Raw genomic sequence first — 57,671 nt, 5'->3', positions numbered from 1 at the left:
GCGTGACTGGATTTGGGCCGAGGAGTGTTTGCAGCGCACCGTTACGCAAGCGGATGGGGAGCACCTTCAATACCATGTCTATATTTTAGAGGCCAATCTGGCGTTTCGCGATGGCATGACTATTCCGTTGATGAGTGAAATGTTAAGCTACACCGAAGGCGACACCGCCAATGATAAACAGGACTGCGAGCTTAAAGCCTTTTACCGATTGGCCCAACGCCTGAAGTCGGCCTTTCCGGCGCTGAAAATCATGGTGTTAATCGATGGGCTTTACGCCAAGGGTCCCGTGGTAGAGGTTTGCCGCAAAAATAAATGGCAGTTCATGATCGTCCTGAAAGACAAATCCCTTCCCAGCGTGATGAGTGAATTTGAAGCGCTTGCGGCACTTGAGATAAAAAATCGTTTCCGCCAGGGATGGGGCAACAGAAAACAGGTGTTCAAATGGGTAAACAGTATCGACTATCGGTTTGGTCCGAACGATAAAAAAAGCCAAATCCTGCACGTCGTCGAATGCCAAGAGCGCTGGCAACAGGTTAACCCGCAAACCGGGCAATTGGAGGACAAAAGCAGCCGACACGTGTGGCTGTCCAGCAAACCGTTGAACCGGTTTAATCTTCACGAACGGTGCAATCTGGGCGCACGCGCGCGCTGGGGCATCGAAACCGGTATCCTGGTTGAAAAACATCATGGATATCGCTATGAGCACTGCTTTTCGTATAACTGGAATGTCATGAAGGGATATCACTATTTAATGCGTCTGGGCCATATGTTCAACGTTTTGGCTCGCTATTCGGAACGGCTGGCCAAGGTCGTCAAAGATACCGGCGTGCGAGGCCTTATTCACTTTATTCGCGAGACCATAGCCAACCCCTGGTTGGATTATGAATGGCTGGAAATTCGTCTGGCCGCCCCTTTTCAGCTTCGGTTGGTGTAGCAGTAGCCGTACCAAAACAAAGCGAAACAGCCTCTCAAGCCTGGAAGAGATGGGAGTCCACGGTCAGACATAATTGAGATTATGTCATGACAATTGTCTGAGGAGCAAATCTTGGTCATAAAAGTGTGAAGACGTTAGCCGGGTGATGAAAAGTGGGGCCCTAATCGTGACCAACCCCTGATTCTTTTTATTCATGCGTCAGAGCTGAATTGCTGCTATTTGGCTTGACAGCTCTATGGCCAAGTGCTATCAGAATAAACTTCATGTAGGCACGTAGCTCAGGGGGAGAGCGCTTCCCTGACACGGAAGAGGTCGTTGGTTCAAATCCAATCGTGCCTACCACTTACAAGCGAAAAGCCTGGATACAAGTTCTAAAAAATGTATCCAGGCTTTTTGCGTTTTTACCGACCTGGTACCTGTATCGTGGTAAGCACCAAAACACCTGCCAATTTGGGCTGAAAAAGCTCGGTAAAGCAATAGCCTTATGTCAACTGGCTGGTTTGGTCTGATATTGATCAGCCACGGCGAACATCACAACTGATCCCAATTGAAAAGCGACCGGCATTGGGCTATACCGTTGCGTGTATGGGAAACCGACCGCAACAAAGGCCCTAAACGCGAATGCCGATTCAACTCGACCTCATCGATTTCGTCAAGCGACAGCAGCAAGCGGACCGTTCCGTCGCAGCCCCGCCGGCCGGGTCTTCTCCGCCGACCGCCACCGCGGATTTCGGTTTGCCGTCGGACGTGAACCGGGCGGTCTATTCCGCCGCCATCATGCGGCCGATTTTCGAGTTGGAGGCCCGGCGGTTCCGCCTGGGCGACACCGATGACACCGGCGCCATCTGGGATGGGCTGGACCTTTTGTGGATCGCCTTTGCCATCCTGGATGTCATCTCGGAGCTGACCGAGTACCAATCCGGCGCCACGCGCGCCGAAATCATGGACAAAATCCTGCCCCTGGCCCGCCAGCAGACCACGGCCTGCGGCATCGAGGCCGTCGGCGAAGGGCTGACCGACGTATTGGGCAAGGTGTTCGATCACCTGGTCAACCGCCAGAACCGCTACCTGCCGTTTCAGTACACCTGGTTCGACGGCACTGCCCGCCAATATCGCACCCGTCGGTTCTGGCTGATCAAGACGGTCTACACCGGCGAAGGCCGCGAGGCCCTGTTCACCCTCACCGACGAAGGGTACACGGCCTATTTCGGCCTCCACGAGACCAGCGCCCTGGACGCCACGGCCATCGGCAACCTGCGCATTAAGCTGCTCATCGAGCGGGGCAATGTGGACGACGCCATTTCCGTGGCCGACGGCAACCGCAAGCAGTGCGCCCGCAAGGCGCTGGAGGTGCGCAACACCCGCCGCCAGATCAAACGCAACATCCACGCCGTGGCCTTCGACCAGGTACGGGCCCTGGCCGAGGAAGGGGTCGGCCAGGCCACGACCATCCAAAAGGAGGGACGGCGGCTGCACAACATGGTCGTGGAGAGCCTGACCGTCTCCAAAAACGACCGGCGGCACGAGGCCAAGCTCCACCGGCTGGCCGAGATGCTCGAGCACCTCAATTCCCAGTTGATAAATCTCACCACCGAGCTGCAGCAACTTCCCGACGATTACGACTACCACAGTTTCAAGCTCTTCCGGCGTCGCAGCCTGGGTGCATTTCCGCCCATGGAGGAGGTGATTCGGCGCCTGTGCCGGCTGGGCGAGGACGACGCGGCCCGGGTGGGCTCGGAATTCATCGCCCGCATCGATCCGCCGGCCCAGCGGCCCCTGTTCGACCCGGCGGCGGTGATCGAGGCCTGCGACCGGGCCCTGGAACGCCAGAATGTGCCCGGCGACCGGAGTCTGCCGATTCACGAGATCGACGGATCACCGATCCAGCGCTTCATCTCCGAGTTGAGCGAGCGGCAGATGCAACGCGCCTTTGCCCTGATGCACGACAGGCTGCAATCGGACAGTGAAATTCTACTCAGCGGCCTGCTGGAAGCGGCCTCCCAGCGTGCTGTAGCCAAGGAGGGCGACGATCTGCTTCCCGTGGCCGTGGCCATGGCCGTGTTCCAGTGCACGGTGGAACGGCGCCTGGCCGCCCGGTATCGGATCCGGTTGGAAGTACTTGATCCCGATCGTCGGGTGATGGTCGATCTTTGTGCTGGCCGCCGCTACCGGGGCCACGAGCTGCGTTTGATCCACCAGGACGCGATCCGCCCGCCAGAGGAATCCTCATGAGCAGTGATACGATTTACGACGCCAGCCGCCTCATCTACCTGAGCCTGGCCTACAGCAGCGGAAAAAAACGCCTGCTCTCCCAGAACAGCGCCGAGATGACCGAACTGGTGCAGCGCTTCCAGGCCGAGGACGCCTTCCGGACGGCCGTGGACGAAGGGCTGCGGGCCATGGAACTGCGCCTGTTGGCCCTGGAGGAAGGCGGCCTGCGCCTGTCGGCCCGCAACGCCGACAGCTTTTTCGCCGCCACCCTGACCGACTATGGCCGCCTGTTGGCCCGCGGCGATCTCAAGGCCGCGGATGTGCTCACGGTGCACTGCGCCATCGCCACCGCCATCTTCCCCACCGAGGCCGACCTGGACATGCCCGTGGAGGACCTGGGGGCCATCACCATGGAGGATGTGATCGCCATCCTGCGCCGCTTCGCCCACGCCGAGGAGGTCCTGCCCGACGACGAAGACCGCCTGCACCCCCAGGTGCGCAGCGTGGCCCAGCGACTGCGCGAGCTGCCCGAGGACAACCCCGACCGCCTGCGCGCCGGTGCCGGCAACTCCTGGGTGGACTTGGCCGGACGGGTGCTGGAACACCTGGTGGAGACCGGCTATCTGCTCCTCTTCGAGGAGACTCCCGGCGACGTGGAATACCGGCCCACACCGGCCTACCAGACCGCCATGCGGGAAGGCATCGTCTACTCCTTCCACGCGTTCCGGGATATTCTGGCTGCGTTTGAAAACACCGACACACCGGACGAACCAGGAGAGAAGGCCGATGTATCGACTCTGTAAACTGTTCATCAGCGATGTCACCGCCGGCGAGAATTTGCTTCGCAACGCCTTCGTGCCCATCGCGCGGGAAAACGGCGACGCCGACCACGGCGTGCTCTTCGCCGCCAATGGCACCTGCAAGACAACCCTGTTGTCGTTCATTCTCAGCGTCTTTTCTCCGGACCAGCGGCGCTTCGTCCAGCATCTGCAGTCCACCGGGGACAAAACGCTGGAGCAGTACCTGATTCCGGGCCGCCCGGCCGTGGTGCTGGTGGATATCGCCAGCATCGGTCAAGCGACGCTTTTCGAATCCGCCCCCGAAAACCACCTGGTCCTCGGCCAGCTCCTCTATCGCCCCCGGGGCGCGGCGGACAAGGTGGACCGCATCTTCTTCATTGCCCATTCACCGGACTTCTTCGACCGGCTGCGCACCGCCTGGGATACCCTCCTGGTCCAGGAGCAACCCTGGCGGACCGTGCGGGATTTCACTACGCCGCATGTCCAGCAGACCACCCTGCAGAACGAGTGGGCCACCGTCTTGGAACGGCTGGGTCTCGATCCCTGGCTGATCGACCGGCAAATCGACTTTGCCCGCAGCGAGGGGGGTATCAAGGATGCGTTCAAGTTCCGCTCCGAAACCGAGTTTTTGAATTTCTTCCTCGGCTGCGTGACCGACATGGAGGCGGCCGTCACCCTGCGGGAAACCATCGGCCGCTCCCTGCGCAAAATGGAGGATCGCCCGCGCAAGATCGCCCAGCTCGCCGCCGCGCGGGAACTTAAGGAGCGTATCCGCGACTTCGACGCCATGGCCTGCCTGTGGCGTGATGCCCAGGTGGCCATCGATGCGGCCCAGGCGGTTCTTGGAGAGGCGGCCCACCTGATGCGGCAGACCAATGAGGCGGCCGGCCGGAAACTCAAAATACTCGTCCCGGCCATGAAGGAGGCGGAGAGCCAGCGCCGCGATGCGAATGCCAAGCGGGAGGTTGCCCGGGCCAATGTCTCGGCCGTCGAGCGTTTCCAGATTCGCCAAGCCATCGCCCATACCGAACAGGCGGTCGAGGCGGCGGAAAAGGAGATCCAGGCCTTCAAGGGTGAAGAAAACGCCCTCAAGGCCGCCGATCTCATGGCCGACATCCGCCGCAATCGGGCCCAGGAGGAGATCAAGCGGGACGCCCTGCGCCAGGCGGACGAGGAGTTGTCGCCGCTGCTTCAACGCATCGACACCCTGGGGCTGCAGTATCACGCCCGCCTTGACGAAGACCGGCGCGGCCAGCTGGATCTGATTGCCGAACGGGAAGGCCGCATTGCCGAGTGGGAAGCCTCCATAACGGCCGGCGAGGCGCATCGAGCGGCCCAGGCTGCCGAGCGAAGTGCCTTGGAGGAGAAAATGTTGGGCAACGCCGCGCGCATCCGGGCGGCCGAAGAGCGCCGCGACGCGCTGCCCATGCAGCCGGGAGAGCGGCCCGAGGATGCCCGCGAACGCTTGAGCGACGCGCTGCGCGACGTGGAGACACGCATCACCGTCGCCCGGGGCCGGCGGGCTGCCCTCGAGGAGGAGATGCGCGCTGGTGACAGCCGGTGGCGGGGCCTCCAGAAAAATCAGTCCGAGGCAGCCGTGCAGCGGGAGCAGGCCAAAGCGCGCCTCGACGACGAAGCCCGGCAGCGGGAACAACTTCTCGCCTCTTCCCATCTTCAGCGGGTGGCTGGCAGCGCGATCTTCGACCCCACGGCCGCCGACCTGGTATCCCGGTTCGACGACGCCATCGCCCGCGGCCGGGAGCGGCTGGACAAAAAGCAGCGGCAGCGCCTGGACCTTGGCATGGAGCTGGAGCGGCTGACCGGCACAGAAACCCTGACCGCCGACGCCCAGACCCGGCGGCTGATCGCCCATTACCATGAGGAGGGCATCTCTCCCGGTGAACTCAAAGCCTTTCCCGAGTACCTGGCCGGTCTGTACGCCGCCCCCGAGGAGATCGCCCGCTTCATCGAAAGCGATCCCGGGCGGTTCACCGGCATCATGGCCGCCACCGAGGCGGTGGTCGAGGCCGTTGTGGCCCTGCCCGTGCCCGACTGGCTTCACCGGCCCGTCGTCGTCTCCACTCCCGTGAAACCCGACGACTTGATGCCCATTTCATCGACGATCGTCTGTCCTAATGATCCGGGCGTCTACTCCAAACGCTACCTGGAGGAAACCCGCACCCGCCTCCAGGATCGATCGGACGCCATGGGCAAGGAGATCGACACCCAGACCGGAGACCTGCGGGAAATGGAAGCCGACAGCCGGGATCTGCACGCCTATCGTGAAAAATTCCCCGACGCCGCCACGGTGACCGCCCTGACCGATCGGCTGCAGGCGCTGGACCGCCGCCTGGCCGAACTGGCGACGGAAATCGCCGATGAGGAGACGCTTGCCGAAACCGTGAGGCAGCGCAAGGCCGACCAGGACGCCACCCTCCAGACGCTCACGGCCGACGAGGTCCGCCTGGGCGAGCGTCGCAGCCAGGTGGAGGACTGGCTGCAACGGTACGCCTCCCTGGAGACCTGGAAGCGCGAATCGGAGGAGATGATCGCGGCCAAGGAGGCGCTGGCCGCCCGCCTGGAGGTAGAAGAAAAATCTCTCCGGCAGATGCGGGAGGAAATTGCCGTCTTTAAGGCTGACATCCGTGAAAGCCATTCCCTGATCAAAGGGCTGGATGAACGGGCCGGCGACGTGCCGAAACCCCAAGAGTCCACGCTCTCCGACGGGGATCGAAAAACTGCCCTGACCATGGACCGCACGACCTTGAAAACGTTGTTCGAGGAGGCCCGGGAGCGCCAGCGCCGCAAGGCCGATGAACTGGGCATCAGCACCCTGCAACGGGAGCTGGATGAACTTCAGACCCTCATCGGCCAGCAGGAGGCACGGCTCGACAGCCTGTGCCGCGAGCATGCCATGGATGCATCCCTGGCCGAAGGCTGGGCCGCCCGGAGCGCGGCGGACCGGGAGGAACGCCGGGCTGTCGTGGCCGAGGCCATCCAGGCGAAAAGCGGTACCATCGGCGGCCTGCGTTCAGACATCACCCATCAGAAACAGAATCTTGATCGGCTGAACACAGCGCTGTCCGAGATTGCCCGCAAGGGCATCCAGCCGGATATTCTGGAAGCGGATCTGGTGGATCAGGACCTGGACGGTATGATCCACCGCTTCCAACGCGAGGCCGATCGCCACGCGGAAACTCTTGAGCGCCTGAACCTGCGCTGCCGTGAGCTGGAAGCGCTCCTCAAGGCCCATGAGGAATGGCAACGAGAAGCCGAGCTCGGTCTGGCCGAGACCCAAACCTTTGCGCCGGTGTGGGACCGGTTCTCGCCCCGGGTGGACTGGCCGGAAACCGTCGGCACGTCAAGCGTGGAGGAATGCATTGCAGCGGTCCGTGCCTTGAAAACCCAGGCCCGCGAGCGCATGACGGCTTTTGAGGAGCAACGCCAAGCCATGGAAACCGCCCGGCGCCGCATGGGCACCGGCTTCGAGCGCCTGCGTGCGGACCTTGCGGGCGAGCGCTTCCGCAGCCACCTGCCCGCGGTGATCGATGAGCTCATGCGCCACGACACCGAATCCTTGGGAGCTCAGGCCGAGGAATTGATCAAGCACTGTGAGGAGATGGCCCAGAATATCGAAAGCGACCTGTCGATTTCTCAGCAGATCATGGATAACCTGGTGGACATGCTGCTCTCACGCGCCAAGGAGTATCACCAGAAGCTGCAGACCGCGGCCCAGCAGATCCTACCCGAGGATGTTTACATTTACGGCGGCCGAAGCATTCTTCTGGCCGGCACCCGGCTGGACTTCACCCGCCATGGCGAGGATTTCAAGCGCTCGGTGGAGAACTGGCTCCACGAATTGATCCAGCAGGATCGCTTGCCCGAAGTCAACCAGCGGGCGGGAAACTGCCTGGGATCGGAACTGCTTTACCAACTCCTGGAGGCCTCCACGGGCAAGAAGGCCTTCGGCATCCGCCTGCTCAAGTGCGACGACACCGGCCGCAATTACGAACCGGTGGGCAAGGACCTGGGCTCGGGCGGCGAGGCCCTGACCACAGCGGTGCTGCTCTATACGCTGCTTATCTTCATGCGCAAAAAGCGCCACAGCCATCCCGATGGCCGCATCCCCGCCTTCCTCGTGCTGGACAATCCCCTGGGGGTCTGCAATCGCTCGGATTTCCTCGACGCCCAGTTGAAGGTGGCCCGGGCCATGGGCATTCAGTGTGTCTACCTGACCGGCATCAACGATCGCGAATCCCTGGGCCTGTTCGAACTGCGGGTGGCCATCCGCAAGGGGGAGAAAAAGGTCGAGATCGGCAAGATGACCTACGACCTGTTGGAGATCGCCGAACTGCACGTGGAGAAGACCAATGGCCCCGTCCTGGCGTGATGCCATTCTGGAGACGCTCCGAGCCAGCCGGCCCAAACGGGTGGCGATGGACGAGATCGTGGCGGCCGTGCGCCGCATGCCTGTCGGGCATCTGTCGGATTTTGAATTCAATGACCGACTGGCGGAAGCATTGTTCGTGCTGGAACGGGAGGGGTACCTGCGACGCCCCAAGGCTCGGCATCTCCGGAATAGCCGCACCGACCTGCCTCAATATGTGACCGCCATTCGTTCCGATGAAGATGAAAAACAAACGGCTCGTCGGCAGACCTTGGACTCGCTTCGCAACGAAACGGCCTGGGAACCCACCCATATGGTGGTCTTTGCCCATACGCTACGAACCTGCGAGGAATTAGAGCGCGCTCTTCAGGTAAACCGTTACCTGATCCACCGCCCGCCTGAGCCGGTGCTGCTACCCCACCGGGAGCGGGCACTTGAGATCTTCGGCAAAGAAAAAGCCTTGGACAATTATGTTCGCAGAGGGTTGTTCGGCGGCCGCATCACCCTGGCGATTCTGGATTGCTTCTACTGCCCTGAACCGCTTCCTTTTCGCCCCCTCGCACTGGATCCGTCAGACACCGCGGACAAGCCGCTGCTGGTTGTGGAGAACTCAAATACCTACTGGAGCTGCTGCCGGGCCAACGCCACCCTTCATCGATACGCCGCCATCGTCTACGGCCAGGGATTCAAGGCCTGCGCCGCCGAACGGGCCGCCGAAACGGCCAGCGAACGAGCCAACGACGGACTGGCGGAAATCGAACACCAGACCGCCGCCAAAGGCATCCGCTACTTCGGCGACCTGGATCCCACGGGCATTGCCATCCCTTGCCAAATCAACCGCTACCGGGAGGAGCGAGGGCTGCCGCCCCTGGAGGCGGAACGGGCGCTCTACCGCGCTCTTTTGGAGAAGAACCTGTCGGTCCCCTACTCCCGCTTCCAGGCAAACGACCCGACCCTGGCCCGCGACTGGCTCGGCCCGGAGCTGGCAAGCCCATACCTGTCGAACGTCGAACGCGTCCGCTGGCCCCAAGAGGGTTTGAATGTCATGGATATTCTGGACGCGTTGAGGTAAACGAATACGCATGCGCCCTTTTCGACTCCGCCCCTATCAGAAAAAAGCCGTTGCCGCCGTGGTCTCGCGTTATCAGGAGCAAAACCAGCGCCGCATGCTGCTTTACCTTCCCACCGGTGCCGGGAAAACCGTGATTGCGACCCACATCATCAAAGCCCTGCGTGCCTCCAAGGCATTCGGCAAAGTGCTTTTCGTGGCCCATCGCCGGGAAATCATCGACCAGACCGCGCGCACCATCCGGCGGCATCTGCCCGGACTCGGGGTGCAGATCGAGCAAGGTAAGCGTACCGTCAAGGCCCAGGGCGCCATCACCCTGGCCTCGGTTCAGTCGCTGGTACGCCGCAAGGAAAAGTATGATCCCAAGGACTACGCGCTGATCATCTGCGATGAGTGCCACCGGGCGCTGGCGTCGAGTTGGGGAGAAGTGATCGACTACTTTCACACCCAAGCCGACCAGGAGACCCTGCTGCTCGGCATGACAGCCACCCCCCAGCGCACGGACGGCAAATCGGCCCTGGACATTTTCGGCCGCACGGCATTCGAAATTTCCCGCGCCGATCTGGAAGATCTCGGCTATCTGGTGCCCATGCGCTATTTCACCATCCGGGGAAACTTGAATCTGGACAAGGTCAGGATGTCGGCCGGAGATTTTCAGGTGGGTGCGCTCTCCCGGGTGATGAATACCGCCGCCAACCGGGCCTTGACCCTGAAAGCCTGGATGGAGCAGGGTGGAGGCAAAAAAACCATCGCCTTTTGCGCCGGTGTCGACCACGCCCTGGATCTGGCCTCGGATTTTTCGGCCCTGGGCATCCGGGCTGAGAAGATCGACGGCAAGAGCAAAAATCGTAGCGACATCCTGAAACGCTTTACCGACGGAAATATCCAGGTGTTGACCAACTATGGCGTGCTCACCGAGGGGTTCGATGATCCAAGCGTTGAATGCATTCTCATGGCCAGGCCCACCACCTCGCCGTTGGTCTACACCCAGTGTGTCGGACGGGGCCTGCGGACGTCACCCGGCAAACATGCCTGCATCGTCATCGACATCGTCGACCGCAGCGCCCACCCCTTGCAGTACGGGGCCACCCAGATGGCCGGCCTTTCCAAAGGGTGGCGCAGCCGCGGAGCGGATCCCTTCCGCCAGGCGCGCTCGTTCGCCGGGATCAAGGTCACCAGTCCCGACGCGTTTCTGAGACTTCGCGATGCCGCAACCATGGAGAAGGTGCAGTCGATTTTAATGAGTCTGCCGCCGGAGGTGGTCACCGCCGGTCTGGATGGCGAACCGGTGCTGCATTACGACGCGCGGGAAGGCGAATGCACCGCCAACCAGGCCCGGACATCGACCCGCGATATCCTCAAGCAGGCGGGAGCGATCGGCGCCAGGCTGCATGTGGATGAAACGACTCTGCGGATCACCTTCCGGTCGCCGGAAACGGAAAACGAGCGTTTCGCCTACCTGAAGTGGCACATCCAGCGGGTCGCCTGCCGCACGGTGATCTTTGAGCCGCCCAAACGCAAGGGCGGGGCCGTGCGTCCACGCTCCCTGTTGCGCTCCATGCTGCCCGATGGCTGTCAGATCCGCAATCTATCTGCCGACGCCCAAAACGACACCATCTCCGCCAGTATCGCCGGCCTCACACCCGATGAAATCCAGAACATCCAGGCGGATTTCGAAGCGGAATACGGCATGCGGCTGGACCTTAAGGGACAGATGTCGCTTTTTTGAGGGCCATTTACTGGTAATCTGCAAACCACTCCTTTTTTTTTATTCTTCTGGATAAACACTCTACCGAAGAAACCGGCGACCATGCAATCTACACCAGCTTAACCGGTCCAAGATCCCTTGGCGTACAGAGAATCCATGCGGATTTAGAAGACGAATGCTAAGGCAAAAATAGTGTAACGCTTCCCGTTCTGTTTATTCAGGCCCCGTTTAAAAAATATCCCAAATATATTAATGCGTTAGTGATCATTGGCTGCCTTTAGGACGTTGCAAAATAATGTAACTTTTTCATCGTATTTCAGGCCTTGAAGCATCTTATGCCGCTGCGCGTTAGCGGTTAATAGAGAAACGATGCAATAACAATCGACTTTACGAGAGTTAAAAAAAGTTACGATGTGGGATTTAGATTAACAGGTCTTGGGAGAAAGCTGATTCGCCGCAGAGTGAGGGAAGAGATTGTTTTTTGGAGCCTACATGGGATGAAGATTGGCGAGAAAGTCGACCGCCAGATTTAAATCGACGAAGCTATGGCCCAGTTCTTTGGCCTTGTCGCGGCAATCCGTGCAAATTTCCTTGAATTTTCTCATATCGCCCCTGGTGGCCACATAAATCTGTTCGATGGCTTCAGATTCAAAATCCTTGTATTCCAGGATGAAATCCTCGACTACGATGGGATACAGAATCAAGGTTTTCAATCGGCTGAGGATATCCGGATGCTGGCTGGTCAAATATGTCCTCACCTTTGGCAGTCCGGCCAAAACGATGGGCACGTGCGCGTCCATGATTCGTTTCAGGTAGGGCCAAACCCTTTTTTCGATGTCATTGGCCTCGTCGATGATGATGTAATAATCGGTCAGATTGCGGATCAGCTTCAAATGATGGGGCGTGCGCCGATAAGTGGCCACCGCCTCGTAGTTCAACCCTTGAAGGATGGAGGCCAACATTTCATGCACATTGAAAAGCGACTCCACCCATACGCCTTGAAGTTTTTTGGGTTTGAGCAGTTCGAGGAAACGAGTTTTTCCGACACCATATTCGCCCTCGATCAATACGCTCTGTCCCCGGTAGATCCGGTTGTATACCGCGGATAGATAGGAGACCCGGCGCTTATCGTTTATAAAACTTTGTTTTCGCTGCATGAGGCATACGGGGCCAAAGGGTTGTTTGACAATTGTCTTTCGCAATCCAAAATGAACGCATTGAAAAGCGCCTTGCCGGTGATGGTTTCAGGCTGGCGTAGTTTGATCGCGTAAGCGATATATCGTTTCCGGTGTTGCCGATAGATTGTTTGGGCGGCATCGAGGGTCAAACCCCGAAGATGGATGTCAATCAGTCGTGGCCTGTCCACCGCCATCTTTTTCTCCTGCAGAAAAGCGCTGATCAATTCAACCGCGTTGGGTTCGGTGCCTGCCTTTTTGACCGGCTTTTCGTAAGGTTCCCGGCGCAGCGCTTCACCCAGCAGGATACCGTTTTCCTTATGCTCGAAGATAAACAGCTTGTCGCCAAGATCGGAGATATACACCTTGGTGCTCTTGTGGCGGCTGAAGTGTTGCGCGCCAACGGCCACATAGTAGGTCTGCTTTTTGAAAGTAATGATGCCTTTCGCCCCCACGGTGGCGTTGATCTTGTCATAGCCGTATTTGACGAAATGGCGTACGTCATCCGCACTGAACGTTATCCACTCGTATTGGGCAAGACCGTCGTCAAACTTCTCCTTGGGCACCCAGGCCGATGTTTTACCGTTCACAGAATAATAGTGCTTTTGCTCATTGTGCTGCCGGCGATAGGCTTCGAGTAAACCACTCTGGCGCAGCGTTGCAAGATCGATGTCGAGATAGGTGATGGTAATTTTTCCTTTTTTGCCCTTTTTGTAGATATAGCCCGGTTCTGTCTTAACGATGCGGTCTTCAAAGTGCTTGATGATCCGCATTTCAAAATGATGGATGCTGCGATGGGATGATTCCAGATGTGCTTTGTCCTTGGGCGCATGGATGCGTGAGAAGTTTGGTTGCAGATAAAATCCGCCTGGCAATGAAAATTTGATGTTCAGTTCGTTGATGGGGCGTTTCAGGTTGACAAAACCCTTTGCATTGTCCGGTCTCAGCCGTATCTTTTTTTGCGGAAAGGGGGTGCTCACCAAAAATTTCTCGAACAGGTCCACCGAATTTAGACTGCTTTCGGAAAAATAGGCGTCAAGCACAAGCATGTTGCGCGATCCGGTGTCAAAAAACTCGATCACCTGGGGCTTGGCCCAAACGCCGTCGTCCGATCGAATCTTGAAATAGCGAAACCTGCATCCGTCCATTTGAATCAAATCGAAGACCGGTTCGTCCTTAAAGCAGACGCTGGGATCGTTCTTTTCCTCGAAGTCTGGTTTTTCCAAATAGACCTTGAGGTTGGCTTGCCTGGCAAAACGCCTTAAAGCGCTAAGTGAGATGCTACGTTCGAACTCTTGTTCGAGCCAGGCGTGGTAATTTTTGATGGTTCGTCCATGGCGGGTGATAAATACAAAACGATCGTCCGATGGATCGCTGGAAGCCTTGACCATCTCGATGAAGCGGTTTTGGATTTTTTCGGTCAAGACCCGGCGCCGGCCGCTGCACTTTCTGCCTTCCATGATGCCTTGGCCGGCAAGCAGCAGCGGTTTGGGAATGACGCCGGTCTTACGGTATTGATCCATGTAATATTTTTTGGCCCTGCGTTTGGCGCTGCCGGTTTTGTCCATGATCTTTTTGTGCAGCAAGATCAGGAAACGGTCGTCCATGGGCAGTTGTTCAAAGTCTTTGTCTTTCATGACGAATGATTTTCTCTTTCATCACTTTCAGCCAGAATAAGGCCGCTTGTCTGGATGTCGTTTGCCAATCATCGTTTTGCGCCGACCGAATCTGTTCCAGCATGGCCATCACGGCCGTTTTATAGTCTGCGCTGATGATATCGACCACAGACGCATTCTTTTTTTTGACATGCTTGGCCTTTAGGGTTTGATGGGCGTACTTTCTAATATTCTTAGCCGTGAGCGCCATGCCGGATGCGATAAATGCACGCCAGATCTTGCGTTGATCCTCTTTTGTAAAACGCGTTAGAATCCTGGCCTGGTATTCATTCTCCGGAAGGATGCCGTCGCCAATTGGAGACAAATTGTCGATGACATTGGCGGCCTTAATCAGACGATATGCCTGGGATCGGGCCATATCCCACCGGTCCTTGACATAGCCTTCAAACGAATCGAACAGCAAATCTCGAAACAATTGATCGTCTCGAATCTGCTTTAATGCCTTACCGGTTTGGTGAAAATGGTGTTGATTGGCAGCGATGATCTCCTCCAATTGGGTGAGTCGGTTGTTGGCCATCTGTTCACCCGATGCTCATCCGTTTCCCGATATCGCCAAGCAGTTGATTCAATTCCAACCGTTGGTCCGTTAAAGGATCCGGTCTGTTTGGTACAAGGGTTTGCAAATATTTGACACTGTCAACGAATCCAAGGCCTTTCACGGTCATGACCAAATCAATCGGGTTGAAGTTTTTCTCGCAAAGAAAGCACCTGGCGAGATTGGTCTTGGGGTTGGTCGCGGTTTGAAATTCATTGCATAGCGGGCATAGAAAACGAAAAATGCCTTCGATCACTTTAGATGGGATATGAAGCTGTTCTTTGATCAGCCAGTCAACCGGGATCCGATTGCGCAGTTGAAACAGTTCTCCCCCTGTAAACCGTCGTCTCATGATATTGGCCTCCTTATCTGCGTAAAAAATCCTGAAAAAGATTTCATCCATAACCACGGCGTGGAAAATGGCTCACAATTTCACCCGGCCGACCGCAAAAATGGCAGCGGCATCGAAAACCGAGGCGAAAAGGTACCGAAATTTCGATCTGTGGTGGCAACATAACCCGTTTAAAAGGGCTTGTTGAAGTATGATCATCCATGTTTTTTCTACGTGGATCGATTTCACGATGCCGACGACGGTTTTCGGCAAGACGGTGGGCTTTTTTACCTTTATCGGTTTTACGGTAGCGTCGCTGCGCTTTTCGACGGGACTGGAGACGACCGGCGATGCGGCATGCATCGCAACAATAAGCATGCCCACGAAAGCAGCACCGGCACACACAAAAAACGGTGTTGCACCAACGACAGGATATTTGGATCAGCTTTACCATCCGGCCTTGAAAGTGGCCGGAGTTTAAAGTAATTTACTTAATGAACATCCGGCCTTGATACGGAGTTCACCCTGAAAGCCCGGAAGTGATGGTTCCGGGCTTTCTCCTCATTTTCTTGGACCATGACAATACCCACTTTACAACCTACAAAAACTTTTTGGTAAAAACGATTGCCGGCGGGAGCTATTGCGGCGGGGTAGCGTGGTAGGTTTATTGATTTTTGGGGCGGGGTCTCGCTGCGGGATAGTAGAACCAACCGTTACACTTTTGCCGCATAGGCGGGGTAGGCCGTTACACTATTTTTGCCTTAGCAGACGAATACGAAATGAATTAGAATTAAAAAAGAAAGATGTTTTTCTAAAATAAAAATCAATAATAACGGATAGATAAAATCGACTTCGTGAGAGCCCCATTTTTTAACGATCACAACACTACAAATACAAATCTATAACCAAACAAAGAACGTTTAAAAATCAATCTCTGACAAGACATATCGCGCACCAGCCATTTTCGACCACTTTATTCCAAGCGATAAACCTGGATTTTTTATAATGATGCAAAATCAACTGGACCTCGTCTGGTTTCAATCCAGATAATATCAGTGTACTCTCTGCTTTAAGTTTTTTATCTATAACCTCACGCAAATCGATCAATGTGGGATATCTCAAGTTTGCCATTACCAAATCATAACAGCCGGATAATTCAGAAACCGTCTGGTTTTCGACAATAATTTTTTCAGACATTCCATTGAGACATACATTATCCTTTGCCTCATAGATCGCACAAGGATTATTATCTAAAGCGGTAATCGATTTAACACCCAGCTTGGCTGCAACTAAAGCCAAAATACCGGAACCAGTCCCGATATCAAGGCCGCGGTAATCGTCTTTTTGTTTAGAAAACCGGTTTGAATGCAGCACCACATCGATCAAATGAATACACAACCTCGTGGTTGGATGCTCTCCCCCACCAAAAGAGGATCCTTTTTTTAAAGCTATAACTGTTTGGCCCGGATGAGAATGAAAAGAAGAATTCTCAGGTTTAATATAAACGTGCTCAGAGATTAAAATGGGACGTTCATATGATATATCAATATATGAACGCCCAAATTCATAAATATATTTAAGCGTCCCATCTTCAATTAACGTTTTAATGATGGATTTTAAGGATTTCTGAGATAACAAACCGGAACGGCAAAATTGCATTTTCAGGTCTTTAAAATTAACCTTTGCCTTAGATTGCGAGATGAATTTTACAATTTTACCATTTGTTGAGAGCATTTATTTACCGTTTTTACCCAACAAGAACAAATTCTTTATTTTTTTTCTTTTTCTAATAAATTTTTATACCAAAGTGAAAATTCATACATTGCGATATATCGGTCATCATCATTGATTATGCCGATAGCCATTTCTAAAACACCTCGACCGTAGTTGTTTGAATAATCTTCCATCGTCTTGGACTGTAAAAATTCCCGAACCAGCATTTGTGACGTACGATTATTTTTATCTTTTCTAATATCGATGGGATCCTTTGGTTTTTCAAAAGGATCCCATCGTTCATAACCTATTTTTTCAGAAATATATTTCTGGCGCCTAGGTGACATCGAATCAAAAACCGCCCTTTTTTTATCTTCATCAGAGAAATTTTTATTCATTTTTCAAATCCTTTTGTTGGTTGGAATCCTTTAATTCCTCCGATTTCAATCCAAGATAGTAATCATCAAATACTGTCAGCAAAGCCATTGATAATGGCATCAAAATTTTACTCATTTCCTTATGGGATGATTGAAGCGTATTAATGATATCAACGGATAAATCATAAAGTTTAGAATATACCTTATCGAGATTAACCGTAGGATAGGATTGACCTTCACTGAACGAAGATAGACCACAGGTATGCCCACGACCGCCAATAGATGTTGGAATTCCATACAGACGGCACGTAAGCGGTCTATAATCATAGAGATCGCAACGGTCATTCAGGTTCAATAAAGGACAACGCGATCGTTCTGCAGCCATTTCAAACAGAACCTGCTCTTCAGTTTTTTCTCCCGCTTCTACGGCTTTAAATGCTTTTCGCTTTAGCTTGTAAATATTCCGATCTGTTTTATTTGCAATTGCTAATATTTCATTTTTCCTGTTTTCAGGAAGTTCTGTAATGAATTTATCATTTATGTATAACGCTTCGACCAAAGTAATATCAAATAGCGCGTGACAGCAATCAGAGCACCCTATTTTACACTGAACAGATTCTGGAAATTGTTTTCTGACAGTTTCCCATACGCCATCCACTTGTTTTGCAAAAGACTCATATTCTTTAAAAATCGCTGCCAGCTCTGGTTTCATCAAAAGATCTCCTCACTTTTGTTTCACGTGAAACATTATTTTCCTATACAAAATTGTTTAAAAATTTCTTCATAAATATCAATAGCTAAGTTATCTCCCGTTATATCATCCATCTCCTTAATGATAATGTCTATTAATTCTGATATCAGTTCATATGATTCATTTTGATTTGGATCTTTCATGTAAGATTGAATATTTTCTACCGCTTTTTCGAAAATTTTTCGTTGTCGAAAATTCGTCGTAATAGCGTCGTTTTTGTGAATTTGATCAATATTTTTTGTTATTTCATCATAAATAGTTGATTTTAATTCTTTAATTCCATTTCCATGCTTTGCGGAAATAAAGGACACCGGCAACCCTATTTTTTTAACTTCGTTAAAATTGCAACGTTCTCGATCAATTTTATCAATTTTATTGACGATAATAATAACATTTTGACATTTATGCTGGATAATAAAGTCTTTTTCAAAAGCCAACATCGATCTTGTGGCATCTAACATAAATAGAATAATATCGGATTTTTCAATTTTTTGATGGGCTTTTTTTATTCCCATTATTTCAATTGGATCATCTGAATGATGAATTCCGGCAGTATCAAAAGCAATCACGGGAATTCCGTAAATATTTATATTTTCTTTTAAAACATCTCTTGTGGTTCCAGGAACCTCGCTTACAATCGCTACGTCACTTTCTACTAGAGTATTTAACAAACTTGATTTTCCGACATTGGGGATTCCAGCGATTGTTATGCTGATACCTTGACTATAAATTGAATGATCTTTGCTTTGTTGAATTGCCGTTTTTAAGTCATTAAAAATGTTATTAAAAATAATATGGTTTATTTCACTTAGGCTAAGTCCGTTTTCTAATTCAGCGCTTTCCTCGAATTCAATTTTGGCTTCACATTGCGCTTTTAAATGAATTAATTTTTTTTTAATTTTTTCAACATATTGTTTTATGTGTCCGCTCATTTGATTCGTTGCAATCTCTGCGGCTTTTTTACATGGTGCGTTGATAAGATCAATAATGCCTTCTGCTTGGCTCAGGTCGATTCTTCCATTTAGAAAGGCACGTTTGGTAAATTCCCCTGCTTCTGCTATTTTAGCTCCTGAATCCAGAACGGAATTGAGAATTCTATTGAGATTGACGATACCTGAGTGGCATTGAATTTCGACGACATCTTCTCTGGTAAAGCTGTTAGGCCTTTTCATATAGAAAACTATCGCTTCGTCGATAATTTTCCCGGTATGGTAATCTAGGATATTTCCGTAGTATACTTGGTGGGATTTAAACTCGAATATTGATGGTCTTGTATCTTTTGAATTCAGTGCGGAATTTTTAGCAATAAAAATATTGGTAACGATCGACTTCGCATCGGAACCTGAAATTCGGATAACTCCTATTCCTGCAGGTCCCAATGGTGTAGCAATGGCTGCAATAGTGTTTGATTCGTATAAATTGTATTTTTTTTTTCCATCCATTGATTGATTATTCGGTGTTCTTTTCTTTTCTTGGTCTTCGATTTCCCTGTTTTTTTGGAAAAATCATTAATTTTCTGTAGTAGCCTTCCCCAACGCTCTGTGTTCTTATTCCTTGTTCGTCCTTAAGATGAATGTGTACAATTCTTCTATCATGGGCATTCATCTGTCCTATTGTAACCGGCTTTTTTATTCTTTTTGCTTTTTCAGCCATTCTCTGAGCCATTTGCTTAAGGTTATTCTTTCTTTTATCGAGATAACCTTCTATATCCACCATTACTCTCAGCCGATTTCTACTTTTTTTATTAATCATTTTTTCAAGCAGGTATTGAATCGCTTCCAATGTTTGTCCCCGCTTTCCAATTAGTACTCCACTGTCTCCAGCGGATATTTCAAATAAATATTTGTCGCCTTTTTTTTTTGCGTCTATTTCGGCATTATCAGAAATTGCGTCAACTATAGTCTTTAATGCATGCTTGCCATAATCCAAATTTACATCTGTATCTATAGAGGATTCTTTTTCTGATTCTGAATATTGTAATTTCTTATAGTCATCCGTTGGTCTTTCTTTTTCTTCAATAAACTTATTTACTCTTTTTTCTTCTATTTCAACAAATACTTTTATTTTTGCTTTTTTTACACCGACCAACCCAAATATACCCGTCGAACCATAAGTCAATACTTCATGCTTAATTTTATTAATTGGCAGATTGAGTTCATCGCTGGCTTTTTCTAATGCCTTTTCAACATTTTTACCCAGAAATTCAATCTCTTTTAACATAACTCCTCCGGAATTTATTTGCTTTTCTTTTGGACATAGTATTGTTGGCTAATGGACAAAACATTGTTTACCAGCCAATATAAAACTAGTCCTGATGAGAAGTTGATAAAAATAAAGGTGAAAACCACTGGCATGAGCATCATCATTTTAGCTTGTGTAGGATCACCCGGAGGTGGGGACATTTTTTGTTGCAACATCATGGTTGCACCCATAACGATAGTTAATACAGGAATTCCATAAGGGGGTTCCATAAAAGGTATTTTAAATCCAAAATCAAATAGTCGATCTGGTGCTGAAAGATCATTAATCCATAGTATAAAGGGGGCATGCCGCAGTTCTATGGCTTGATACAGCATTCTATAAAGAGCGAAAAATACAGGGATTTGTAAAACCATCGGTAGACAACCCCCCATTGGGTTAATCTTATATGTTTTGTAGAGCGCCATGAGCTCTTGATTCATCTTTTGCTTATCATTTTTATACTTTTCTCTAATTTCAGCCATCAGTGGCTGTAATTTTTTCATATCACTCATTGACTTGTAGCTTTTAGATCCAAGCGGCCATAAAATGATTTTTGTAAATACTGTCAATATGATAATTGCCAATCCATAATTTGGAATTACCCCATGGATTTTGTTCATAAACCATAGGCAGGGTTTTGCAATAATATCAAAAAATCCGAAGTTAAGCGCCTTACCTAGGTCATGACCCAAGCTATTGAGCAAATCCATACTTTTTGGACCGATAAAAATTAAGAAATTGGATCGTGCTTTTGATCTTGGCGCAATTTGGACGGCTGGACTGACCAGTTGGTTTATTACCAGATTGTCTTTTATGGATAGATTCATTGTTCCTACCATTTCTCTTTCTGGAACTATAGCGTACATGAAGTATCTATCCTCACAAGCAATCCATTTAATTTTGCCTGAGTAGTTATTTTTATCTTCTATTTTTTTAGTTTTGATCTGTTCAAGTGAATCATTAATTAATGCGCTTGGTCCGGTGAATCCATATCCCTTGGCTTCTTCTTCTGCTTTGCGCATGGATAGAACAAGTTCATCGTTGAACAAGTTAGTTGATTGATTTTCAATAGTAATTTCTAAGCCAATCAGATATGATTTTGGGTCGAACCGATATGTTTTATTAACAATGATACCGTTGTCGGATACCCATCTGTAATTTAGTGACTGGATACCGTTATTTATGGTTATTTTGTCTTTTTCGGTATTCACTGAAAAAATTCCGTTAGCCATATTAAGCATGGAATGGTTTGAAACCGATGCATGAAAGATTCCGTCAGAAAGCTCCTCTGGAATAAGTTCTTTGTTTGGCGATCCTGGCTCTGCGGTTTCTTTATATTTTTTCAGGACGAAACTGGTGAATGTTGCGCCCTTATTTGAAATTTTGACTATATAATTAGGAGTATCTATACTGATTGTTTTCTCATCGAATATTTCCTGTTTTTTTATTTTGCTTTTAACGGGTTCGGAAGCGGCGGGCAATTGGCTTTCGTTTTTTGCTTCTTGCTTTATAGGTTCACTATTCGTAACTTTTTCAGCTTCATTGGGAGTGACTGGCTGTTTATCGACAAAAAAGACGCTCCATACAAATAGTACGATGAAAGATAGACCGATTGCCAACAGCAGTCGAACTTGTTCCATTTTATTTCTCCTTGACGCTGATCAACGCCAAATTTTTAAATTCAATATTAATTATTCTTTTTAAAGTATTTTTCATACTTTGAAAGGTAGCTTAGGCGGGAATTGGGCTAAAAAGGATCTCTATTGAAGTTCAAGGAACCGGATCATATCCCCCTGGATGGAAAGGGTGGCACCTTAAAATTCTTTTAATAGCAAGGAAACCGCCCTTAATCGTCCCGCGGGTCTGGACAGCTTGATACGCGTATTCTGAACAAGTTGGAATGAATCTGCAATTTCTTCCTAAAAATGGCGATACAGCAATTTGATAAGCCCTAATAAAAAATAGAATTAACTTGTTCATTGTTTTCTATTGTTCGAATTACCTATCGACATCAGACATCTTGAAACCTGTTTTCCAATCTCTATTGAATCTATATGTCTTGCCGTTTTTTTGGCAATAATGTTAATGTCGAGTTTTAAATGTAATAATATTTTGTTATTTCGGAAATATTCTCTAATTATGCGTTTGATCCTGTTTCTTTTTACAGCGTTCCCAACTTTTTTTGATACCGTTATTCCTAGCCTATTATTTAATTCATTGTTTTCTTTATAAATAATTATAAAATCAGCTTCGTGATACCTTTTTCCGTGCTTGGATAGGGCATTATATTCTTTACTCTTCTTTAGTCTTTCATGCTTTTTAAAACTGTATTCTTTCAATGAATAAAACCCTTTTTTGCAATTGTATTTATTTAAACATGCCAAATCACAAAAAAGGGTCTTATTATTTTTTTAAAGCGCAAGTCTCTTTCTTCCTCTTGCACGCCTTCGATTGATAATTCTTCTTCCAGCTTTGCTTGACATTCTTTTTCTAAATCCATGGGTGCGCGCTCTTTTGATTCGGCTGGGCTGATAAGTTCTTTTCATTTTTCTCTTTTTTCCTTCTTCAGATTTTTAATCTTTTCTTTTTGGCGTATGTTGAATCGGGTATCTTAACCATATGGGAAAGTTAGTGTCAAGGATCAATTTTAGATTGATAATCCAACCATTTAAAAATTCGGCAAATGCCTGAATTCCCTGAGCCCTGAATATTCAGGTTGAATTTTTAAACGGACGATGATTCTGTAATTTCAAAAGCTTCTACGTGATATCGACTGTCTGGATATATAATGATCTGTTTTTCAATCGCCTTTTCAAGACCGGGGATCAGTCGGTTTTCTTCACCATGCAAAAATTCCGCGACTTCTGGATTAACCCGAAGGGTAAGCTTTTTTCCGGTCATATCCACTGCATACCTTAATATTTCTCTATAAATCGAATAACATATAGACTTAATAGAAATTATATATCCTTCACCTTCACAATAAGGACATGGGTCGCACATCAGTCGGCTAAGCGGTTTTCTTGTTCGCTTTCGCGTCATTTGGATTAGTCCCATCTCGGAAATCGGTAAGATGTGGGTTTTACTTCTGTCCTTTGTGAAAGCCTCGTTCAATGCGGAAAACACTTTTTCCTGATTGGATTTTTTTTCCATATCGATAAAATCGATAATAATAATTCCTCCAATATCTCTGAGCCTGATTTGATAGGCGATTTCTTTAACTGCCTCCAAATTCGTTTTTAGGATCGTCTCCTCCAAATTGTGTTTTCCTACATACCGGCCCGTATTTACATCTATGGCAACCAGTGCCTCCGTGTGTTCTATAACTATATAACCACCTGATTTTAACCAGACTTTCTTTTTAAGCGCTCTTGATATATCACCTTCCAGATTGTACGCGTCAAAAATGGGTTCTTTTCCATCGTAGAGTTCCACTGAAGGTTTAAGCGATGGATTAAAGGTTTCCAAAAACCCCAAAACAGATTCGTAATCGGCTTTAGAATCAATGACTAACTTTTCAGCTTCTTGAATCAACAGGTCGCGTACGGCCCTTAAACTCAGGTTCAGTTCCTGGTGAAGTGTCGAAGGGGTTCCATAGGTTTGATATTTTTTTTGAATATTACACCAAAGATTTTTTAAGAATCCCATTTCATAGGCAATTTTTTCTTTATTGACACCTTCTGCAGCCGTCCTGACAATGTACCCCATCTTGGTATTACTAGAAAGCTCAGTAACAATATCTTTCAATCGTTGGCGTTCGGTTTCATCTTCGATCCGCCTTGATATTCCGATATGACTTGAGGTCGGCATTAAAACTAAAAATCGCCCAGGAAGAGAAATATTTGATGTTATTCTGGCGCCTTTTGTTCCTATTGGCGATTTCGATACCTGAACTAAGATTTCCTGACCCTCGGAAATAATATCCTCAATATTTTCCTTTTCTTCTTTTATTGGTAAAATTTTTTCTTTCAATTCTACCGTTTCTTCACTGTTTTCCTTATAATCATTACAAGTAAAATATTCTTCTATGTCTGAGTAATTATTTCGAACGACATCATCCACATAGATAAAAGCGGCTTGATTTAGACCAATATCGACAAAAGCGGCCTGCATTCCAGGCAACACACGTTGAACACGCCCTTTATATATATTTCCTGTATTATCCCGGCTCCCTTTTCTTTCGATAAACAATTCTACAATGGTTTCCTCTTCTACAAGGGCCACACGGGTTTCATGGTCTTCCACATTGATAATGATTTTTTTATACATAATTATATTTTTGTTATAAGCGCCGTTAATATGTCTTCTTTATTTAAATTAAATATTATTTTAATGGCTTGCGTTGGTCGGATAATGTGTTTTTCAATTGGTTTGAGAATTATTTTTAATTTTTTATTGCTATGCAGTTCAACTTTCTCTACTGCTTTTTTTAAATCAAAATTTAATATTTTTCCTTTTTTGTTCTTTCTTTCAATATTTACAGACTGTTGGAAATTAAACCATTCTAAATCTTTTTCCTTAAAAAAACCATCTTTAAGTTCAACCCAATAGGTCTTATTGTCATCGCCTACAGTTAAATTTATCTTGGAAAATTCGTAACATCCTATAATTTCAATATTTTCTAATAATTCAGAAGATAGCCGACGAGAAATTGTTTCCGGTTCTAAAAATAGATCCAGCGTAATCAACATTTCTTCATTTTCGCTCTGCATTCCCATTGGCAATGTATCTCGAAAAGAAATTTTTGGCATGGGGTGAAAGCCGGCAGAATATTTGACCGGTATTTTTGCACGCCGAAAACTTCGGTTGAAAATTTTTATCATTTCAAGATGCGCCAAAAACCGAGCAAATCCGATTTTTTTAAATTTTATTAGATATTTGAATGATTGTTCAATGGGATGTATATTTTTTTCAACCTTTTCCTTTCCACAATCACTTTCTTTTTGTTGAAATGATATGGGTTTAATCGTTTTAAAGTCACACACGCCGCATCCACTGCAATCTCCGTTGCGGCAATCCGTGGTTCGTTGTTCCTTGAATGCGCGTTTTCTTTCTTTAATCAAATATTTTTTTTCAACACCGATATTGATATGGTCCCAAGGTAATATTCTTTTTTCGTTCATTGGCGTAAACGAGTATGCTGTCGGTATTACCCCACTCTCTTTAAAAACATTTATCCATCTGTCATAATTGAAATAATCACTCCATCCATCAAACCGACAGCCGGCTTTCCACGCGTTTATCAACACCTGTCCAAGTTTTCTGTCCCCTCTTGACCAAACCCCTTCTATTATGCTCACTCGGGGATCCTGCCATTTGACCTGGATTCCTTTCATATTCAATTGATCTTTTAGCCAATTCATTTTTCCAATGGCTGTTTCCAGATCAATTTGGGATTCCCATTGAAATGGCGTATGCGGTTTGGGAACAAAAGTTCCAAAACTGACATTTATTTTTTTAAATTTTTTATCTTTATTATGGGCCTTCAAACGCTTTACCATATCAACGATCGCCCAAAGATCATCCTGTGTCTCTGTTGGCAGCCCAATCATGAAATACAGCTTAATCATTCGCCATCCCATCAAAAACGCATTATCAACCGTTCTGAATATATCCGCTTCGGTAATCATTTTATTGATTACATTACGCAACCGCTGACTGCCGGCTTCGGGGGCGATCGTAAATCCAGTTTTGCGTACTCTTTTAATAAGTTCCATTAATTCCGGGGTAAGCGTACCGGCTCGCAAAGATGGCAATGAGATGGATACATTATCATTTTCCCCAAATGCCATTATTTTTTCCATGACTGATGAAATACACGTATAATCTCCTGTACTTAAAGATAGCAAAGATAGATCTTCGTATCCTGTTTTTCCAAGGGCTGTTTTAACCGATGATATTATTTTATCCGGATCCCTCTCCCGAACCGGACGGTAAATCATTCCGGCCTGACAGAAACGGCATCCGCGGGTGCATCCCCTGGCAATTTCGACCCTAAGACGATCATGGACGGGTTTACCATAAGGAATTATCGGTGAATCCGGAAAGGGTGTGTCATTCAGATCCTTGACAACCACCCGTTCCACCGCCAGATAACCCGATTTTTTGGGGGTAAGGATGGGTTCGCCATCCATATTGTAGTCCACCTGAAAGAAGGATGGTATATATACACCTTTTATTTTTGACCAACTTTCAAGTAATGAAGATCGATCCCGATCAATGGATGCTTTCCAGTTTTGCCAGGCATCCGTCATTTTAACGATCACTTCTTCACCATCACCAATGACGATGGCATCAAAGAAATCTGCAATCGGTTCAGGATTGCATGTGCAGGGACCGCCGCCAATAATTAACGGTTCTTCTTTCCTTCTCTTCTCGGCAAGAAACGTGATGCCACCTAAATCAAGCATATTAAGCATGTTGGTGTAATTGAGTTCGTAGAGCAGACTGAAGCCGATAATATCAAATTCACCAATCGGTATTTGGGATTCCAGGGAACATAATGGTATATTGTTGTCGCGCAGCTGTTTTTCCATGTCCAATGCTGGCGCAAACACCCGTTCAGCCATTATTTCTCTATTTTTATTCAAAATAGCATACAAAATCTGTATTCCGAAATGGGAACTGGCAATTTCGTAAAGGTCTGGAAATGCTAATGCAATGTGTAATTTTGTATCATTCCAAGATTTTTTTATTCGGTTAAATTCATTTCCCAGATATCGGCTAGGCATTTGCACAAGGGGCAGGATATCTTGAATCGTTTTTTCGCTCATGTTATTCTTCTTTACTTTGTTTTTAAAATGCAAAAAGGCCTGCAATGTCAAAAATAACCCTACAAATCAATAGAAAATTATTCCGATTCACCTTGTTATTCGCTCTCTTATCATTATCCTTTTTTTTTTCTCCAAGAGGTTATGCCAATGTTGAGACACGCGAAAATAATGTCGTTAAGGCGGTAAGAAAGGTCAGCCCTGCGGTTGTCAATATAAACTCGCAGCATGAAATTCGCAAGAATTCCAATCCGTTTTCTAAATATGGAATGGATCCCCGCCTTGAAAAATTCTTCAATGATTTTTTTTCTCCGGAATTGTCGCGCAGAGAGAAACGGACCAGTTTGGGCTCCGGTGTCATCATCGACGGTCGCCGCGGTTATGTGTTGACCAACAATCATGTCGTCGAAAAAGCCACCAAGATCAGCATTACATTAAATGACAGCAGGGAATTTGATGCCACTATCGTGGGTATGGATCAGGATTCCGATCTTGCTGTGTTAAAAATTAAATCTGACCAGCATTTGCCGGATGTTCAGATGGGAGATTCGGATGATTTAATGATCGGCGAATCGGTGATTGCCATCGGAAACCCGTTTGGTTTTTCCCATACCGTCACTACTGGCGTTGTCAGTGCGGTCAATCGCAGTATAAAAACAGCGGATCGTGTTTTTCATGAATTTATTCAAACCGATGCTTCAATCAACCCTGGAAACAGTGGTGGCCCCCTGCTCAACATCAATGGCGAATTGATAGGCATCAACACGGCAATCTATGCACAAGCGCAAGGAATTGGATTTGCTATTCCCATCAACCGTGCCCAACGCATCATTTCCGACTTAATCAATTATGGAACGGTTGTCGAAGCGTGGATAGGAATTGCCGTTCAACCCATTGAATCGAGTCTTTCCGCATATTTGAATTTGGAAAACAACTATGGATTATTGATTTCGTCAGTAGACACAGAGAGTCCGGCAGAACAGTCAGGCCTTAAAGAAGGAGATATTTTAATATCGATGGATGGCCATCCATTGGTATCCGTATCTGATTTTCAAATACAAATGAAGTCGGTTTCGGTCGGTCAAACAATTGCGGCAAAGGTGTCAAGAAATCAGAAAATAATAAATTTAGAAATAAAAACAGAATCTTTTCCAAATGAAAAAGCCGAATCTTTCGCTTACCAGCATTTGGGGATCATCATTTTTGAAATGGATAGTGACATTCAGATGAAATATGGAATCCCACCTCAACCAGGGGTTCTGATCACCAAAATGCGCAATGGGTCTCAACTCGACCGCATTGGTGTAAAGCCGGGTGATATTATCCGCCAAATTGGTGAGGAAGAAATTGAAAATATGGAAAATTTTCGTTCTGCAATCGCAAAATACCACAATCATTCATCACTGGTCATTCTCATCCAGAGGGAAGGCCATTTTTATCATATAAATGTATCCTTAAGGGATAATTAAAAATGAAACGAATCAAAATTCTGCAACTGATCAACTCAGAAAAGGTATTGGATGATGTCTTAATTAAAGGCTGGATTCGTACAAAACGCGATTCAAAAAATTTTTCCTTTATTGAGATAAATGATGGATCCTGCCTTAAAAACATGCAAGTCGTGGTCGATGAAAATTTACCATCCTACGCCGACCTCAAAAAGGTGACCACCGGATCTGCTATTGCCGTATCCGGTGATCTGGTACCTTCCAAAGGCAGCGGTCAAAAATGGGAAGTTTTGGCTAAATCCATCGAAATAATAAGTCTGGCACCCGATACCTACCCTTTACAAAAAAAACGGCATAGCGATGAATTCCTTCGTAGCATCGCTCATCTGAGGCCACGAACCAACAAATATGGTTCAATATTCAGAATTCGCAGCGAACTCTCCTGGGCGGTCCACAACTATTTCCGTGAAAGAGGATTTCGCTATATCCATACCCCCATCATTACCGGATCCGACTGCGAAGGCGCTGGGGAACTTTTTCGGGTAACGACATTAACACCTCCATTTCCCACCACCCCGGATGAAAAGATCGACTTTTCAACTGATTTTTTTGGTGCGGAATCAAATCTTACGGTCTCCGGGCAGTTGTCCGCCGAAATGTTTGCGCTTTCCTTGGGCGACGTCTATACTTTTGGGCCTACTTTTCGCGCTGAAAATTCAAATACCAGTCGTCATGTCGCCGAGTTCTGGATGATCGAACCAGAAATGGCCTTTTGCGATCTCATTGAAAACATGGATCTTGGTGAGGACCTGATTAAGTTTCTTATCACTTTCGTTCTCGATAATTGCTCACAAGATATCGATCTTTTTGCCCGTTTTGTTGACAAACAATTAATATCCACTCTGAAAAATATCGTTTCTTCCGAATTTGAAAGAATTCCCTATAAAAAAGCGGTAGACATATTGCTCCGATCCAATAAATCCTTTACCTACCCGATTTCCCATGGACTGGATCTTCAGTCAGAGCATGAACGCTACTTGGCCGAGCAATTTTTCAAAAAGCCGATTGTGATATACGATTACCCAAAAACGATAAAGCCGTTTTACATGCGGATGAATGAAGATGATGAGACCGTGGCCGCCATGGATATCCTCGTTCCCCGGATTGGCGAACTGATCGGCGGTAGCCAGCGCGAAGAAAGATTGGATGTCCTGGAAAACAGGATGGATCTATTGGGTCTGCCCAAAGAGAGTTACTGGTGGTACCTGGATTCAAGACGGTATGGTTCTGCCCCTCACAGTGGATTTGGAATGGGATTTGAGCGCTTACTGATGCTCATCACCGGTGTAACCAATATTAGAGATGTGGTTCCTTTTCCAAGGACACCGGGAAATATCGATTTTTAATTATAGGATCCTACAAACTTGTTAAACGTATTAACAATTTAAAAAAAAAGGATTGACAACCACTGGTGATTATGAGAGTCAGTATTTGCTCTTTTAAGCAGATAATCTGACTTACCGCTGGCCTCATCGCTGAACCGACTATCCTGATCCACCAATTGCATCTGAAGCTGATCCTGTAACCATATTTGTCATTAAAGGAGCGCACCCATTCAAGAATCCCTGATATTCCATTGAATATCAGGGATTCTTTATTTATGGAAATTTAAATATCCAACATACTGACTTCCAGCGCATTATTTTGGATAAAATCTCTTCTGGGTTCGACTTCATCCCCCATTAAAACAGTAAAAATTTCATCCGATTCGACAGCATCCTCCACCGTCACTTTCAATAGGTTACGCTTGTCGGGATGCATGGTGGTTTGCCATAACTGTTCCGGATTCATTTCACCAAGGCCTTTGTACCGCTGGATATTGAGACCTTTTTTACCTTCTTCGATAAGAACCTGCAGCAGTCTGAATTTATCTTCCACGCTGACGGGTGTGTCTTCACGATCGATCGTTGTCACTTCAAAGGGCGGAATATCCTGACTTTCTATTTTTTTATACAACATCAAACATTTTTGATAATCCGATGAATAGATCAGATTCCTTCCAACAATATTGTCCTGCTGATAGTTGTTCTGATCGGGCGTTTTTACAATTAATTCAAAAATATCGTCTTCTTCATTCCATGGCAATGCCTCTGTTGAATAGCCTTCCTCTTCAAATTTCGCCTGCAGCAGACGCATCTTTTCCTGATCTTGAAGAAAGGATTTATCCAGGACATCTGCTTTAATCAACGTTTCGACAACATTCTGATGATACCCGCTTATTTCCAATTTGGCCATCGAGGCAACATATTCGCTCAAATCACCCAAGAAAACAAAAAGATGATGATCCGAGAGGATCCTTTCGGTCTCGACAATTTTAATATGTTTTTTCTCGCATATTTTTTTCAGAATGAAATCATTCAGCTCTTTTTCATTTTTTATGTAGGATTCGCTCTTTCCCTTGCCTATTTTAAAAAGCGGCGGTTGGGCGATGTACAAATACCCTTTATCTACCAATTCAGGCATTTGTCGGTAAAAAAAAGTAAGCAACAAGGTTCGGATATGGGATCCGTCAACATCCGCATCGGTCATTATAATGATCTTGTGATAGCGGATTTTCTCAATATTATATTCTTCTTTTCCTACACCCGTTCCCAAGGCAGTGATAATATTCTTTATCTCTTCGCTGCGCAGAATTTTATCGAAGCGGGCCTTTTCCACATTCAATATTTTGCCTTTCAACGGCAAAATGGCCTGAAATTTTCTGTCCCGACCCTGTTTTGCGGAACCACCGGCGGAATCCCCCTCGACCAGAAACAGTTCCCTTAAAGCCGGGTCGGAAATTTGGCACTCAGCCAGTTTCCCCGGAAGGGTGGAATCGATCAGGGCTCCCTTGTTTCTGGCCAAATCCCGCGCCCGTTTTGCCGCATCCCTCGCTCTGGCGGCATCGACTGCTTTTTCGATAATCTTTCTCGATACAGCGGGATTTTCCTCCATGAAAGCGCTGAGTTTTTCATTGACCAGCGATTCGACCAGACCTTTGACTTCGCTGTTTCCCAGTTTGGTTTTGGTTTGACCCTCAAACTGCGGCGATTTTATCCTTACGCTGATGATGGCGGTCAATCCTTCACGAACATCGTCGCCACTGATTTTGGCCGAAAGATTTTTTGGCAAATTTCCGTTTAAACAATATTGATTAATGCATCGGGTCAGCGCGGCCTTGAATCCGATAAGATGAAATCCACCTTCTATTGTATTGATATTATTAGCAAAAGAAAAAATATTTTCTTTATAGGTCGCATTGTATTGAATTGCGACTTCGATATTGACATCATTTCGATAACCTTCGATAAATACGGGTTCATGCAAAACAGCATGACGTTTATTCAAATATTCGACAAATGAAACGATACCGCCTTCGTAAAAGAATTTTTCATTTTTATCGAAACGCTCGTCTTCAATAAAAATATTGACCCCTTTATTCAGGAAGGCCAGTTCCCGAAGCCGTCTGGAAAGAATATCGTAATTGAACTCACTAACATTGAAGATGGTTTCGTCGGGGATAAAATGGATTTTTGTGCCCCTTTTGTCCGTATCTCCTTTAGCGGTCAGTTCACTTGTTTTTATCCCCTGTGCATATGTCTGATAATAGATCTTTCCTTTGGCGTAGATCTCGACTTCAAGCTTTTTGGATAGGGCATTGACCACACTGACGCCCACACCGTGAAGTCCCCCGGAAACCTTATAACTGTCATTGTCAAATTTTCCCCCAGCATGCAACTTGGTTAAAACAACCTCGACAGCAGGGATATTTTCCGTACGGTGAATATCAACCGGAATGCCGCGCCCATTGTCTTCAACGCTAATACTGTTGTCCGGGTGGATCGTGACCCGGATATCATCGCAAAATCCAGCCATGGCTTCGTCAATGCTGTTATCAACCACTTCATAGACGAGATGGTGCAGACCCGCCACATCGACGTTTCCAATATACATGGAAGGTCTTAACCGAACCGGTTCAAGTCCCTCCAACACATCAATACTATTTGCATCGTAATTGTCGTTCATTAATTTTAAATTCTCATTGGCATGATGACGCTGGTAAAAGTTTTGTCCCCGTCGCCTTCGATAATGCAGGGGTGGTTGCCGTCTACAATATTGAGAATGATATTGTCATCCTCAATAACACTCAATGTATCCAGAAAAAATTTCGGGTTAAACGCGGCTTCAATAACGTCGCCGGAAAACTCAATTTCCATTTCTTCCTTGGACTCACCATAGTCCGGATTGGTGGCAGTGACCACCAGTTTATTTTCATCAAAGTTGAATACGGCGCCTTTATAATTATCCGTGGCCAGGATGGACATTCGTTTCAGCATCTTGGAAAATTTTACTTTATCCAACTCAATCAGGTGGACCGTTCCCTTTTTCAGAATGTCATCGTATTTGGGAAACTCTCCTTCAAGCATACGGATAATAATTGTCTCAGCCTCTTTTTGGACAACGAAATTGCTATCCTTGATGCCCACTTGAACATCGCCTTCGATGTCTAAAAATTTGGCAACCTCATTAAGTCCTTTTTTTGGCACCAGTACCCCTTCACCCGCATCAATGGTCTGCGACATATCAAATTGATGATCGACTGAATTCAACCGGCTGCCGTCCGTCGATACAAAACGGAAGCAACAAATATCTTCGGTTTTGATTCGCTCGACGAAAACACCGTTGATATGGGCCCGCTTTTCATCTCCGGCCGCAGAAATAATCGTGGCGCGTTCAATCATTTTTTCGAGAACAGAGGCATCAATCGGAAAAAAATTGACTTCAGTAATGTGCGGTGTTTCCGGAAAATCGTCGGGATTCATTCCAACGATGTGGTATTGAATTTTGCCACTGCCGATTTCGATCCACCGATTTTCAATTTCGTTGATCACAATGTCATCTGAAGGGAATTCACGTAAAATTTCGTATAGTTTTTTTGCGCTGACGGCAATAGCCCCCTCTGTATCTACCACAGCCCCATAAAACCCCTCAAATCCGGTTTCAAGATCAGTGGCCGTCAGATGAACCCCCTCATTACCGCTACGGATCAATATGTTTTCGGTAATGGCTAGATTGCTACGTCGTCCGGCCAACCCCTGAATCTTTGCCAGCACGCTTACAATTTGAGATTTGTTGATCGTGAATTTCATAATAGAATTCCTTTTGTAAAGGTTCTTATTCTACTTAGAGCTGACAAAAAGTTAATAAATCTATAACAATTTAAAAATATTGGGTTAATTTTATACCTTGCCCGTTAATAACCCCTTCTATACATTTTTAAATTCACGCTTTCATGGGCAACGAAATCGAATTTGTTCATAACTCACAAATTATTAACCCGATATCAGTCCGCTGCGGCTGGTAATCATCAGCCATCAGGGCAGCACCCATTTTCGAATCGCCGGAACCACAGTTTGATCCCATTCCACCGATGCCCTCAGTTTGAGAAACGCGTTAAAGAGGCCATTGATCAGATGGATTGCTTTTTCGAAAAGATAGGCTTTTTCCAGCAATAACCCCTCGACGTCGTCTTTTGTTTCCATTGGACCGGTTTCAGGGACCTTGAGACTTGAAAAACTGAGGCTTTCGCCTTTGATTGAGAATTTCCACTCCTGATTTTCCGTTTTGTAGATCAGATTCATCTCAACGACCACGGCACCCTTGCGAAGGGAGAGGAGCCCCTCTTCCAATCCGGCATCATCCCCTTTGATCGTAATGATTTCACTGGTATCATTGACATTGTTCTCAAGAACGATACGGTTGCCGATATCCAGTGTTGTGATGGTTTCATCGATCGTTTTAAAATAGTCCTGATTGGTATCGGTGCTAAACCAAAGCCAGGTCAAAAATTCATTACCAATAAATTTGTATCGGTTGTATGCAACAGCGACATCCAGCATAGGAATATGGTTACTCCGTGAATCGGGTTTGACTGAGTTGGGCAATGGTATCTTTTTCCATATCCGACAGCGGCGATGTCAATGTCGCCATGCTGTATGGAAAAAGCCGGATCAGTTTTAATTTGAATGACCGGGTAAAAAGGGTTTCCAGTTCTTCATTGGCCCCTTTCAAATTGGAAAAAAACCACAGGCGACCTTCTTCGTAATTCCAGATCAGATCATAAATGTTCGGGGTTGCAGGAATTCTCAGATTCAATAAATGGAGTACATGGTCTTTGATTTCTTTTTTTTCGGTTTTGCTTAAAAACTCGCGACCACTGGATTCAAGCCGCTTTTTCATTTCCAGAGTATAGTGTTTTTGAACAATTTTTGCGGGAATCGATTTTTTATCGATACGCATGGAAAAAACCAAATGAGTGCCGATCAAAAATGGATTTTTATCAAAATCCGTATTGAAAGGATCGTTAAAACAGGTCCATCCAATGGCTTTATCTGACGATTCGTTGTCAATTTCCTCGATTGACTGTTTTTTTAATCCCTTGGATATGGTTTCAATGATCGGTTCGTCGAGTTTGCCCTCGACAAAGTATTGCGTAATCGAAACAGAAGAAGAAAATATTCCCATAGATGATTCCGAATCCAGCTAAGATGTTAGTAATTTTAATTAAAAACGCATACATATACATTTTTTTAGTATCTTTTTCAAGGTCTTTTTTAGAAAACCGACCAGAAGTGGCGGCTGAAAATATCATCTTTCATAGGCATGATGATGATATCGTCCGCGGTTCATCCTGGCCTATTGACAAAAGATATTGAATCATACAGAATTCAATAATTTTAAATTAAAAATATATAATGAACTCAAATACTTTTATAGCTGACCTGCATATCCACTCAAAGTTTTCAAGGGCGACCGCCAAAGATCTTGATCTTGAAAATATTTATATATGGGCTCAGCTCAAGGGAATAACGGTGGTGGGCACCGGTGATTTCACTCACCCGGATTGGTTTGCCCAGATCATCGATAAACTCGAACCCGCTGAACCGGGCCTGTATCGGCTGAGAAGCGACATTGAAAAAAGCTGTGATCCGCAGGTGCCCGTTTCCTGCCGGGCGCCGGTACGGTTTATGCTCAGCTGTGAAATCAGTAATATCTATAAAAAGCAAGATCGAACCCGGAAGAATCATAATCTTGTGTTTTTTCCGGATATTGAGGATGTGAAGCGGTTTAATGGTCGTTTGGATGCGATTGGCAATATCTGTTCGGACGGCAGGCCGATCCTTGGTTTGGATGCGCGGGATTTGCTTGAAATTACATTGGAAACATCCGAAAATGGGTTTCTTGTGCCCGCTCACATTTGGACGCCCTGGTTTTCCATGTTGGGATCGAAATCAGGATTTGATACCTTATCTGACTGTTTTGAAGATTTGAGTCACCATATTTTCGCCGCAGAAACCGGTCTGTCATCGGATCCGCCGATGAACTGGCGCGTATCCGATCTGGATCAGGTTACCTTAATATCCAATTCCGATGCTCACTCACCATCCAAGCTCGGCCGAGAGGCCAATATATTTAAAACGGAATTGAGTTATCATGCTATGCGCTGGGCCATGGAAAAGGGAGATAAAGATCAGTTTCTGGGTACTTTCGAGTTTTATCCCGAAGAGGGGAAATATCATGTGGATGGCCATCGCAAATGCGAGGTCTGTTTTTCGCCGGCTGAAACCCTGTTGCATCAGGGAATCTGTCCGGTCTGCAACAAACCACTTACCCTTGGGGTGTTGCACCGTGTGGAAACTCTGGCCACCCGTACAGAAGGGGTTCGCCCAACGCGGACATTTCCTTTTTATCGGTTGATTCCCTTAGAAAATCTGCTTTCCGAAATATTCAGGGTCGGACCAAAATCAAAAAAGGTGTCGCAAACCTACCGGGTGTTGTTGGAAAAACTGGGAAATGAGTTCAATATCCTGCATTACCTCGACACCGAAAAAATTGAATCGGCCGGCGTGCCCCTGCTCGCCGAGGCGATTTCTCGCATGCGGGATGATCGCGTATCGTTTTCGCCGGGATATGATGGGTTGTTCGGTACGGTCCGGATTTTTTCCGAGGCGGAGCGATCAACGGTTTCCGGACAACGCAGTCTGTTTGCAACTGCGGACAAAATCACAGATGGGGTGAAACCGCCCACCAAGAAAAAAATTTCCCAACCGCCAAATCCATTACCGGATATAACACCGTGCTCAGTCAAGGATCATTCCATTCAATTAAATCCGGCGCAGCAGGCGGCCGTCGATTTTGAAAACCGGGCGCTGATGATCGTGGCCGGACCCGGTACCGGAAAAACCCGCACCCTGACCCATAAAATTGGAGGCATCGTCAACGCCGGGGTCGATGCCCGGCGTGTGCTTGCCGTGACCTTTACCAACAAAGCGGCAACAGAGATGCGCGAACGGCTGCGCACAATGCTTGGGGATTCCCAGTCGATGCCCATCCTGGGGACCTTTCATTCCTTGGGTTACCGGATTTTAAGTCAATGGCAGGCCGATCAGCCGTTTTCGGTCATCGATGAAGGGCATCGCAGAGAACTGGTCCGTGATGTTTTGGCTTTAAATGGGCTGACAGGCAAAGCGAGTCCCGTTAAAGTCGATGATCTGATGGGCTGGATTGTCGCGGCCAAACAGAAATTGCTTTCCAGTCAGGATCCATTGGACGATCTGTGTCCACCCGATCTGGCAGCCATGTTCGAACGCTGCTATCAGACCTATGAACGGTTGATGGATATTGATCATCTATTGGATTTTGAGGATCTTATTTTTCGAACGGTTCAGCTGCTGGAAAACGAATCGTCGATTCAGGATCGATACGTCAATCGGTTCAGTGATATATTTATCGATGAATATCAGGATATCAATGCCGGCCAATACCGGCTTGTTCGCCGACTTGCCGGGGATCAGGCCCGCCTGTGCGTGATTGGGGATCCAGACCAGTCCATTTATGGATTCAGAGGGTCTGACATTACCTGTTTTAACTGGTTTTTAAAAGACTATCCCGGGGCGGAAGTCGTCTTCCTGAGAAAAAACTATCGATCCACCCAAACCATTCTGGAGGTATCGTCGCAGGTAATCCAAAAGAATGCCGAACGGCTCGACACCGGCCATCGTCGGGCCGTCTATTCCGACCACGTCGGCGATCGCACCATTCAGGTCACGGAAGCGCAAACGGAAAATACCGAAGCGGTGGCCATTGGCAAGACCATTGAAACGATGATCGGCGGCATTGGCTTTTTTTCAATGGATTCCGGTGCGGTGGATGGATCCACACAAACAGGCGGCTTGAGCTTTTCCGACTTTGCGGTTTTGTTTCGAACCCGAATTCAGGCCGATCCCATTCGGCGAATGCTGGAAAAGGCCGGTATTCCCTGCCAGGTGATCGATCGTCAATCCGTATTGGACCATCCTGGAATAAAAGGGGTCGTTTCTATTTTCAGGCTGATTCATGGATTGGGGACGTTTGCCGACATCCAGATGGCCAGTGATCACCTGAAACCCGGTATTTCCGGGAAAACAGTGGAAAAACTGAAGTCATGGGCTTATCGGAACCGTCTGCCAATTAAAGAGGCCCTGATTCAATCGCGACGATTGCCCATCCCCGGCATGGGAATATCAAAGCAGCAGCAATTATACGATTTTTTAAACCAAATATCGGACTGGAAGCAACGAGTGGAGACCCTTTCGCTGCGATCCGGTCTCGATATGATCACCGAACAAAGTGGCATACTTGAAACCGTTGGTGATGAACCGGGATTTGAAAAGGGATTTCAGCACATGATGGAAGCGGCCGATGCGCATCGTTCGGATGATGCGGCCGGGTTTTTAGCAGCGCTCGCCCTTTGCAGGGATACGGATACTTATGACCATCGGGTTGAAAAAGTTTCCCTGAGCACCATGCATGCGTCAAAGGGGCTTGAATTTTCGGTGGTTTTTATTGCGGGCTGCGAAGATGGATGGATTCCCTATCAATCCGTTAATCGTCCCGCTGATCTGGAAGAGGAACGCCGGCTGTTCTATGTGGCGCTGACCCGGGCCAAGCGGCATCTCTTTCTGACCCGGGCCAAGACCCGACTGATCAATGGCCAGATGCAACCGCGCCAACTCTCTCCCTTTGTCAACGATATCGAAAACATCTATAAGGAATTCAGCGCAACCGGCCTGAACCGGCCACAACCAGCGATACAGAAACAACTGTCTCTGTTTTAAGGAGTAAGCCATGTCAACCGATCCGATCTTATCCGTCCAACTGGATAATGGATTAACGATGCAGTGTATTGATCAATCCAGAAAAATTGCTGCCGATCGATGGTATATTTGCATTTGGATCGAGATTGTTGTTTGCGTGGACAAAAAATGGTTTACCCATTTTTTTATGGACGAAAAAAAGTATCAGAAGATAAGGGATCTGCTGGGTCCGTCGGTCGTTTTTAAACAGAAGCATGAAAGAAATTTTGTCAGTGAAGGCGAAAAAGCGCAGATTATAGAAACGATCTGCCAGCATGCATCCGAGATGGGCAGAACCTATTTCTGCCATGCGGATTTTCCAGCCAAATACATATTGAAATGCCTTCATGCAAAACAAACCCCATTCAATTGAATATAAATGAAAAAGGCCACACTTATTCCGTTTGATCGTTCCCATCGCCTTTTGGATAAGGTGCGAGGTTATCTTGAGGATATGGAATCCTTTTTGAGTGATCCGGAAAGCGGCATCGCCATCCTTCTCGAGGCCTTGCCGCATGCCGATACGCCCCTGCTGATAAAGATCATTCCACTGCTCGGCTATGCCGGAAAGGACAGGGTGTTGTGGCCATTGTACGATCTGGTGGTGGGAGGAGCAACGGATGAACAGATTCGCGCTGCCGCTGCGGTTCAACTGGGCCTGGCTGCCTCCCTGAGCAGAGATGTCCTATCGCTCAACGCTGCGTTGATCAACATGCTGGACCATTCGGCGCCATCGATTCGAATTGCCTGTGCATTGGCGCTGGGTTGGGAGGGAAACCACCCGGCGGTTTCGGCACTGATTCATCATTTTGACGATCTTGACCGTGATGTTCAGGCCGCAGTGGTGTCGGCAATGGTATCCGTGGGAGATGGATATGTTTTCGAATTTCTGACAACGCGCCTGCAGGTGGGGTTAATGGAAGAGAAACGCAGCATATTGCTCCATCTCTGGCGGTTCGCAGAAAAGTTTCCGGATGTCGAATCCGTCTATATTGAAAATATGGGCGATATTCCCATGGAGTTGCGGGTGGATGGCCTGACCGGGTTGGGAATGCTTCCCCTGACGACAAGGATTGTGGATTTTTACCGCCGGCTTCTGGCTGACCGGGAACCCCGGGTCCGTCTTCAGGTGTTGGACAATCTGTTGGGCTGTAAAGCCGACGATTACCATCTGCTGAAAGAAGAGATCCGTTTGCTTTTAAATGATGGGGATCTTCCGGTCAGACAGGCAGCCATCCGGCTGTATGGCCGGGTCAAGCTTCAATGAGGCGGTTCTGAATGGCAAATCGGGAAAGGTCGGCGTTGTTGCGCAGATTCAGTTTTTTCAAAAGACGGAACCGATAGGTATCAACGGTTTTTATGCTGATGTGATAGGCCGAGGCGATTTCGCGGTTGGTGTAACCCATGGCCAGACGGCGCAACACCTGGAGTTCGCGGGTAGAGAGGGTTTCCAGCGGGCTTTGGGACTGACTTCCTTTGGCAACCCGGAGCGCCAGTGCTTCGGCGGCATCGGCAGTTAGAAAAAGGGACCCGGAATGAACCTTGCGGATCGCTTTGACCAGTTGCTCCGGTGCGCTCTGTTTGGTGATATAGCCCATGGCGCCGGTCTCGATGGCGCGCACCACATACTGATGTTCTTCGTGCATGGTTAAAACGAGAATCGGCAATTGCGGATTTTCGCTTTTCAGTTGGGTGATTACTTCCAGTCCATCCAATACGGGCATGGATATATCAATCACCGCCACATCGGGTTTTTCCTTTCTGACCGCCAGAATCGCTTCGCGGCCATCCGACGCTTCGGCCACGACTTCAATGTCGCCACTTTCTTCGACAATCCGGCGCAAACCGGCCCGAACAATACTGTGATCGTCTGCCAGCAGGACTTTGATCATACGGTTCGACTTTCAGATATAAGGATCGTAAAATGAATCCGTCAAACCATGGCCGGGTCGCCATTACATGTCGGATTTAAAGAACGATTCCGCATCCACAATGCTGTTTGGCCGTTTGGTGTACTCGGTTGGCTCCGTGCCTTCCTTAAAACATTCAAAGATGGTGTCGCGGGATTCGGGAATGGGCAACAAGCCGGTCCGAGCATCGATTTTTGCGAAAACGACGCCTTCGGGAACCGGAAAGACGCGTACCGGTTTGTCTTTCAGCACCGCCTGCATGAAACCGAGCCAGATGGGGCTGGCGGTTCTTGATCCGGTTTCACCTTTGCCCAGGGTTTTGTTTATATCGTGGCCGACCCAAACACCGGTAATATACTGTGGGGTGTAGCCCATAAACCAGGCATCCTGCAGATCATTGGTGGTGCCGGTTTTACCGGCGACAGGACGGTTAAGTGCCCTGACCCGTTTTCCAGTGCCTTCCTTGACCACGCTTTCCATCAGGCTGGTGATGATGTAAGCCGTGCTTTTTTCGATTACCCTTTCCCTGGAAGGGTTCATTTCTTCGAGCACATTTCCCCATCGATCTTCAATTTTTGTGATGAAGGCCGGTTCGATCAGATATCCCTGGTTGGCGAAAACCGCATAGGCATTGACCAGTTCGAGGAGCGTTACCCCAGAGGATCCCAGGGCGATGGAAAGATCTCGCGCCAAGGGCGATGTGATGCCCAGTTTTCTGGCGTAGTCAATGCAGTAATCCACGCCGATATCCTGAAGAATTTTAATGGAGACCACATTACGGGATTTGGTCAGTGCTTCACGCAGCAGCGTGGGTCCGTAGAATTTCTTTCCGTAATTTTTCGGTTTCCAGGTTAAGTCACGCTCCTCATCATCAAAAACAATGGGGGCGTCGATGATTTCGGTTGCCGCGGTATAGCCTTTGTCCAGTGCCGCCGCATAGAGAATCGGTTTGAAGGCCGATCCTGGCTGACGATGGGATTGAACGGCGCGGTTAAACTGGCTTTCCATGAAATCACGGCCACCGACCATCACTTTGACGAGGCCGGTTTCCGCCTCAATGCAGAGCAGGGCGCTCTGGGCATCAGGCACCTGATCCAGAGACAGGTCCCATAACTCTTCATTGTTTGTCTTTTTATTCAATCGAACCAGAATTACATCGCCGGTGGCGAGCACGCGGCTCACTTTCTTGACGCGAGCCTGATAGGCGGCCAGTTTTGGATTGGGTTTGCGTGCCCAGCGGATATCATCGATGGGAATCATCCCCCGCGCATCCCCCATGCGCACCGTGGCTTTTCCCCCGCTGTCGTCCACGTCGATCACCACACCCTTGACCGAGTTTCCTTCGACCAGCGGGGATTTTTCGATCAGGGCCTTTTGTTCCTCACAAAATGGTTCAATCGCCTCGACGGCCAGGTGAGATTCCGGCCCCCGGTATCCCTGCCGGCGGTCCAGATCGCGCAGGCCTTTTTCTATTTCCCGGCGGGCCGCTTTCTGCATCTCGATGTTGACGGCGGTAAAAATTTTCAGTCCCTGCGTATAGAGGGCATCGGCGCCGTATTTTTTTTCCACATAGCGCCGGACGTGTTCGGTATAGATGGGGACCTCTTCGATGTACCAGTTTCGCCTGGGTTTGATGTCCATCTTGACGTCAATGGCTTCGGTGACTTGCGTATTATCGATGAAGCCTTCCTCGAGCATCCGGTTGAGCACGTAAATTTGACGCTGTTTGGCCCGCTCGGGGTGGCGGAAAGGTGAATATCGGCTGGGGGCCTGGGGCAGTCCGGCCAGAATGGCACATTCGGCCAGGTTCAACTCACTGACGGACTTTCCGAAATAGTTTTCGGCGGCCGCTTCGACACCATAGGCCCCATGTCCCAGGTAGATCTGATTCAGGTAAAGGTAAAGAATCTCCTCTTTGGTAAAGGTCTTGTCGATGCGATAGGCCAAAATCGCCTCTTTAATTTTTCTTTCGTAACTGCGTTCGGGGGTCAACAGAAACGATTTGGTGACCTGCTGGGTGATGGTGCTGCCGCCCTGAACAATCGCTCCCGCTTCCAGGTTTTTGATGAATGCCCGGACGATACTGAAAAAATCGATGCCCTGGTGTTTGTAAAAGCGCGAATCTTCAGCTGCGATAAACGCCTGTTGGAGTTGAATCGGGATTTTCGATAGGGGCACGACGATTCGCCGCTCTTTGTAGAATTCGGCTATTTTTCGGTTGTCATCCGAATATACGGTGGTGATAATGGGTGGGCGGTAATCGCTCAGAGACGAAATTTTCGGCAAACCGTCACTCATATAGTAGTAGACGCCGACCATGGCTGCCGTACCCATCAACATCAGGACGAAAGCCAGTGCCAGTGACCATTTGATCAGTCGCCCGATGGTTGCCCCGGGCTTTCGCCGAGCCCTGTTTTTCATGATTTGCGAAGTGCTTTTTTCTCTGGTCATAGCGGATTAGAAAGTCTGTCCGGTTATCTGTTTCCGGTCTGCAGGCCGGGTTTTCCGGTAGTAAACGATCCCTTTATCGCTTCTTTTGCGGATTGAACGATTAATCGGATTACCCTAACAAAGTAAATAATTTTTCGCAAGATTATCCCGCAGTTGCAAAAAAAAGGGATTGACTCCGGCAGTCGATCTGATTAGATAATCCGGTTTTATCTTATTTGTCCGAACACGGCTGATCCGCTTCTTCTGTCGGGCCGATGGCGCCCATTAAAATGGGATCGTTTGTATCCGGTTGGCAGAATGAATGAAACAATGGTTGCTTTGATGGAGGGGCGGGCAAAGAATGGTCGGAGACGGACGGGAATGGAGTAAAAACAAATGATTGAACTCGATTTTGAAAAAATGGGCGGCCTGGTTCCGGCCATTGCCCAGGATGTTGAAACCGGTGATGTCCTGATGTTGGCGTTTATGAACCGGGCGGCTTGGGAAGAGACGCTGAAAACCGGACGGGCCACCTATTACAGCCGGAGCCGTGACACCCTGTGGGTCAAGGGACTGACATCCGGCCATATCCAAAACGTAAAGGAGATCCGGGTGGACTGCGACAACGACACCGTGCTGCTTAAAGTGGAACAGGTGGGCGGGGCGGCCTGTCATACCGGATATGCCAGTTGCTTCTATCAAAAAGTGGACAACGGGTCGCTGGTGACTGTCGGCGAGCCCGTTTTTGATCCCAAGGAGGTTTATAAAGAATGACCATGCCGCTGAAGTTGGGTATTCCCAAAGGAAGTTTGCAGAACGCCACGTTTGCGTTGTTCAAACGGTCCGGTTGGACCATCAATGTTAATGATCGCAGTTATTTTCCGGAAATTAACGACGAGTCCATCGAGTGTGCCATCTGCCGTGCCCAGGAAATGTCCCGCTATGTGGAAAACGGAACCCTGGATGCCGGACTTACCGGAAAAGACTGGATTGCCGAAAATGATTCCGATGTGCATGTGGCCGAAGACCTGATCTATTCCAAGGTCAGCGCCCGTCCGGCCCGCTGGGTGCTGGCGGTCCCTTATGATTCACCGATCAAAACCCTTGAAGATTTGGAGGGCAAAAAGATCGCCACCGAACTGGTGCAATTCACCAAGCGCTATTTCGAGAGCCGCAATATCTCCGTCAAAGTGGCGTTTTCCTGGGGGGCCACGGAAGCCAAGGTGGTCTCCGGCCTGGCCGATGCCATTGTCGAGGTGACCGAAACCGGCAGCACCATCAAGGCCCACGGCCTGCGCATTATCCACGAACTCATGCAGACCAACACCCAGCTGATCGTTAATCGAAGCGCCTGGGAAGATCCGCAGAAGCGCGAAAAGGTCGAACAGATCGCCCTTTTGCTCAAAGGCGCCCTGCTGGGAGAAAAACTGGTCGGGATCAAGATGAACGTGCCGCAAGAAAAGCTGGCCCAGGTGGTCGATCTGCTGCCCAGTCTCAACGCTCCCACCGTCGCCTCCCTGTACCAGTCGGATTGGTTTTCCGTGGAGACGGTCGTGGGCACCAACGTAGTCCGGGACCTGATTCCCGAACTGCTCAAGCAGGGTGCCGAAGGTATTATCGAGTATCCGCTCAACAAGGTAATCTGATTTCCTTTTCAAGGGGGAATGGGCATGGCATCGAAACGCACCGAAGAGATGACATCCTTTATCGTTATGGATGTTCTGGAACGGGCCTGTGAACTGGAATGTGAAGGCAAAGACATTGTGCATCTGGAGGTGGGCGAGCCCGATTTCGATACCCCCGAATGTGTCAAAGCCGCTGCCTGCGATGCCCTGGCGAACGGATTCACCCATTATACCCACAGCCTGGGGCTTCCGGAACTACGGGAAGCGATCTGCGAGTATTATCACACCACTTACGGCGTTTCCGTCCAGCCGGATCAGGTGGTGGTGACCTCGGGCACCTCTCCGGCCATTTTCATGATCTTCGCCGCCCTGCTCGAGGCCGGTGACGAGGTGATTCTTTCCGACCCGCATTACGCCTGCTACCCCAATTTCATCAAGTTCGTCGGCGGGGTGCCGGTAACGGTACCGGTTTTCGAGGAGGATGGGTTTCAGTACCGCCCCGAGGCCATCGAAAATAAGCTCGGTGACCGCACCCGCGCAATTTTCATCAACTCCCCCTCCAATCCCACGGGTAACCTGCTGTCCGAATCGCGTATGCAGGCCATAGCCGGGATGTCCCCCTGGATCGTCTCCGATGAGATTTACCAGGGGCTGGTCTACGAAGGAAAAGAGCACTCCATCCTCGAGTTCACCGACCGGGCGTTTGTGCTCAACGGGTTTTCCAAACTGTTTGCCATGACCGGGTTGCGCCTGGGGTATTTGATCGCGCCCAAGGAATTCATGCGTCCGATTCAGAAGGTGCAGCAGAACTTTTTTATTTCGGCCAACGCCATGATCCAGAAGGCCGGGATCGCCGCCTTGAAATCGGCCGGCGAGGATGTGGCCCGCATGAAACGCATTTACAACGAACGCCGGATATTCATGATCCGGCGCCTGAAAGAGATGGGGTTGGGGATCACCGTCGAACCCACCGGTGCCTTCTACGTCTTTGCCAATGCCAAACACCTCTCCAACGACTCTTACGCCCTGGCCTTCGAGATTCTGGAGAAGGCCTGCGTGGGCGTGACGCCGGGGATCGATTTTGGCGCAAACGGGGAAGGGTACCTGCGGTTTTCCTACGCCAATTCCATGGAAAATATCGCCGAGGGCTTAAACCGCCTGGAGGCCTATCTGAAGACCCGGTCGTAAACGGAACGATAACGCCCATGCTTGTCAAATCGGCAGAATTTGTCACCAGTGCCGTCAAACCCACTCAGTACCCCGAGGCGCTGCTGCCCGAGGTGGCGTTTGCCGGTCGCTCCAACGTGGGCAAATCTTCGCTGATCAACACCCTGGTCAACCGCAAACGACTGGTGAAAACCAGTTCCACGCCCGGCCGCACCCAGCTGATCAATTTTTTCACCGTCAACCAGAACCTGTCCCTGGTGGATCTGCCCGGCTACGGGTATGCCCGGGTTCCCGAGTCGGTGCGCCGTCACTGGGGACCGATGATCGAAACCTATTTGAAGGGGCGCGAAACCCTCAGGGCCGTGGTGTTGATTCTGGATATCCGGCGGATTCCCGGTATCGAGGAACAGAATTTCATCGATTGGCTGTCGCTCTACGGGCGGGCGGCCATCCTGGTGCTGACCAAGGCGGATAAATTGTCGAAATCGGCCCAGAAAAAGCAGCGCCGGGCCATTGCGGGAGCCCTGAACGTGGATGAAACCGCATTAACCCTCTTTTCCGCCAAAACGCGGCAGGGATTGCCACAGGTCTGGTCGGCCATCGAAAGGGTCACTGGCGATGAATAACGAGATCAATCCTGATGCGACCGGCGCTTTCCGATCCGGTTATGTCGCCATCCTCGGTGCCCCCAATGCCGGCAAATCCACCCTGCTTAACCGCATGCTGGGGCAGAAGCTGTCGATTACGTCGAAAAAGCCCCAGACCACCCGAAATCGGATTTTGGGTGTGGTGCACCGCCAGTCGTCCCAGATGGTTTTTCTGGATACCCCGGGGATCCATCGGGCCCGCAACCCGCTCAACACCCGCATCGTCGATGCCGCCCTGTCCACCCTTGCGGAAGTCGACCTGATCTTGCTGGTGGTGGATGCCATCAACCCGGACAAGGCGTCTGAACAGCTGCTCCTGGAAAAACTCGATCAGCATCAGCGTCCGGTGGTGCTGGCGCTCAATAAAATTGACCAGGTTCAACGGCCGGCCCTCCTCTCCCAGATCGAGCACTGGTCGGCGGCCTTTGATTTTTCGGCCGTGGTCCCGATCAGTGCGAAACGGGGCGAGCAGGTCGATCGCCTGCTGGATGCCATGGAGGCGGCCCTGCCTCCGGGCCCACCGTTTTTTCCACCGGAAAGCCTCACCGACCTGCCCATGCGGTTCATTGCCGCAGAGATGATCCGCGAAAAAGCCATCCGTCTCACCGGGCAGGAGATTCCCTACGCGGTGGCGGTAACCGTCGATCTCTTCAAAGAGGAGAAAAACGGGGCCCTGGCCCGCATCCATGCCACCATCCATGTGGAGCGCGATTCCCAGAAAGGCATCGTCATCGGCAAAAACGGCGCCAAGCTCAAACAGATCGGCGAGGCGGCCCGGCAGGAGATTGAAAACCTTTTGGCGACCAAGGTATTTCTCAAACTGTTTGTGCGCGTCCAGAAAAACTGGACCAAGGATACCAAGGCGCTGCGTAAGTTCGGGTACTGATGATTCTTTCCTTTCATCCCTGCTATGAAGCGGATGCCAATATTATTTGTGCCGGCCGAGAGCCGGATGAAAAGGATCTTGCGGTGATCCGCACCGCCGAGGCGGTGATTTTGCCCCAGGGATGCCGCGAATCGCTGTACCGCCTGAGCCGGCAGCATTGCCGGCATGTTTTTCCCGATTATGACATGCGGTTCAACTATCCGGGAAAAACCGGTCAGGCCAGGCTTTTTCGGGCATTGGCCGTTCCCCATCCGGAAACCTGGCCGTTCGATGACCTGTCCGACTATGCACAAAGGGCCGGACGAATGCCCAAGGATGGGCTGCCGCTGGTTTTCAAGCTGGACTGGGGCGGTGAAGGCGAAACGGTTGTTCTGATCCGCAGCGCAGCCGACCTTGAAGCCGCCCTCTCAACGGCGGCCGCCTATGAGCGTTCCGGCCAGCGCGGATTTATTCTGCAACGGTTCGTTCCGGGAACCCATCGGACCTTGCGGGTCGCGGTGACCGGAAAGCGCCTGACGGCCTATTGGCGGATACAGGAGAACCTCCTGGTTTTCGGTACCAGTGTGGCCCATGGTGCGCGGATCGATCACGATTCGGACCCGTTGCTGCGCCAGGCAGGCCTGGATCTGGCCCGGGACTTTTGCCGGCGGTCAAAGATCAACCTGGCCGGGTTCGATCTTATTTTTGAAAACACCCAAAGCCAAACCAGGCCGCTGTTTCTGGAAATCAATTACTTTTTCGGCAGGACCGGGCTCGGCGGATCGGACGCGTTTTACACAATGCTCAAGACCGAGATCGACGGCTGGCTGGAAGATCTGGGACTCAGTCTGAGTCCGGCGGTAAAAAATGAACGTCCCGATACGATCGGAGATTAGCCATGAACCCCTATGCGTATGACCTGGACGAACGGGATCTTAAACGCGAGCGCCAGAAAGCCCGCGAACTCAGACAATCCCAGTGGTGGAAACGGCGTTGCGCCAAAGGCCGTTGCCATTATTGCGGTAGACCGACACCGGCCGGTGAGCTGACCATGGATCACATCGTTCCGATCGCCAGGGGCGGTAAAACCACCAAAGGCAATGTGGTTCCCGCCTGTAAGGCCTGCAACAACAAGAAAAAACAGCTGCTGCCCATGGAATGGGACGCATACCTGCAGTCGTTTCACACGCAGCCTTGACCGTCATGCGATTTCAAGGGCACGCATCCTCTGGCGGCCCCTTAGTTTTTACAACCGGTTTCATTCTCCTTGGTGTATAGCTGTTGACATTACAGCGAATCTATCTTTTAATCACTTGTAATCACGCATAATCACACGACGCCCAAGCATTCACGGAACCTCAACCCCCGGAGGTCTGGCTGATGCGACCGGAAGACGAAAACACAATCCTGCTAAAAGCGCTGGATGCGTTCAATCGCAAAATAGTTGTCATCTCTAAAGATTTTCGTATTCTTGCCTATGCCGGCACGGATGTTCTGGCCGATGGGGATCGGCTGACCGGAAAATGCTGCCATCAGGTTTTTTATCAGCGTTCCGAACCTTGCGACAATTGCCCGGCCAAAAAGGTGATGGATACCCATTCGCCTTCCCTGCGGGAAACCTCGTCAAGTATTTTGAACAAATCCAAAAGGGCCTGCCTGTATGCCTACCCCGTTTCCGACCCTGAGGGGCAGGACACCATAACGATTTTCAATTTCGAGCTTCCGGCCCTGGAAGGGCTCGAGTCCGATCTGCGCCGGGCCAACAATTTTTTACACAACCTGCTCCAGAGCGCCTGTGATGCCGTGGTTGCTGCCGACATGACCGGGAAGATGATCATTTTTAACGACGCGGCCGCCGAGATGACCGGATTAACGGTCGAAGAAGCGCTGGAGAGCCTGAATATCAGGGATGTTTACGAAGGCGGTCCCGCGGAGGCCAAACGGATTATGCGCTATCTGCGGGGAGAGGAGTACGGCGGCAGAGGCAAGGTGAAAAAATACAGCACCAATGCAGTGGATAAAAATGGGGACAAATTCCCCATCAGTCTCTATGCATCCATCATTTACGATGAAAATGGCAAGGAGGTCGGCTCGATCGGTTTTTTCCACGATCTTCGCGAACGGATTCACATTCAGCAGAAACTGGAAAAAACCCAGCTTCAACTGATCCAGTCCGAGAAGATGGCTTCCCTGGGAAAGCTTTCCGCCGGAGTGGCCCACCAGCTGAACAATCCACTGGGCGGCATCACCCTTTACACCAAGCTGATGCTCGAAGATTACGATCTCGAAGACAACGCCCGGGAGGATCTGTATCGCATTTTAAACGATGCCCAACGTTGCCGGGACACCGTCAAGGAACTGCTCGAATTCGCCCGCCAAACCCGCCAGTTCATGAAACCACTGAACATCAACAAGGCCATCGAACAAACCCTTTTTCTTATCGAAAATCAGACCCTGTTCCACAATATCCGGGTGAAGAAGAATATGGCGCCGTTTGTTCCGCTGGTCGTGGCGGACTCACAGCAATTGGGCCATGTGTTCATGAATATCATTATCAATGCCGCCCAGGCCATGGACGGACAGGGGACCATTACGATTACCACCCGGGAGTCTGCCGCCAAAGATCGCGTGATTATCGATGTCGCCGATACGGGACCGGGTATTTCATCGAAAAACCTGGCGCACATCTTTGAGCCTTTTTTTACTACCAAGGAGGAAGGCCAGGGAACGGGACTGGGGTTAAGTGTTGTTTACGGCATTGTCGAAAACCATGGCGGCACCATCTCGGCGCGAAGCGTTTTAGGCCGCGGCAGTACCTTCACCATCGAACTTCCCGTCACCCACGAAACCGAAAAAGGAGTTGAAGATGCAGAGCACGCCTGATCCCGTAACCGTTCTGGTGATCGATGATGAAAAAGGCATCCGGGACGGATCGAAGCGGATCCTCGACCGGATGGGATGCCAGACCCTGACCGCTGAAAATGGTGAAGCGGGCCTGGCCACTCTGGGACGCAGCGATGCGTCGATTGTGCTTCTGGATCTTAAAATGCCCGGAATCGACGGGATAGAGGTGCTCAAACGAATCCATACCATGAACCCTGAGATTCTTGTGATTATCATTACCGGATTTGCCACCATTGAAACGGCCATCGAGGCCATGAAGCAGGGTGCCTACGATTTTATTCCCAAACCCTTTGAGCCGGATCAACTGCGCATCGTGGTGAACCGGGCCTGGGAAAAACTGTCGCTCAAAAAAGAGGCGGCAAAACTGGAAAAGGCGCGGCGGCGCACACTGGCCGACCTGGGTACGGAAAGAACCCGGATTCACACGATTATCGATTCATTGCCCAACGGCATTGTGGTAACCAATGCCGATGGAACCGTGGTTCTGATGAACCCGGCGTTTGTGCGGGTTCTGGAACTGCCCGCGGATACGGCCACCGGCCAACCGATTTCCGCCTACATTGAGGAAGAGGGCCTGTGCCGGTTGATTGTGGAGATATCCAGCGGCCGGCACGTCGATTTCGATGATATCCCGACCTATGAATTTTCCGCTGGTGAAGAACGATTTTTTATGGCCCGCGGCCGACCCGTGCTCGGAGAACGCAAGGAGTGCCTGGGGGCGGTGGTTACCATCGTCGACATTACCAACATGAAGGTCCTGGACCGTCTCAAATCCGAATTTGTGGCCAAGGTTTCCCATGAACTGCGCAGCCCGCTGTCCACCATTCACGAACAGCTGGCCCTGGTGCTCAACGACCTGATGGGGCAGCTCAGCGAATCGGATGAGCATCTGCTCTCCCGGGCCAAGGAGAAGACCCAGGGCCTGATTTCCACCATCGGCGACTTGCTGGATCTTTCGAGAATCGAATCGGGGATCACTTGCCAGGAACTCAAGCCGGTCCAATTGGAAGAGTTGCTCGGCAATATTGTCGATTTCCTTGGCACGCGGGCCAGAACCAAAAGCCAATCCCTGACGCTGGAACATCCGGATCAGCCCCTGCCCACCATCAAGGCCGATCCGTTGGCCCTGGAGAGTGTTTTCGGCAACCTGATCGCCAACGCGATCAACTACACCCAAAACGGTGGTGAGATCGTGGTCCGTCTGGACATGACCGGAATCAACCTGCGCATCCGAGTGATCGATAACGGGTTTGGCATCGAGGAGCGTTACCTGGACAAGATCTTCGATCGTTTTTTCCGGGTGAAAACCGACAAGACCCGTTTTATCACCGGCACGGGACTGGGACTGCCCATCGTCAAGGGGCTGGTGGAGTCATTGAAGGGGCGCATCAGTGTTGAGAGCGCGCCCGAAAAAGGGAGTACATTTACGGTTCTGCTTCCCGTGGATTGAAGAAGACCACCGGTTTTTGCTTGACCGGTGGGTTCCGATTGGCTACTGAATAAACAAAAAATTGATGACGGCATCCGTGGCTTGGTCCGGATGCGTCAAGAATTGAGTTATGCAACAGGCATCAGCCACCCAGACTCGAACTGGGTGGCTGTTCTATTTTTAAGGGAGGAAAACGTGACGACGCTGCTGGCCATCGACAACTACGATTCGTTTACCTACAACCTGGTGCAGATGTTTATGCGCTACGACCTTTCCATCGATGTGGTGCGCAGCGACCAGGTGACCCTGCAGCAGGTGGCGGCCATGCGGCCGGACTACCTGCTGGTCAGCCCGGGACCGAAAGACCCGGCCCATGCCGGCATTTCCAAGCGGTTGATCGAGCGGTTTTATCAAACGATTCCCATTTTTGGGGTCTGCCTGGGCATGCAGTGTATCAACGAGGTGTTCGGCGGGCGGACCGTGCGCGCACCCGCACCGATGCACGGCAAGACCAGCCGGGTGATTCACCATCAGGAAGGACTTTTTTGCGGCATCCCCTCCCCTTTTCGCGTGGCCCGCTATCACTCGCTGGCCGTCGAGCCGTCGGCCGCGGCGTTGAAAGATGCGTTGGTCGTCACCGGCCGAACCGGCGATGGAACGATCATGGGGCTTTCCCACCGGTTTTGTCCCCTGCATGGTGTGCAGTTTCATCCGGAGAGCTTTCTTACCGAGCACGGATTTGGCGTGATCGAAAACTTCCTGCGACGGGGACCGCTGAAAGCCGCCCTGGTCGACGGCCCCCGGCAAGTTAACCCTTTTGCGTATCAGCCCCTTGAGACGGGTCCGGCAATCGGTATGGAGGGGCGCTGCTGATGGCTTCGACCGATCTTTGGCTGCCCGAAATCACAGGCGTCTGCACCCGCCCGCTCGATCTGGAAGAACCCTTCCATGCCCTGGCCGCCCGTTTTGCCCATGAACCGGGCTGTGTGGTGCTGCTTTCCGGGGGACCGCTGGACAGCGCCCGTTATCACCTTCTGGCCATACGGCCCTGGCTCGAACTGAGCGGACGGACGGGTGGATCGACGATCACCATCGATGGAACCGCCCGGGACGATTCCCGGGAGCCCCTGGACCTTCTGGATGTCGTCCTGAAGCGCTGCCACCTTGAGATCGGGGAGACCACCGATCCGATTCGTGCCGGTCTTTTCGGCTATCTGGCCTATGACCTGAAGGACAGCCTGGAACACCTTCCCCGTACGGCCGTCGATGATCTCGGCCTGCCGCACCTGCTCCTTTACGCCCCCGCCCTGATCGTGGTGCATGACAAGGTTGACGGCCGCACCATGCTGTATGCGCCAATCCGTCAGGATCTCGGGATCGATGCGGCGGAAGGGCGGATTGAGGATTTTCTGGATGACATCGGCGGGCCGGCCCCGGTTCCCGGCGGGTTTTCAGGAACCGGAAAAGCCTTTACCTCCAATTTCTCGCGTGAGGCCTACGAGGCGGCCGTCGAACAGATCCGCGACTATATCGCTGCCGGCGACGTGTATCAGGTCAACCTTTCCCAGCGTTTTGAAATGGGCTTTGCCGGCGACACCTACAGCCTGTTCAGCACCCTTTACCAGATGAACCCCGCACCGTTTTTCGCTTATGTCAACGCAGGTGATCACCAGATCGTCTCCACCTCGCCCGAACGCTTCCTGCAGCAGTGCGGCCGGCGGGTGGAAACCCGGCCGATTAAAGGCACCCGCCCCCGGGGTCAGACACCCGAGGCGGACCGGCAGATGCAGGTGGCACTTTCAGAAAGTCCCAAGGATGATGCCGAGCTCTCCATGATCGTGGATCTCATGCGCAACGACATCGGGCGGGTCTGCAGCGGCGGGTCGGTGGTCGTGAGCCAGCACAAACGGATGGAGGCCTACCGGAACGTCTACCATCTGGTTTCGGTGGTGGAGGGAACCCTGGCCGAGGGGAGGGGCGCCGTCGATCTGATCCGGGCCACGTTTCCCGGCGGCTCCATCACCGGTTGCCCCAAGATCCGCTGCATGGAGATCATCGATGAGCTGGAATCGCGACGGCGCCATGTGTACACCGGCAGCATCGGTTACATCAGCTTCCACGACACCATGGATCTCTCCATCGCCATCCGCACGGCCACGGTGGCCGATAAGCGGATTTTATTTTCTGTCGGGGGCGGCATCGTTTTCGACTCGGACCCGGCCGATGAGTTTGTCGAAACCCTGCACAAGGGCGAAACCCTGATGCAGGTGTTTCGGGGGGCGGATAAAGCTGCGGTCGTTGAAAAGGATGGTGGCCCCTGGGCATGGATGGACGGCCGGATTATCAGCCAGGCGGAAGCGATGGTGCCGGCTACCGACCTGGGCCTGCAGTACGGATTCGGCTTTTTTGAAACCATTCGGGTGGAAAAGGGCGCTGCCTGTCGTCTGGCGGCCCATCTGGAGCGATTCAACCGATCGTGGACGGCGCTTTTTGGCAGCCTGCCGCCGGATTTGACCTGGGAGGATATTATCACCCAGGTCGTCACCAAAAATAGTCTGGAAAAGGGCGCTGCCGCCGTGAAACTCCTAGCTACTCGCGGTGACACCGCGGCATCGCGATTCAATGGTACCCTGCTGGTGACGGCCAGGCCTTACGTGCATCGCCTGACGGCCCTGGGCCGCGTCGGTTTGAACCTGATCACCTACCCTGCCCCGCGCCTGACGCACCTGGCAGACCACAAAACGCTGAACTATCTTTTCTATTATCTGGCCGGGGCCTGGGCCCGCGAAAAAGGCGCCGACGAAGCAGTGGTTCTCAACCCTGACGGCAGCCTTTCCGAGACGAACACGGCCAGTATCCTGGTGGTGTCCGGCAAAACGGTTCTGCGTCCCCGTTCGCCGCATGCCCTTCCCGGGGTGATGCAGGCGGCGGTCTGCAGGTGGTTTGCCGAAAATGGGTTTTCCCTTGCCGATCAGGCCATCACACCGCAATCGCTGGCGGATGCCGACACGGTTCTGCTTACCAACGCCCTCATGGGGCCGGTTCCGGCGTTGTCACTGGATGGCCGGCCCCTCCACGTGGAACACCGATTGTGTGAACAACTGGCACAGTGGTTCTCCGGTCTGTAACGGTTAAAAGGCATCAACAAGAATCAACGCGTAATAAGAAACTTAAATATTTCGGAGGCACTGACACCTATCTTATCGTCATATGCTTCAGTTTGGGTTAGCCTGTTCAAGCAATTCCGCAACATCAATTCCCCAAAGCGGTTTGCCTTTTTCGAAAGTCGTTCCCGGAGCAATGCGGTAAACCCCGTAATTACTTTTAATGTCTGAGTTTTTAACACAAAGCCAGGAACCGTCCGGTTGTTTTTCGAATTCCTTAGGCGAGACTTTAACTGCTTCATTCATAGCCGTGCTCCTTTCTTTATTGAAGATGATTAGGGTTGAATCAGTTGTCTTTATGAGCATTGTCGTAAAACCAACAATCGGGAAGAACATTGCCTTAGGATCGGGGATGAAATGAATTGAACGTAATTGCGCCGGGCTTGTGTTCGTCTTCAAGGCGCATCAAGGGTTGCATACCGGGAGTATGTGGCCGTTGATGCAACGCGGAAGACGGGCGCAAGAACAAGCAATTTCGTTTAATTAATAAAATTCCCGATCCTTATGCCGCATGTGCCATAATGCATACCAATAAAAGCATATTTTGAGAAAGTCAAGGGGTTGCTGATCGTGATGATGGGTGGCCATGGGAAGCTTCTTGATGCATCTTCATTCCTAATCCAGACATTTTCAAATGGCACGCCGATGGAAAAAAATGGCAAAGGGAGAGTAAACGATAGCCCTCCCCTATATATTTTTACCAAGCGATGTTCCGGTGGACCGCAGATCCTGGCAGGCCTGCATGATACGATCGGCCATGTTTCTCTCGGCTTTCTTGCCCCAGGAACGCGGGTCGTAAACCTTCTTGTTGCCCACCTCACCTTCAATTTTCAACACACCATCATAATTTTTCAGCATGTGGTCAACGACGGGACGGGTATACGCGTATTGGGTGTCGGTGTCGACATTCATTTTAACGACACCATAGTCAAGCGCTTCGTGGATGTCTTTAAGCTCGGAACCGGAACCACCATGGAAAACCAGATTAAGGTAACTGTCCCGACCTAATTCCCTGACCACCGCGTCCTGACCGTCTTTCAGGATTGACGGCTTGAGCACAACATTCCCTGGCTTGTACACGCCGTGGACATTGCCAAAGGTGGCCGCCAGGAGAAAACGACCCATGGCGCCGAGTTCCCTGGCTGCAAGCACCATATCCTCAGGGGTAGTATAGAGTTTCTCTTTGGGTGCGCCGGAGGTGTCGTGGCCGTCTTCCTCGCCACCGACAACCCCGGTTTCAATTTCCAGAATCAATTCGTTGGCCACGCAGTCTTCCATGATTTTTTTGGAAGCGGCGATGTTTTCCGCCATGGGCAGGGCGGAACCGTCATACATGTGGGAGCAGAACAGGTTGGGTTGTCCGTTGGCACGGCGTTTTTGGGTTTCTTCAATCAGCGGCATCAGAAAGGTATCCACATACTGCGGATGACAATGGTCGGTATGCAGGGCGATGTTCACATCGTAGTAGACCGCCATGCTGCGGGCAAATTCGGCCAGGGCGATGGCCCCCTTGTAGGACTCGTTGACCCCGAGCCCCGAGGCAAAACTGCCGCCTCCCGTGGACACCTGGATGATGCCGTCGGAGTTGGCTTCCTTGAATGCCAAAAGGGCGGCGTTGATGGTTTCGCTTGAGGTGGTGTTGATGGCCGGGTAGGCAAATTTGTTCTTTTTTGCGTGATCCAGCATCTGGCAGTATTGCTGATAATTGACGATTGGCATGATGGGTTTCCTTAATTGGAGGTGGTTTGGGGGCACTATGGTTTTTTCTCCATCATTTTAAAGGAAATGGCAAGGTAAAGAGGAGATGGCAAGGTAAAGCAATTCGTCCGTGCAAAGAGTCTTGACATGTTTGTATAGTAACTATACATATGTGAAATGGATCCACGAGCCCAAACATTGGCCGAGCTCCTCCTTCGGGTTTTCAACAAATTCGCCCGCAACGAAAAACAACCGCGTCGCTTTGGCATTGACAAACTGCTGCACCCGTCCGAGATCCACATGGTTATGCTGATCGGCGATAACCCGGGAGTCCATGGCGCCGAGTTGGCCCGGATGGCCGGCGTCACCCGGGGTGCGATCTCCCAGATCGTTGCCAAGCTGGAAAAAAAAGGACTTGTGCGAAAGGCCGAGGAACCCGGAAACAGTTTGAAAAAGGTGCCGGTCCTGACCAACAAGGGCAAGGTGGCCTATTACGCCCATGAGCAATACCATGAGGAGATGGACAGCGACCTTTATGCCTATGTGAGAAAATTGAGCGGTGAAGAATTCACGGCTGTCGAAAAATTTTTGCGTGAACTTGAAAACATGGCGGATCGGCGGCGTTAATTTTTTTTGTGGATAAAGTATAGGAGCTAAACATAACGGAGGGTGAGTCAATGCCAAAACTGTGCAACCCCCAATCGGAAAGCGGCTATCGCCTCATGGTCTGGACCTTCAGGCTCATGGACCTGTTTGCCAAGCCCGACCGGCACCTGGATGCATTCGATTTGAAAAAGGAAATGGTCGTGGTGGACTATGGTTGCGGACCCGGCCGGTATCTCCGCAAGGCCGCCCAGATGGTGGGGCCAGACGGCAAGGTTTTTGCCGCGGACGTCCACCCCATGGCCATCGACCTGGTGAAGCGAAAAATTGAAAAGCACCGTTTGACCAATGTGGTGCCGGTATTGCTGGACGATCAACCGGCAACCATCGCAAAGCAGTGTGCCGATGTGGTCTATGCCTTGGATATGTTCCACCAGGTGGATGATCCGGTCGGTTTTTTGGCCGATATTCATCGCATCATCAAGCACGAGGGCGTGTTTTACCTGGAAGACGGACACCAGGACCGCAGTCAAAGCCTGGGTAAGGTCCGGCGCTCAAACCATTGGCGGGTCATCCGGGAACACAAGCGGTTTATTGAACTGAGAACCCGCCGTGACTGATTGGGATCCTTGTTCCGTTCATCTTTTCCAGAACCGCACAAGGAAAAATGGAGACGATTCAAAAAAAGCATCTTCTCTGACGTGTTTTGGGATGAACGACACCACTCCCCTTCCCGGGAGGCGTAAAAAGATGTTCAGCTAAAAATTGACAAATCATCGCGATTCTGGCAAGTTGCATCGATCCTTGACTGAAATGTCAAAGCTTGAATTGGTGGGATTATCCCTTTTTGTACCCAAACCCTCTGCCTGAACGCAAAGACGCCCATGAT

49 protein-coding genes and 1 tRNA gene (2 of these 50 only partly in view) are annotated in these 57,671 nt (G+C 49.8%); 27 read left to right on the top strand and 23 right to left on the bottom strand.

The genetic code is table 11. The annotated features are described in order from the left end of the window. From GN112_RS18365 to GN112_RS18335, 7 genes are all read left to right on the top strand, one after another. A protein-coding gene (locus GN112_RS18365) for a transposase family protein (RefSeq protein WP_155311552.1) crosses the window boundary here: on the top strand, nucleotides 1-934 show its 3' portion. 593 nt of this gene lie to the left of the window's left edge; the window shows 934 of its 1,527 coding nt (coding positions 594-1,527); the start codon falls outside the window, past its left edge; it ends in the stop codon at nucleotides 932-934. Between the two features lie 267 nt (nucleotides 935-1,201). Then, a tRNA-Val gene (locus GN112_RS18360) sits at nucleotides 1,202-1,276 on the top strand. A gap of 279 nt (nucleotides 1,277-1,555) precedes the next feature. After that, complete coding sequence (locus tag GN112_RS18355; protein ID WP_155311551.1) at nucleotides 1,556-3,166, top strand: hypothetical protein; 1,611 nt, start codon at nucleotides 1,556-1,558, stop codon at nucleotides 3,164-3,166. After that, nucleotides 3,163-3,948 carry a hypothetical protein gene (locus GN112_RS18350; protein WP_155311550.1) on the top strand — a complete coding sequence of 262 codons (786 nt, stop codon included), beginning with the start codon at nucleotides 3,163-3,165 and terminating at the stop codon, nucleotides 3,946-3,948. The genes GN112_RS18355 and GN112_RS18350 overlap by 4 nt, the downstream gene beginning before the upstream one ends. Continuing rightward, nucleotides 3,932-8,335 (top strand): coiled-coil domain-containing protein, encoded by a 4,404-nt coding sequence (locus GN112_RS18345; RefSeq protein ID WP_155311549.1) that lies wholly within the window; start codon nucleotides 3,932-3,934, stop codon nucleotides 8,333-8,335. Before GN112_RS18350 ends, GN112_RS18345 begins: the two co-directional genes overlap by 17 nt. After that, nucleotides 8,316-9,404: a hypothetical protein gene (locus GN112_RS18340; protein WP_155311548.1), complete on the top strand. Its 1,089-nt coding sequence runs from the start codon at nucleotides 8,316-8,318 to the stop codon at nucleotides 9,402-9,404. The genes GN112_RS18345 and GN112_RS18340 overlap by 20 nt, the downstream gene beginning before the upstream one ends. A 10-nt stretch (nucleotides 9,405-9,414) precedes the next feature. Continuing rightward, nucleotides 9,415-11,130: a DEAD/DEAH box helicase gene (locus GN112_RS18335; RefSeq protein WP_155311547.1), complete on the top strand. Its 1,716-nt coding sequence runs from the start codon at nucleotides 9,415-9,417 to the stop codon at nucleotides 11,128-11,130. Between the two features lie 467 nt (nucleotides 11,131-11,597). On the opposite strand, the gene GN112_RS18330 is transcribed toward GN112_RS18335, so the two are convergent. From GN112_RS18330 to GN112_RS18315, 4 genes are read right to left on the bottom strand one after another with little or no spacing between them, the layout of a single operon-like run. Further along, on the bottom strand, nucleotides 11,598-12,266 hold the full coding sequence (locus GN112_RS18330; protein WP_155309036.1) for an AAA family ATPase: 669 nt from the start codon (nucleotides 12,264-12,266) through the stop codon (nucleotides 11,598-11,600). Beyond that, nucleotides 12,242-13,921 carry an integrase gene (locus GN112_RS18325; protein WP_155309035.1) on the bottom strand — a complete coding sequence of 560 codons (1,680 nt, stop codon included), beginning with the start codon at nucleotides 13,919-13,921 and terminating at the stop codon, nucleotides 12,242-12,244. Before GN112_RS18325 ends, GN112_RS18330 begins: the two co-directional genes overlap by 25 nt. Beyond that, complete coding sequence (locus tag GN112_RS18320; RefSeq protein ID WP_155309688.1) at nucleotides 13,902-14,477, bottom strand: plasmid partition family protein; 576 nt, start codon at nucleotides 14,475-14,477, stop codon at nucleotides 13,902-13,904. The genes GN112_RS18325 and GN112_RS18320 overlap by 20 nt, the downstream gene beginning before the upstream one ends. Nucleotides 14,478-14,481: 4 nt before the next feature. Continuing rightward, nucleotides 14,482-14,847, bottom strand: coding sequence for a hypothetical protein (locus tag GN112_RS18315; protein WP_197743251.1), 366 nt, complete (start codon nucleotides 14,845-14,847; stop codon nucleotides 14,482-14,484). A 229-nt stretch (nucleotides 14,848-15,076) separates the two neighbouring features. Between GN112_RS18315 and GN112_RS18310 the strand changes: the two genes are divergently transcribed. Then, nucleotides 15,077-15,307, top strand: coding sequence for a hypothetical protein (locus GN112_RS18310; protein ID WP_155309029.1), 231 nt, complete (start codon nucleotides 15,077-15,079; stop codon nucleotides 15,305-15,307). A 446-nt stretch (nucleotides 15,308-15,753) separates the two neighbouring features. Here the strand turns inward: GN112_RS18310 and GN112_RS18305 are convergent, their stop codons facing one another. The 11 genes from GN112_RS18305 to GN112_RS18255 all read right to left on the bottom strand — a co-directional run bounded on the left by GN112_RS18305 (nucleotide 15,754) and on the right by GN112_RS18255 (nucleotide 26,681). Continuing rightward, complete coding sequence (locus GN112_RS18305; RefSeq protein WP_155311546.1) at nucleotides 15,754-16,560, bottom strand: 50S ribosomal protein L11 methyltransferase; 807 nt, start codon at nucleotides 16,558-16,560, stop codon at nucleotides 15,754-15,756. 35 nt (nucleotides 16,561-16,595) lie between these two features. Continuing rightward, a complete protein-coding gene (locus GN112_RS18300) occupies nucleotides 16,596-16,937 on the bottom strand; it encodes a hypothetical protein (protein ID WP_155311545.1) in 342 nt (113 codons plus the stop codon). Next, nucleotides 16,930-17,628 (bottom strand): YkgJ family cysteine cluster protein, encoded by a 699-nt coding sequence (locus tag GN112_RS18295; protein ID WP_155311544.1) that lies wholly within the window; start codon nucleotides 17,626-17,628, stop codon nucleotides 16,930-16,932. Before GN112_RS18295 ends, GN112_RS18300 begins: the two co-directional genes overlap by 8 nt. A gap of 35 nt (nucleotides 17,629-17,663) precedes the next feature. Further along, entirely contained in the window at nucleotides 17,664-19,109 is a 1,446-nt protein-coding gene (gene mnmE / locus GN112_RS18290) for a tRNA uridine-5-carboxymethylaminomethyl(34) synthesis GTPase MnmE (protein ID WP_155311543.1), read from the bottom strand. 7 nt (nucleotides 19,110-19,116) lie between these two features. Then, nucleotides 19,117-19,887: an RNA-binding cell elongation regulator Jag/EloR gene (gene jag / locus GN112_RS18285; protein ID WP_155311542.1), complete on the bottom strand. Its 771-nt coding sequence runs from the start codon at nucleotides 19,885-19,887 to the stop codon at nucleotides 19,117-19,119. A 14-nt stretch (nucleotides 19,888-19,901) separates the two neighbouring features. Next, the gene (yidC, locus tag GN112_RS18280; protein ID WP_155311541.1) at nucleotides 19,902-21,548 is read right to left on the bottom strand and encodes a membrane protein insertase YidC; all 1,647 of its coding nucleotides are present in this window, start codon (nucleotides 21,546-21,548) and stop codon (nucleotides 19,902-19,904) included. Nucleotides 21,549-21,678: 130 nt separating this feature from the next. Continuing rightward, entirely contained in the window at nucleotides 21,679-21,888 is a 210-nt protein-coding gene (gene yidD / locus GN112_RS18275; protein WP_155311540.1) for a membrane protein insertion efficiency factor YidD, read from the bottom strand. Beyond that, nucleotides 21,885-22,247, bottom strand: coding sequence for a ribonuclease P protein component (gene rnpA, locus GN112_RS18270; protein WP_155311539.1), 363 nt, complete (start codon nucleotides 22,245-22,247; stop codon nucleotides 21,885-21,887). Before rnpA ends, yidD begins: the two co-directional genes overlap by 4 nt. 72 nt (nucleotides 22,248-22,319) lie before the next feature. Continuing rightward, on the bottom strand, nucleotides 22,320-22,454 hold the full coding sequence (rpmH, locus tag GN112_RS18265; protein ID WP_155311538.1) for a 50S ribosomal protein L34: 135 nt from the start codon (nucleotides 22,452-22,454) through the stop codon (nucleotides 22,320-22,322). Between the two features lie 178 nt (nucleotides 22,455-22,632). Then, on the bottom strand, nucleotides 22,633-24,177 hold the full coding sequence (locus GN112_RS18260; protein ID WP_155311537.1) for an Rne/Rng family ribonuclease: 1,545 nt from the start codon (nucleotides 24,175-24,177) through the stop codon (nucleotides 22,633-22,635). Between the two features lie 2 nt (nucleotides 24,178-24,179). Next, nucleotides 24,180-26,681 (bottom strand): TIGR03960 family B12-binding radical SAM protein, encoded by a 2,502-nt coding sequence (locus GN112_RS18255; RefSeq protein WP_155311536.1) that lies wholly within the window; start codon nucleotides 26,679-26,681, stop codon nucleotides 24,180-24,182. A gap of 44 nt (nucleotides 26,682-26,725) precedes the next feature. Between GN112_RS18255 and GN112_RS18250 the strand changes: the two genes are divergently transcribed. Both GN112_RS18250 and asnS read left to right on the top strand, forming a co-directional pair. Next, the gene (locus tag GN112_RS18250) at nucleotides 26,726-28,147 is read left to right on the top strand and encodes a trypsin-like peptidase domain-containing protein (RefSeq protein ID WP_155311535.1); all 1,422 of its coding nucleotides are present in this window, start codon (nucleotides 26,726-26,728) and stop codon (nucleotides 28,145-28,147) included. Nucleotides 28,148-28,149: 2 nt separating this feature from the next. Continuing rightward, entirely contained in the window at nucleotides 28,150-29,532 is a 1,383-nt protein-coding gene (gene asnS, locus GN112_RS18245; RefSeq protein ID WP_155311534.1) for an asparagine--tRNA ligase, read from the top strand. 262 nt (nucleotides 29,533-29,794) lie between these two features. Here the strand turns inward: asnS and gyrB are convergent, their stop codons facing one another. The 4 genes from gyrB to GN112_RS18225 form a co-directional block, all read right to left on the bottom strand. Then, a complete protein-coding gene (gene gyrB / locus GN112_RS18240; protein WP_155311533.1) occupies nucleotides 29,795-32,191 on the bottom strand; it encodes a DNA topoisomerase (ATP-hydrolyzing) subunit B in 2,397 nt (798 codons plus the stop codon). Nucleotides 32,192-32,196: 5 nt separating this feature from the next. Next, nucleotides 32,197-33,315: a DNA polymerase III subunit beta gene (gene dnaN / locus GN112_RS18235; protein ID WP_155311532.1), complete on the bottom strand. Its 1,119-nt coding sequence runs from the start codon at nucleotides 33,313-33,315 to the stop codon at nucleotides 32,197-32,199. A 225-nt stretch (nucleotides 33,316-33,540) separates the two neighbouring features. Beyond that, nucleotides 33,541-34,011, bottom strand: coding sequence for a hypothetical protein (locus tag GN112_RS18230; protein ID WP_231717057.1), 471 nt, complete (start codon nucleotides 34,009-34,011; stop codon nucleotides 33,541-33,543). Between the two features lie 64 nt (nucleotides 34,012-34,075). Continuing rightward, entirely contained in the window at nucleotides 34,076-34,690 is a 615-nt protein-coding gene (locus GN112_RS18225) for a recombination-associated protein RdgC (protein ID WP_155311530.1), read from the bottom strand. Nucleotides 34,691-35,544: 854 nt separating this feature from the next. Between GN112_RS18225 and GN112_RS18220 the strand changes: the two genes are divergently transcribed. From GN112_RS18220 to GN112_RS18210, 3 genes are all read left to right on the top strand, one after another. Beyond that, nucleotides 35,545-38,322 (top strand): UvrD-helicase domain-containing protein, encoded by a 2,778-nt coding sequence (locus tag GN112_RS18220; protein ID WP_162458992.1) that lies wholly within the window; start codon nucleotides 35,545-35,547, stop codon nucleotides 38,320-38,322. Nucleotides 38,323-38,332: 10 nt separating this feature from the next. Continuing rightward, on the top strand, nucleotides 38,333-38,713 hold the full coding sequence (locus GN112_RS18215) for a hypothetical protein (RefSeq protein ID WP_155311528.1): 381 nt from the start codon (nucleotides 38,333-38,335) through the stop codon (nucleotides 38,711-38,713). Between the two features lie 93 nt (nucleotides 38,714-38,806). Further along, the gene (locus GN112_RS18210; protein WP_155311527.1) at nucleotides 38,807-39,607 is read left to right on the top strand and encodes a HEAT repeat domain-containing protein; all 801 of its coding nucleotides are present in this window, start codon (nucleotides 38,807-38,809) and stop codon (nucleotides 39,605-39,607) included. Here GN112_RS18210 and GN112_RS18205 read toward each other — a convergent pair. Together GN112_RS18205 and GN112_RS18200 are read right to left on the bottom strand one after the other, a co-directional pair. After that, nucleotides 39,594-40,232 carry a response regulator gene (locus tag GN112_RS18205; protein ID WP_155311526.1) on the bottom strand — a complete coding sequence of 213 codons (639 nt, stop codon included), beginning with the start codon at nucleotides 40,230-40,232 and terminating at the stop codon, nucleotides 39,594-39,596. The genes GN112_RS18210 and GN112_RS18205 overlap by 14 nt on opposite strands. Before the next feature lie 63 nt (nucleotides 40,233-40,295). Then, nucleotides 40,296-42,671, bottom strand: coding sequence for a penicillin-binding protein 1A (locus GN112_RS18200; RefSeq protein WP_231717056.1), 2,376 nt, complete (start codon nucleotides 42,669-42,671; stop codon nucleotides 40,296-40,298). 405 nt (nucleotides 42,672-43,076) lie between these two features. Here GN112_RS18200 and hisI point away from each other — a divergent pair, with 405 nt between their 5' ends. The 11 genes from hisI (at nucleotide 43,077) to pabB (ending at nucleotide 54,445) form a co-directional block, all read left to right on the top strand. Further along, nucleotides 43,077-43,454 carry a phosphoribosyl-AMP cyclohydrolase gene (gene hisI / locus GN112_RS18195; protein WP_155311524.1) on the top strand — a complete coding sequence of 126 codons (378 nt, stop codon included), beginning with the start codon at nucleotides 43,077-43,079 and terminating at the stop codon, nucleotides 43,452-43,454. Next, on the top strand, nucleotides 43,451-44,326 hold the full coding sequence (gene hisG, locus GN112_RS18190; RefSeq protein WP_155311523.1) for an ATP phosphoribosyltransferase: 876 nt from the start codon (nucleotides 43,451-43,453) through the stop codon (nucleotides 44,324-44,326). Before hisI ends, hisG begins: the two co-directional genes overlap by 4 nt. A 24-nt stretch (nucleotides 44,327-44,350) precedes the next feature. Beyond that, a complete protein-coding gene (locus GN112_RS18185; RefSeq protein ID WP_155311522.1) occupies nucleotides 44,351-45,493 on the top strand; it encodes a pyridoxal phosphate-dependent aminotransferase in 1,143 nt (380 codons plus the stop codon). A gap of 17 nt (nucleotides 45,494-45,510) precedes the next feature. Next, the gene (yihA, locus tag GN112_RS18180; RefSeq protein WP_155311521.1) at nucleotides 45,511-46,098 is read left to right on the top strand and encodes a ribosome biogenesis GTP-binding protein YihA/YsxC; all 588 of its coding nucleotides are present in this window, start codon (nucleotides 45,511-45,513) and stop codon (nucleotides 46,096-46,098) included. Further along, nucleotides 46,091-47,005, top strand: coding sequence for a GTPase Era (gene era, locus GN112_RS18175; protein ID WP_155311520.1), 915 nt, complete (start codon nucleotides 46,091-46,093; stop codon nucleotides 47,003-47,005). The genes yihA and era overlap by 8 nt, the downstream gene beginning before the upstream one ends. Beyond that, nucleotides 47,005-47,880: an ATP-grasp domain-containing protein gene (locus GN112_RS18170; RefSeq protein WP_155311519.1), complete on the top strand. Its 876-nt coding sequence runs from the start codon at nucleotides 47,005-47,007 to the stop codon at nucleotides 47,878-47,880. Before era ends, GN112_RS18170 begins: the two co-directional genes overlap by 1 nt. 2 nt (nucleotides 47,881-47,882) lie before the next feature. Continuing rightward, complete coding sequence (locus GN112_RS18165) at nucleotides 47,883-48,182, top strand: HNH endonuclease (RefSeq protein WP_155311518.1); 300 nt, start codon at nucleotides 47,883-47,885, stop codon at nucleotides 48,180-48,182. Nucleotides 48,183-48,364: 182 nt separating this feature from the next. Further along, nucleotides 48,365-49,867, top strand: a complete 1,503-nt coding sequence (locus GN112_RS18160; RefSeq protein ID WP_155311517.1) for a two-component system sensor histidine kinase NtrB — start codon at nucleotides 48,365-48,367, stop codon at nucleotides 49,865-49,867. Continuing rightward, nucleotides 49,851-51,338, top strand: coding sequence for an ATP-binding response regulator (locus GN112_RS18155; RefSeq protein WP_155311516.1), 1,488 nt, complete (start codon nucleotides 49,851-49,853; stop codon nucleotides 51,336-51,338). Before GN112_RS18160 ends, GN112_RS18155 begins: the two co-directional genes overlap by 17 nt. A gap of 174 nt (nucleotides 51,339-51,512) precedes the next feature. Then, the gene (locus tag GN112_RS18150) at nucleotides 51,513-52,190 is read left to right on the top strand and encodes an anthranilate synthase component II (RefSeq protein ID WP_231717055.1); all 678 of its coding nucleotides are present in this window, start codon (nucleotides 51,513-51,515) and stop codon (nucleotides 52,188-52,190) included. Further along, nucleotides 52,190-54,445, top strand: a complete 2,256-nt coding sequence (gene pabB / locus GN112_RS18145; protein ID WP_155311514.1) for an aminodeoxychorismate synthase component I — start codon at nucleotides 52,190-52,192, stop codon at nucleotides 54,443-54,445. Before GN112_RS18150 ends, pabB begins: the two co-directional genes overlap by 1 nt. 87 nt (nucleotides 54,446-54,532) lie before the next feature. On the opposite strand, the gene GN112_RS18140 is transcribed toward pabB, so the two are convergent. Beyond that, nucleotides 54,533-54,727 carry a hypothetical protein gene (locus GN112_RS18140; RefSeq protein ID WP_155311513.1) on the bottom strand — a complete coding sequence of 65 codons (195 nt, stop codon included), beginning with the start codon at nucleotides 54,725-54,727 and terminating at the stop codon, nucleotides 54,533-54,535. Nucleotides 54,728-55,168: 441 nt separating this feature from the next. Beyond that, entirely contained in the window at nucleotides 55,169-56,200 is a 1,032-nt protein-coding gene (fbaA, locus tag GN112_RS18135) for a class II fructose-bisphosphate aldolase (protein ID WP_155311512.1), read from the bottom strand. Nucleotides 56,201-56,377: 177 nt separating this feature from the next. Between fbaA and GN112_RS18130 the strand changes: the two genes are divergently transcribed. From GN112_RS18130 to GN112_RS18120, 3 genes are all read left to right on the top strand, one after another. Then, entirely contained in the window at nucleotides 56,378-56,806 is a 429-nt protein-coding gene (locus tag GN112_RS18130) for a MarR family winged helix-turn-helix transcriptional regulator (RefSeq protein ID WP_162458991.1), read from the top strand. 50 nt (nucleotides 56,807-56,856) lie between these two features. After that, complete coding sequence (locus GN112_RS18125; RefSeq protein WP_155311510.1) at nucleotides 56,857-57,402, top strand: class I SAM-dependent methyltransferase; 546 nt, start codon at nucleotides 56,857-56,859, stop codon at nucleotides 57,400-57,402. 264 nt (nucleotides 57,403-57,666) lie between these two features. Next, nucleotides 57,667-57,671: the 5' portion of a UbiA family prenyltransferase gene (locus GN112_RS18120; protein WP_155311509.1), read on the top strand. 928 nt of this gene lie beyond the right edge of the window; 5 of the gene's 933 nt are visible here — the first part of the coding sequence; it begins with the start codon at nucleotides 57,667-57,669; its stop codon lies beyond the right edge, outside the window.

The organism is Desulfosarcina ovata subsp. ovata, from assembly GCF_009689005.1.
Lineage (GTDB): Bacteria > Desulfobacterota > Desulfobacteria > Desulfobacterales > Desulfosarcinaceae > Desulfosarcina > Desulfosarcina ovata.
Note: the sequence above shows the minus strand (reverse complement) of the source record. Positions and strands in the feature narration are given on the sequence as shown.

Excerpts from the sequence above, each read along its gene's own strand:
- GN112_RS18325 (WP_155309035.1), bottom strand. The coding sequence starts at position 13,921 with ATGAAAGACAAAGACTTTGAACAACTGCCCATGGACGACCGTTTCCTG.
- GN112_RS18215 (WP_155311528.1), top strand. The coding sequence starts at position 38,333 with ATGTCAACCGATCCGATCTTATCCGTCCAACTGGATAATGGATTAACG.
- GN112_RS18330 (WP_155309036.1), bottom strand. The coding sequence starts at position 12,266 with ATGCAGCGAAAACAAAGTTTTATAAACGATAAGCGCCGGGTCTCCTAT.
- GN112_RS18335 (WP_155311547.1), top strand. The coding sequence starts at position 9,415 with ATGCGCCCTTTTCGACTCCGCCCCTATCAGAAAAAAGCCGTTGCCGCC.
- GN112_RS18220 (WP_162458992.1), top strand. The coding sequence starts at position 35,545 with ATGAACTGGCGCGTATCCGATCTGGATCAGGTTACCTTAATATCCAAT.
- GN112_RS18345 (WP_155311549.1), top strand. The coding sequence starts at position 3,932 with ATGTATCGACTCTGTAAACTGTTCATCAGCGATGTCACCGCCGGCGAG.
- yidD (WP_155311540.1), bottom strand. The coding sequence starts at position 21,888 with ATGAACAAGTTAATTCTATTTTTTATTAGGGCTTATCAAATTGCTGTA.
- GN112_RS18155 (WP_155311516.1), top strand. The coding sequence starts at position 49,851 with ATGCAGAGCACGCCTGATCCCGTAACCGTTCTGGTGATCGATGATGAA.
- gyrB (WP_155311533.1), bottom strand. The coding sequence starts at position 32,191 with ATGAACGACAATTACGATGCAAATAGTATTGATGTGTTGGAGGGACTT.
- GN112_RS18250 (WP_155311535.1), top strand. The coding sequence starts at position 26,726 with ATGTCAAAAATAACCCTACAAATCAATAGAAAATTATTCCGATTCACC.
- GN112_RS18170 (WP_155311519.1), top strand. The coding sequence starts at position 47,005 with ATGATTCTTTCCTTTCATCCCTGCTATGAAGCGGATGCCAATATTATT.
- yidC (WP_155311541.1), bottom strand. The coding sequence starts at position 21,548 with ATGGAACAAGTTCGACTGCTGTTGGCAATCGGTCTATCTTTCATCGTA.
- GN112_RS18315 (WP_197743251.1), bottom strand. The coding sequence starts at position 14,847 with ATGAGACGACGGTTTACAGGGGGAGAACTGTTTCAACTGCGCAATCGG.
- GN112_RS18125 (WP_155311510.1), top strand. The coding sequence starts at position 56,857 with ATGCCAAAACTGTGCAACCCCCAATCGGAAAGCGGCTATCGCCTCATG.
- mnmE (WP_155311543.1), bottom strand. The coding sequence starts at position 19,109 with ATGGATGGAAAAAAAAAATACAATTTATACGAATCAAACACTATTGCA.
- GN112_RS18300 (WP_155311545.1), bottom strand. The coding sequence starts at position 16,937 with ATGAATAAAAATTTCTCTGATGAAGATAAAAAAAGGGCGGTTTTTGAT.
- GN112_RS18140 (WP_155311513.1), bottom strand. The coding sequence starts at position 54,727 with ATGAATGAAGCAGTTAAAGTCTCGCCTAAGGAATTCGAAAAACAACCG.
- yihA (WP_155311521.1), top strand. The coding sequence starts at position 45,511 with ATGCTTGTCAAATCGGCAGAATTTGTCACCAGTGCCGTCAAACCCACT.
- dnaN (WP_155311532.1), bottom strand. The coding sequence starts at position 33,315 with ATGAAATTCACGATCAACAAATCTCAAATTGTAAGCGTGCTGGCAAAG.
- GN112_RS18310 (WP_155309029.1), top strand. The coding sequence starts at position 15,077 with ATGCCGACGACGGTTTTCGGCAAGACGGTGGGCTTTTTTACCTTTATC.
- GN112_RS18185 (WP_155311522.1), top strand. The coding sequence starts at position 44,351 with ATGGCATCGAAACGCACCGAAGAGATGACATCCTTTATCGTTATGGAT.
- GN112_RS18305 (WP_155311546.1), bottom strand. The coding sequence starts at position 16,560 with ATGCTCTCAACAAATGGTAAAATTGTAAAATTCATCTCGCAATCTAAG.
- GN112_RS18320 (WP_155309688.1), bottom strand. The coding sequence starts at position 14,477 with ATGGCCAACAACCGACTCACCCAATTGGAGGAGATCATCGCTGCCAAT.
- GN112_RS18160 (WP_155311517.1), top strand. The coding sequence starts at position 48,365 with ATGCGACCGGAAGACGAAAACACAATCCTGCTAAAAGCGCTGGATGCG.
- fbaA (WP_155311512.1), bottom strand. The coding sequence starts at position 56,200 with ATGCCAATCGTCAATTATCAGCAATACTGCCAGATGCTGGATCACGCA.
- GN112_RS18165 (WP_155311518.1), top strand. The coding sequence starts at position 47,883 with ATGAACCCCTATGCGTATGACCTGGACGAACGGGATCTTAAACGCGAG.
- GN112_RS18350 (WP_155311550.1), top strand. The coding sequence starts at position 3,163 with ATGAGCAGTGATACGATTTACGACGCCAGCCGCCTCATCTACCTGAGC.
- rpmH (WP_155311538.1), bottom strand. The coding sequence starts at position 22,454 with ATGAAAAGAACTTATCAGCCCAGCCGAATCAAAAGAGCGCGCACCCAT.
- hisI (WP_155311524.1), top strand. The coding sequence starts at position 43,077 with ATGATTGAACTCGATTTTGAAAAAATGGGCGGCCTGGTTCCGGCCATT.
- GN112_RS18340 (WP_155311548.1), top strand. The coding sequence starts at position 8,316 with ATGGCCCCGTCCTGGCGTGATGCCATTCTGGAGACGCTCCGAGCCAGC.
- era (WP_155311520.1), top strand. The coding sequence starts at position 46,091 with ATGAATAACGAGATCAATCCTGATGCGACCGGCGCTTTCCGATCCGGT.
- GN112_RS18205 (WP_155311526.1), bottom strand. The coding sequence starts at position 40,232 with ATGATCAAAGTCCTGCTGGCAGACGATCACAGTATTGTTCGGGCCGGT.
- hisG (WP_155311523.1), top strand. The coding sequence starts at position 43,451 with ATGACCATGCCGCTGAAGTTGGGTATTCCCAAAGGAAGTTTGCAGAAC.
- GN112_RS18260 (WP_155311537.1), bottom strand. The coding sequence starts at position 24,177 with ATGTATAAAAAAATCATTATCAATGTGGAAGACCATGAAACCCGTGTG.
- pabB (WP_155311514.1), top strand. The coding sequence starts at position 52,190 with ATGGCTTCGACCGATCTTTGGCTGCCCGAAATCACAGGCGTCTGCACC.
- asnS (WP_155311534.1), top strand. The coding sequence starts at position 28,150 with ATGAAACGAATCAAAATTCTGCAACTGATCAACTCAGAAAAGGTATTG.
- GN112_RS18295 (WP_155311544.1), bottom strand. The coding sequence starts at position 17,628 with ATGAAACCAGAGCTGGCAGCGATTTTTAAAGAATATGAGTCTTTTGCA.
- GN112_RS18225 (WP_155311530.1), bottom strand. The coding sequence starts at position 34,690 with ATGGGAATATTTTCTTCTTCTGTTTCGATTACGCAATACTTTGTCGAG.
- GN112_RS18355 (WP_155311551.1), top strand. The coding sequence starts at position 1,556 with ATGCCGATTCAACTCGACCTCATCGATTTCGTCAAGCGACAGCAGCAA.
- jag (WP_155311542.1), bottom strand. The coding sequence starts at position 19,887 with ATGTTAAAAGAGATTGAATTTCTGGGTAAAAATGTTGAAAAGGCATTA.
- GN112_RS18200 (WP_231717056.1), bottom strand. The coding sequence starts at position 42,671 with ATGAAAAACAGGGCTCGGCGAAAGCCCGGGGCAACCATCGGGCGACTG.
- GN112_RS18255 (WP_155311536.1), bottom strand. The coding sequence starts at position 26,681 with ATGAGCGAAAAAACGATTCAAGATATCCTGCCCCTTGTGCAAATGCCT.